Origin of the sequence: Providencia burhodogranariea DSM 19968, from assembly GCF_000314855.2 — a bacterium.
GTDB lineage: Bacteria > Pseudomonadota > Gammaproteobacteria > Enterobacterales > Enterobacteriaceae > Providencia > Providencia burhodogranariea.
The window spans coordinates 236,669-294,339 of sequence record NZ_KB233223.1; the positions used below are offsets into that span (position 1 = coordinate 236,669).

Sequence of the window (57,671 nt, forward strand, 5' to 3'; positions counted from 1 at the left end):
TATTAAAAGGAGTTTTTATGGCATATCCGACTTATTTAACGTTAAAAGGTAAAAGCCAAGGTCTGATTTCGGCGGGGTGCTCATCCCAAGATTCAATAGGCAATCGTTACCAAGTGGGTCATGAGGATGAAATCCAAGTTATCGGTGCAAATTATGGTTCTTTTCGTGAGCAAAATGCATCTTATATACTCAAAATAATTCAAGTTTCAGCTAGGCGACAAATGAAGATAGTCGGGGAGCATAGATAAACTATTTGACTCGGCTAGCTGAGAGTGGTCAACAACGCTGCAACTTGAAGTATAACGAGTATAGACCTGTCGTATTTACTAAGCCGATTGATAAATCCTCCCCATTACTGTCTCTTACGCTTGATAATAATGAAGTTCTAGAGGCGGTATTCCTATTTTATCGCACAAGTCAAAATGGACAGCTTGAGAAATATTATGAAGTCAAGCTAACAGGCGTTTCTTTGATTGAAATATCGGATATATTCCCTGATTCAATAAAAGATAATGAATCAATGCCATACCAGCGTATTCAGATGAAATACGCATCGATATCAAGAAATCATTTAATGGCGAATACATCAAGCTACAGTATAAATAGTGATATGATTAAGTAGCTTTAATATCAAAAGAGATGTTTACTGTTTACACATCTCTTTTGATATAACGTATTAAATCAACCAATATATATTCATCTTTAAATATTAATTCTACCGCTCTGTAAGCTGCTGAAAAAACGATTGCGAAGCGAGCAAGTATGCTCTAATCCCCGCGTGATTAGATATAGGTAGGCACCAATCCAATCATTTAATTGAAATAAGCGTAATTAATATTGTTAAACTAATGAATTTATATTTTGTGAGCTTATTACTCTAAATAAATTGACTGCATTTTTTTAAATTCGTCATGACTAAACCCAAGTTCATTAATAATATAATTCTCTACCGTACCTGATACTTGTTTCATGCTGTTGAATACTTCAATAATAAACGATTCTCGTGTATCGATTAATGAAAGTAAGTAATCTAACACGTTCTGTTCTTGCGTGATTTCACGATAGGCTTTCATTTTTACTTCATTGCGTGCAAGTCGATTAAAATGCGTCAACATATAATCGTAAATGATTGTTTCTTCGCTCACCCCTAACATAACTAGCACTAATAGAACGCCATAACCGGTTCGGTCTTTTCCACCACGGCAGTGTTGAATACTGGGACTATTATTGCTATCAAGTAAAACTTGGATCATCTTACGAAAAGCGGTTTTGGATTTTTCACTCACAACAAACTGGCGATATTGTTCTATTATTTGTTTCCCATCACCATTGATAAGCTCTTTAGGGATATCTCGGATAATGCTATCAATAAGAGCCTTGTCTTCATTGCTGGGATCAGCGGCAAATTGCGCTGCAAGTTCTGCGGTTTGTGCCGTCGCATCTAAATGAAAAGTATGTTTTTCACCAATATCACAGTTAGGCGATTTATTAATTTCATTTTGGCTACGATAATCAATGATACTACTTATCTTTAATTGCTTGAGGTAATCAATTGCACCATTACTGAGGTTAAATAGGTGATTAGAGCGATATAATACACCCCATTTTATTTTTTTACCTTGAGCGCCTGTATAGCCACCAATATCACGGAAATTATTTAACCCTTCGATAGGTAAAGTTCGCTCTGCAAACAGCTCGTATTGGTTGCCTTGCTGTAAAATAAAATAGATACGCTGTTTAGCTTCTAAAGGATCATGTACGGTTAGTGTGTTGCTAATTTCGCTGGTAATAAAGTTATTGGGATCTATCGCTATTGTTGGCTGATGACTCCAATAAAGCTTGGCGTTATCCTTTGGGATTTCATCGAATATTAGCTCAAGAGTCTGGCTACTGATTCTATTAATTGTCACTCTCATAATGCTTACCTTTTTTCTATCCTAAAATTCCAAATACTGAACAAATAACACCCATAACCATCATGCCGATAATTAATGTGACGGTATGTTTTCCTTGTAATTTACGCACTAGGAAGAAAACACCTAAGGCAAACAATAAGGTTAAAAGATTGGGAATGACCTTATCGAACATTTCTTGTACTTTTATCGATTGTTCACCGACTGAAATGGTGAGCGGTGTCGCTATCTTGACCGTTGTGGCTATTAAGGATCCTAGGACCATGACCCCGACGACATTCGCAATATTAGTGATACGCTGGATGATATTTGATTTTTTCGACTGCTCGATTAAATCAACGCCTTTGTTGTAGCCATAATGAATAAAGAAATATTTTGTGCCGATATTGACGATGTTAAACAAAATAAACATCAGGATAGGGCCAATGATATTACCTTGTAGAGCAAATGCGGCACCAATACTGCCGCAGATCGGTAACCAGGTGAATTTTAATAAGCTATCACCCAGTCCTGCAAATGGCCCCATTAATCCAGCTTTCACAGAGATAACCGCATCTTTTTCTTCTTCGGTGGTTTTCTCTTCGAGTGCAGCGGTGACGCCTAATATCAATGCCCCAGCATTAATTTGTGTATTAAAGAATTCAAAGTGACGCTGCATCGCTTTAATACGTGTTTCTTGATCTGCTTTTTCATAGAGCTTATCTAAAACGGGTACCATACAGTGTGCAAAACCGATTGTTTGCAATTTTTCGTAGTTATAAGAGAACGACATTGTTTGGATACGCCAAAACATGCTATTCAACTCTTTCTTGGATAATTTTTTATTTTCTGATGTATTAGTATCACTCATAAGTCATACTCCTCTTCTTCATTATTCTTTTTGGAATATTGTGTTTCTTTTTCTTCTTCTGGTTTGGCGCGAGAGCCACTGGTAAATGCCATGTCATATAAAACGGCAAACGCCAGTGCAATAAAGGTGATTGGAATAATCGGCAGTTTTAAATAAGTGGTTAACATAAAACCAAGGAGGAAGAAAAACCACATTCTACCTTTAAGGAGCATCAGCAATAAGATACAAATACCAACTGCTGGAATTAATTTAGAAGCAACACCCATACCTGTAAGAATACTTTCAGGTACAGCTTCTAATACGCTATTAACAAGTGCACTACCAAAATAAACGGCCATAAAACACGGAATAGCACGAATAAGAAACCAGATTGGTGTTGAGAAATAATGAACTTTAGTCAGGCCGCTATAGTTACCGTTTACAATTGACTTACTAGCCCACACGTTCAGAAAGCTAGCAAATGAACGCCAAATAATCAGTAATTGCTGACAGAGAATTGAAACAGGAACAGCGAGCGCAATACCGGCTGCAATTCCACCATTGGAAGCGATACCAAGCGCAACACCGATGATAGAACCTGCGATAATATCAGGTGCTGAATAGGCTCCCACATTACCAATGCCCATCCACATCAATTCTAAAGTTGCACTGATGGCTAACCCTTGAACCATATCACCCATAATAATCCCAGCAACAGTACCGGTTAGTAATGGGCGTCTTAACATTTGTGGACCAACATCATCCAATGAGCAAATACCTGCCCATACAGCTATTAGAATGGCCTCAACCAACATAATAGACTCCTCACTTATTTGCGAAAATAAGCGTGATAAAATTAATTAATGAGTGTTTTTAATTCAACAATTGGATCTTTAGGAACCATTTGAATTTCAACGGTGACATTGCGATTAATCAGTGATTTAAAGGCTTGCTCTTCTTCTGGTGTTACAGCAACTGCACGGGAAAGATTGCGTCTACCATCTTGCATCCGCATTCCACCGACATTTAGTTTTTCAAGTGTTAAACCATTTTCCACTAATTTGTTCACATCGATACTATTGGTAAATAGCAGCATAGTGCGTCGTTTAATGTCTGTTTTTTTCAAAACCTCAATAAATTTATCAACACTAAATACAACGATTTTAAGATCAGGTGGTGCAGCCATTGCTAAAACAGATTGTTGAACTGTATCGGTGGCCACTTTGTCATTAACAATGATCACCTGTTCAATATCGAAATTTTTTACCCAAGTTGTAATGACTTGGCCATGAATTAGTCGGTCATCGATTCGTGCGACATTAATTGGCATGAGCTTATCTCCTAGAGTTCGTAGTCAGATTGTTCAGTTACTTTCAATTGTCCCCCGACATTGAAGCAACTGTCTGGAAATACGTCATTAATGACTTGGTGTATTTCACTGATGGGTAAATCACGATTACTTAAAATCTCTAATAAGGTTGGGATATTGATGCCACAATAAAGCGAGACATCATTTTGTGTGAGAACAAGCTCACTCGCTAAATTGCAGGGTGAGCCACCGAGCAAATCTACCAAAATGAGAACACCATTTCCTTGATTGAGGTTTCGGTATGCAGTGAACATTTGTTCTCTAACTTCATTAATATTGCTTTCTTTTTGGATAGAGATAACGGCAATATTTTCTTGCTGACCAATCAACATTTCAGCACATTCCATTAACCCTTGAGCAAATGGACCATGGCTTGCGAGTATGATAGGAATTTCAGTCGACATTTTAATCCCCTAGTTATTGTAACATTGTTACTTTTTATATTTATATTTAAAGTAACAATATCACAAATAAAAAATGTCGGTACTCTCTGAGCCGATAAAAGAGTTATTTTTGTGAGCTTGATCTGATGTTGTCATTGAAAACTGCATCAGACCATTGAGTGTGTGGTGAGAAAATTTGTGGGTAATGGGCAGGAATTAATTATTACTATTTAGGCGAGAAAAACGTTCAGCTCGCGTGCTTATTTGTTTAGATATACGCTCATCATACTGTTTAATAAAAAGATTTGTGATCAACATATTGATGATGGTTAACTGGGATATTTTCGAGCGAATGGGAATAATACGCGAAACATTCTCTGTTGAAATCGTATGTAAAATAGTTTCAGCAAGGTTCGATACTGAACTTTGCCCCATTTTAGTAATCGCAATAGTAGGGACATTCAGCTCACGTGCCAATGTGAGTAGCTTAATGCATTCATGATTTTCACCAGAATGGGAAATAACAATCACTAAATCATTTTCATTCAGAGTGTTAACGATACTAAATTGAATGCTGTAATCTAGATGGCAGTTAACATCTTTCTTAATTTTAATCAGCTGGTATTCAAGTTCTTTCGCAACAAGCCCACTACTGCCTGCGCCATAAATCACAATTTTCTGACTTTTACTAATGAGCTCATTCGCTTGTTTAAATGAATTTAAATTGACCAAGGCACAGGTCTCATCAATCGAAGATTTTTCAATCATGCTGACCTTATGGTTAACAGTTTCTATCGAGTCATTAATATTAATGTCTTCTTGAAGAAATTCATCATAAGGTTGACTGCTAATCGATGAAATAAGATCAATTTTAAGCTCACTAAAGCCTTGATAACCTAGCTTATGGCACAGGCGTAAAATCGTGGTCGTACTGACATTATTTTCTTGAGCTAGAGATTGGATACTCACACTTTGGATGTGCTTCTTATTAGCAACAATATACTCTGCTACCTGTTTTTCTTTGGTGGAGAGGCTATCCTTAGATTCGCGTAATTTTAAATCTATCATCATATACCTTGCTAATAAGTGAAAAATCGATGCTTGGGTTTTGATCCTACCACATATCGAAAATAGCGGAATCACGACTTTTGATGATTGTGCGGTAACTCGCTTAGTTACCAGTCAGTTTATTGATGTCTAATTAACGAGATAATTAAATAAAAATAATTCTCATTCAGTTTAATGGTTATTAATTATTTTCTATTAACCTATTTTATTTATTAATTTAAATATCACTTTAGTCTATTATTTTTAGCACTAATTGTTATTGATAAATATTGTTTGGTTAATTGTTATTATCTAAAAACAATCAATTAATGAAATTATAAAAAACCAAAAACAAATTATCAAAGGTTAAATACCAGTTTGTCATGCTGGATTGGTGGTTATATTTTAATTAAAGTTCCTTGTTGTGCATTTTGTTATATAGCGATATATCATTTATCTCTATCAACTCATTAATTTAAAACACTTTGTATAAGTAATTATCAAGTTATTTATTGATGTAAAACAACCCTTCAATTTTATGGGTTGATATGATTAACCATATCAAAAATCTCATAATCTTCATTGTGTGACTAATCGTTTTTATTTCGAATAGAGCGCACCTCAAATTCATTTAAATTAGTTTTGATGAAAATTTGATTTCCAATATTCATAATAATTAACCAGGTGAGTAATGTATGGCTAATATGAAAGAGAAAGCGTCAGTTTTTGCTCCTCTTACCCGTCGTGGATTCGTTAAAGCAGGGACTATCACGGGTTTGGCTGCAGCGGCTGGAGGGTTTTCCCTCCCTTTCAGCTCCTCAGCAATTGCAGAGCAAAAAACAGCAGCCTCAACAGAGGATGAAAAAGTTGTTTGGAGTGCATGCACCGTAAACTGTGGGAGCCGTTGTCCACTACGTATGCACGTTGTTGATGGTGAAATCAAATATGTCGAAACTGATAACACAGGTAATGACGTATATGAAGATCTTCATCAAGTGCGCGCTTGCCTGCGTGGGCGTTCAATGCGCCGTCGCGTTTATAATCCAGACCGTTTACGCTATCCAATGATGCGTGTTGGTAAACGTGGGGAAGGCAAATTCAAACGAATTAGCTGGGATGAAGCCTTTGATGCCATTACTGACAATATGAAGCGTTTAATAAACGACTATGGCAATGAATCTATTTACTTAAATTACGGTACAGGTACTTTGGGTGGCACCATGACTAAATCATGGCCACCGGGTGCAACCTTAATTGCTCGTTTAATGAATTGTTGTGGTGGTTACTTAAATCACTATGGTGACTACAGTACTGCACAGATTGCCGCTGGGTTGAATTATACCTACGGTGGTTGGGCTGATGGTAATAGCCCATCCGATATTGAAAATTCAAAACTGGTTGTCATGTTTGGTAATAACCCGGGTGAAACTCGTATGAGTGGCGGCGGTGTGACTTATTATGTCGAGCAAGCGCGTGAGAAATCTAACGCAAAAATGATCATCATCGATCCGCGTTATACCGATACAGGTGCAGGTCGTGAAGATGAATGGATCCCAATTCGTCCGGGTACCGATGCAGCATTAGTCAATGCAATTGCCTATGTGATGATCAAAGAAGGCATGGTGGATAAGCCTTTCCTTGATAAATATTGTGTAGGCTATGACGAAACCACTATGCCAGCTGGCGCACCAAAAAATGCACATTATAAAGCATACATTCTTGGTGAAGGTCCCGATGGACAGCCAAAAACCCCTGAGTGGGCAGCTTCAATTACAGGTATTCCAGCAGCACGTATCGTAAAATTAGCACGTGAAATTGGTAGTGCAAAACCAGCGTATATCGTACAAGGTTGGGGTCCTCAACGTCGTTCTAATGGTGAATTGGCCTCTCGAGCTATTTCAATGCTCGCTATTTTAACCGGTAATATCGGTATTAATGGCGGCAACACGGGGGCACGTGAGGGGTCTTATAGCATTCCATTTGTTCGTATGCCAACTCTGACCAATCCAGTCAATACCAGCATTTCAATGTTTATGTGGACAGATGCCATTTTACGTGGTCCTGAGATGACGGCAACGCGTGACGGTGTTCGCGGTAAAGACAAACTAGATGTACCGATTAAAATGGTGTGGAACTATGCAGGTAACTGTTTGGTGAACCAACATTCGGAAATTAATCGTACGCATGACATCCTACAAGATGAATCTAAATGCGAAATGATTGTGGTGATTGATAACCACATGACATCGTCAGCTAAATATGCCGATATTTTGTTGCCTGATTGCACGGCATCAGAGCAGATGGATTTTTGTATGGACGCCTCTGCCGGTAATATGTCCTATGTTATTTTTGCGGATCAGGCAATCAAGCCACGTTTTGAAAGCCGCAATATTTATGAAATGACGAGTGAATTGGCTAAACGCATGGGCGTTGCTGAGCAATTTACCGAAAATCGTACTCAAGAAGAGTGGCTACGCCATCTTTATGAGCAATCTCGCGAAGCACTACCTGAATTACCGACTTTCGAAGAGTTCCGTGCTCAAGGTATTTTCAAAAAACGTGATCCGAAAGGCCATCATGTTGCCTATCGCAGTTTCCGCGAAGACCCTGTTGCCAATCCACTTACTACGCCATCAGGTAAAATTGAGATCTACTCTTCTCAATTAGCGGAATTGCAGGATACATGGGAGCTGGAGTCTGGTGATGTGATCCATCCTTTACCAGTCTATTCGGTAGGCTTTGAGCAGTATGGCGACCCATTAATGGAAAAATATCCATTACAGTTGACTGGCTTCCACTATAAATCCCGCACTCACTCAACTTATGGCAACGTGGATGTCCTAAAAGCAGCGTGTCCTCAAGAGCTATGGATAAACCCATTAGATGCGGGTAAACGTGATTTAAAACAGGGCGATTTGGTGCGGATTTATAATGATAGAGGGGAAGTACGCGTTCAGGTCAAAGTGACGCCGCGTATTTTACCGGGAGTAGTTGGTTTGGGTGAAGGTGCTTGGTATAGCCCTGATGGTAACCGAGTTGATCATGCGGGAAGCATTAATGTTTTAACCACTCAACGCCCATCACCATTGGCGAAGGGAAACCCGTCACACTCCAATCTCGTTGAAGTCGTTAAGGCTTAAGGATGTCAGTTATGTCAACGCAATATGGTTTTTATATCGATTCAAGTCGTTGCACTGGCTGCAAAACCTGTGAGCTAGCGTGTAAAGACTTTAAAAACTTATCACCTGAAGTGAATTTCCGCCGTATTTATGAATATGCAGGCGGAGATTGGACAGAACAGGATGGCGTGTATGGACAGAATGTTTTCGCCTATTACTTGTCGATTTCCTGTAATCATTGTGACGACCCTGCGTGTGCCAAAGTGTGTCCAAGTGGTGCAATGCATAAACGTGAAGATGGCTTTGTGGTTGTGAATGAAGAAGTGTGTATTGGTTGTCGTTATTGCAGCATGGCTTGCCCTTACGGTGCACCGCAATTCGATGAAGTTAAAGGTCATATGACCAAGTGTGATGGTTGTTATGAGCGAGTGGCAGAAGGTAAAAAGCCAATCTGTGTTGATTCATGTCCATTACGTGCTTTGGATATGGCACCAATCGAAGAATTGCGTGAAAAATATGGCTCGTTGGCGGAGATTGCACCATTACCATCTGAAAAATACACACATCCAAATATTGTGTTGAAATTGAATGCCAATAGTCGTCCTGTCGGTGATACCACCGGGCATCTGGCTAATCCGGAGGAGGTGTAATATGGGCTCAGGAATTCATGAATGGCCATTGATGTTTTTTACTGTGATTGGCCAAAGTGTCGCAGGCGCCTTTGTGATGATCGCTGCGATTATACTCAGTGGAAAGCTCTCTGCCGATCTTAATCGTAAAGTGCATTACAGTATGTTTGGGCTGTGGATATTAATGGGAATTGGTTTTCTTTTATCAACAATGCACATGGGAAGCCCTTTACGAGCATTCAATGCATTTAATCGATTAGGTGCTTCTCCCTTGAGTAATGAAATTGCTACTGGTGCACTATTTTTTGCCTTAGGCGGTTTGTATTGGTTACTCGCCGTATTGAATAAAATGCCCGTGTTTCTGGGTAAAATGTGGTTGATGGTGGTCATGGTACTGGCAGCTATATTTGTTATAGCGACTGCGCGAGTCTACCAAATCGAGACAGTCCCAACATGGAATAATAGTTATACTTTGGTGAATTTCATCCTGACCGCATTTCTTGGTGGCCCTATCTTGGCAGCGTTATTACTGCGTATCGCTGGGTTTGACTTGCAATGTATTCGACGTGTTCCTACGCTCAGTGTGATTGCATTGTTGGTGAGTGTCATGGCAGCTATCTCGCAAGGCTTTGAACTGGCGAGTATCGAAACACCTGTGCAAAGAGCCGTCGACTTAGTGCCAGACTATGGAATATTAATGGATATTAAAATAGTCGCGATTGCATTTGGCTTGGGTTGCTGGATCATTCCGTTAGTGGCAAGACGAAACCCGTCTCTGGTGAATATGGGAATTGGTTTCTTGCTAGTTCTCGCCGGTGAAGTGGTTGGGCGGGGAGTGTTTTATGGGTTGCATATGACTGTTGGCATCTAACCCGTCATACTTCGAGCTGTCTCGTTGTTGGCTACGCTCAGTTACCTGAATTATTTAGGGCTATATATGTAATAAGGCTATAGATATAGTAGGGTTATGATTTATATAGTAATAAATGTAACTTGAATTATTAAGAGGGGTAGTCATTGAGTTAGTCGCTTGATACTATCCCTTTTAAGAAAATCTTCCGTAAACTCAACAATAAGAGAAATAGCATAATAATGAGTGAACAATATTTCAGTGATATCTCTCTGACAGCTCGGGTGCTTGGAGCTGGATTCTATTATTCCCCCGCGGATGTGCAGGAGATTATTCAATTACTATCATCTCGGGCGTGGACTGAAGATTGGCCTTATGGTTCGGCTGAACAAAAACAGCATATCGCGGATAAACTTGCTATTACTCAGAGCGAGAATGAAACGCTGGATGAGGCTTATCAGCGCTTATTTATCGGACCATATGCGCTCCCTTCACCACCATGGGGATCTGTTTGGTTGGATAAAGAGAACGTGATTTTTGGCGATTCTACATTACAGCTAAGAGAATGGATGCAACATAATCATATTGATATTCGTTTAACGCAAAACGAACCAGAAGATCATTTTGGTTTATTGCTGATGATGGTGGCTTGGGTAGTGGAAAATAACCCACAGAAGTTACCTGAATTACTCGCGCAGCACATTTTGCCTTGGGGATTTCACTATTTAGATAAAATGCAAAAAAATGCTAATTTCCCTTTCTATGTCGGGTTGGCAGAATTGGCGCATCTCACCCTTACGGGGTGGCAGAAAAATCTAAATATCGAAGCTGATAAAAAAATGATTTTTTTCCGTTAATTAATCTAAGATTGGCTCAAGCCATTACTTGACGTCCTATTCTTCAGTATTTGTGATTTTCAGTGATGGCTTTTCTGATATAAAATAAGATGTAATCAATTAAGTTAATTCAATTCAATATCAAGCCGTGTAGGCTGTTGTAGCGTAGGCTTACACTCTTTCAATGATTATTTACTTCCCCGATAATAACTCTTTTTGCTTAGTTATTTAGTCTCTGATTTCAATTTAGAGAAAATGGAATCCAGTATTTTTTGAGCTTCTTTTTGTTTAATCAAACCTTTACGAAAGGTATAGTCACGTTCTATGCTCATGTATTTAACTCGAACTTTAAACATATAATCATTCTCTGTTACTAGAGTTATCGCATTTAAAGGGATGAGGTAGCTATGTTAAAATATTGATGGAGTGATAATTAAGTTAGCTTTAGATACACCTAATAGGATCTTGTTTTTCAAAAATAAAGCATTGCAAAAAGATATGATCCCTAGAGCGGCAACAATCATACCGATACTTGGCGCTATAATTGCAACCAATGCACCGAAAATAAAATAGAGCACACCTATCATGATAAGTTGAGATATTTTAAAGCTAAGGGAAATATCAACATGTTGTTGGCTAAATACAGTGAAATGTCGATTTACTCGATTTTGATAGCTATAAAGGTAACCAATAAGAAATATAAAGCTAAAGGGAATCATCGGTATGGTTCCCACAATAGCAACAATTAATCCAGCTTTCGATGATTTGGATAAAATAAAAAGGCTGATTAATTATAGAAAAATAGAAATACCAAATGAAATACAAGCTTTAGAAAATACTAAAGTAATAAAACGTTCATTCCTGCTTGAATAATAATGAATATTATTATCATTTAATGTGAAGGTATCAGTTAAATATGATGCAGTAAATACCAATACGTTAATGAATAAACCAAACAAAATTAAAAAATTAAACTTTTTCATTTAAGATACATCCTTTTATTTTTAAACAAGATGTTATCTCATTTAGTCCCTAATCCAAATTAAATTAGCCTTAAATTCGTTTTTAATTGTAATTTTTGTCGTGAAATAGTGTGTCATTTTTATGACTTCAAGTAAGACAACATATTGAAAGTCATAAAGGTACTAATTTCTTTTATTTTCATAATGAATTCCTAGTGTTTTGATAACGGTTGCGAGCAATCTATCAGTGAGTATTTTTTTAACTGTCAATTGATTGACAGATTATCTCTCGTGAGGATTTTTTAGTGATAAATTTGAGCTAGATCTCTTTATGTTGTATGACAACCTATAAAACAATGACAAAGTCATTATACCAATCGAGTTTTGGGAGTGAAATTTGCTTTACGAAGTCACATTTTTTGATTTTTATTATTTCAATAGACTATTTTTTTTGCACAGTATAGTGGTATGTATCGAATAGGTTTAAAATAAACCAGTTTTTCTCTGCCGGACATTGTGGATAAAGTATGCGTAATCAGTTTTTAATATTGTTCTTCATGTTTATTTTTACTTTTTTTTTGATGCCGAGAGCTTTTGCACTCGCGCAGTCGCAAAGCACTGAGGGTTGGGAACTTGCTGATATTCTTCCAAAAATTGTAAATGTTGAACAAAATGAAACTATTTACGCGACAATTGCAGGTGAAATGAAAGCTGTGGCTGAACTCTATCCAGAACATGGCTTTTATATGTATGACCCATCGGGTGATTATAGAGCGATGCAGTTTGGTAATGATTATGCATTTGTCAGAGCGGATGCAATATCAGAAAAAAAGTCTCGTCACAGGCCCAAAGAAGATAGGTTAAATGATCTCAGTAACCCTATATATAACTATTTGATAACAAAGAAAGATACTGTTGTTTACCACTCAGCAAAAGAAAATAGTAGCCCGGTTGCAATATTGTTCGGTGATCTTCGTTATCCGGTATTAGATCGCATGATTAAGACTGATAAAGACGGTGAAAAAACAGCATGGCTGACTATTCGCTTAGGGGATCGTCTGGGTTACGTGCGACTAAATGATGTTGAAATTGATAATGGAATTCCAATTCTTACTTATCACCATTTACTAAAAGAGGCTGAAAATAAAAAATTTCGGCACACATCTACAACGACCTCTGTTGAAGCCTTTCAAGCACAAATGGATTACTTGAAACAAGCGGGCTACCAAACAATTCTTTTATCTGACCTAGAAGGCTATTTAGATAAATCTGTTAACTTGCCGGGTAAGGCTGTGGTTTTAACATTTGATGATGGTTTAAAATCAGTCTATCGCTATGCCTATCCAGTTTTACAACATAATCAGCAACAAGCAACGCTATTTGTGATCTCTTCACGGATTAAGACTCAGCCCCAAAAATGGTTTGCGGATGGTCTACAATTTATGAGCAAGCAAGAAATTAAAAATTGCCAAGATGTTTTTAATATTCAATCTCACACTCATTTCTTACATAAATTAGACAAGCGTAATAGCCCGATTATTTTTAGCCGTAAAGAGCATACGATTTTCTTAGATTTTCAACATTCAATGGATGTATTACACAGTTTCGAGCCTGATCAACGTTATTTAGCTTATCCTTTTGGTGGTTTTAACCAGACTGCGATGGCAGCAGCGAAAGAGGCAGGATTACATCTTGCAGTGACAACGATCCAAGGTAAAGTTCGTTTGGGTGATAATCCTTTTTCACTCAAGAGGCTGTATGCCCTAAAAACTGATTCGATTGATAAATTTGCATTAATGGTTGGCAATAGTGGCTATGTTGCTGTAAATGAGAATATTGTTGTTGATAGGTAACACCTTATTATTGTTATCATTTTAAAGTAACAGCATTTTATACTTGAGCTTATTTGAATGGAATTTAAGCAATTAGGTGAGAGTGAACTGGCGTGTTATGCAATCAATCTGGCGTATTACACTAATCACGCATTCCATAAATATCGCTAATATAGCGCCTGTTGGTTCAGTAAATCTGAATATTAATTATCCCCCTAACAGGAGTATTACCTTATGACTAACCCAATTGCACTCGTTACTGGTGGAACATCTGGTATTGGTAAAGCAACAGCTAAACTGCTTGCGGCGAAAGGCGCTATTGTAACCATTAGTGGTCGACGAGTGGCCGAAGGTGCTCAAGTGGTTGGTGAGATTGTCGCGGCGGGTGGGCAAGCACAGTTTATTCGTTGTGATGTTAGCGATGAAGATGCGGTTCGTGGATTGATTGAAAGTGTTGTGGCTAAATATGGTCGAATTGATTGGCTAGCACATTGTGCCGCTGTTTCATTGGAAACTAAACTGTTGGTTGATTCTGACACTGAAATTTTTAAAAGTATGGTTGATATCAATTTATTAGGTACTTATTACACGCTGAAATATACACTTCGTCAGATGCAACAGCAGGCAGGTGGTGCTATCGTGAACATTAGTTCGATTGCCGGGCTTAAAGGCTCACCTTTATTTGCCCCTTATGCAGCGACTAAGTTTGGTGTAGTTGGTATGACTAAATCGGCAGCTTTAGAGTATGCAGGCCAAAATATTCGTATCAATGCGGTTGCACCGGGGGGAGTTCGTACTGAATTGCTCGAAGGTTTATTTGCGATGGGGCAGTTTGATGAAACGGCTGTAGCTGCGATGCACCCACTTAAACGGATCGGTGAGCCGTTAGAGATTGCGAATGGTATTGCTTGGCTATTATCTGACGAGTCATCATTTGTGACAGGTCATGTGCTCTCGATTGATGGTGGTTTACAAGCGTTGTAATTTAGGCGCTATTGAACTTTATTGTGTATTTTATGCCTCATAAATTGATTGAAATAACATTGCATCACTGTGTTATGTCATAAAGCAATAAAACTTAATCAAAATGATGGGTTAATTTAAAAGTAATTTTTCGCTGTGTTGAGTGGTTATGCTTAGTTCACAAGGTGGCGAGCCATTCGGCTTGCTTAAAATACGTGTAATTCGAATGAAAATTGACCTTCAAAGATAAACAGCCTTAGAATTATTAACAAATAAAGAGCCTTATTCCTATGAAACAAAGATTGAATGATCGAATAAAAGTTCCTGCTGCTTTATGGATTGGGCTAGAAAAGCAAGGAATTGATCTATCAACGCTGCTTCGTCAGGCTCAATTACCTTTGGCGGTTTTTAGCCGCCAAGGGGAAATCAATACACGTCAGTACTTCTCGTTGTGGCAAGCTATCTGTGATTTAGCTGATGATGTGGCTATTGGGATTAAATTGGTGAAATCTTTGCCAACGGAGAAACTTCCACCTAGCCTGCTTGATGCTTATCACGCTCGTGATTATCGTGATGCATTGCAACGAATGGCTCGCTATAAACGGCTTTGTGTTCCCGAACACCTTCAAATAACTGAAGATGGCGATATTTGTCGTGTTGAATTTAATTGGCTACATACAGAGCAGCCCGAACCTCCTGCTTTAGTTGATGCGAGTATGGCGACATTATTGGAAATAGGTCGACTTGGTACAGCAACACCAATCAATGCACGGCTCGTTGAATTGGTGCAGGCAAAAATGGATGTTTCAGCGCATCAAGCTTATTTTGGTTGTCCTGTTCGCCTTGGGGCTCAGCGTAACTGTTTACATCTAGAACGCACTTCACTTGGTCTCAGCTTTAAATCCTATAATGCTGAATTATTAGATTTATTAACGCCAGCTCTAGATCAGCAGTTGGCTGAATATCATTCCAAACTGTCATTTATTGAAACGGTAAGTTGGTTGTTGAAGCGCCTGCTTAGTGCCGGTCGTCCGGAGATCCCTGCTGTTGCATTAGAGCTTGGTGTTAGTGAACGGACTCTTCAACGTCGATTGACGGAAGAAGGTACTAATTTTCAAAGTTTATTAGCCGCGGTACGACGTTCACGAGCGTATGAATTACTGGCTGATCCATCACTTGACCTAATGGAAGTGGCTTTACTACTCGGATATGAAGACCAAAGCTCATTTTTTCGTGCTTTTAAGCTATGGGAAAATAGAACGCCATCTAATTGGCGTGCTATGCAACAAATGACCAAGATGATGTAAATAGCGTATTAATTCTTTATTATGATATTGCGTGCATCACAATGGCAAAATAGTGGAATATAACCGTTATTATTGTTTATTCCATCTCCTTGCGAGTGTTTAATGATAAAAGGTTGCAAAGTAATTGTTGCAGCCTAAGGTAAGTTTTTAGATATTAAGACCTTACCGTTTGAAATAGTCTTTTCAATAAGGTTTACTTTAATTCATACCTTGAAAGCTAATAAAACAAGATAAGGTACTGAGTCCATTCAATAATCGTGTTCTAACTCACTCAATAGCCGGCCACAGGCTTCTTTTAACTAATATTTTTATGGGATCAGCACCATTGCACAGAGAGCCATACCTGCCGCTGTTCCTAATAGCATCACATTTTTTTGTCCGTAAAACCGTCCACTAATAATCGCTTCATGTAATGCTGAAGGAATAGAAGCAGCAACTTGGTTTCCGCGAAAGCGATAGATGTCAATTAATTGTTCAGTTTTAAGATTTAAATGTTGTTTAATATGGGTAAGTGATAAATAGCTAGCTTGATGAGGAATAACGGTACCAACTTGATTTAATTGCAACTTTGAATCTGTAAGTATTTGCTGCAAAAAATCGTCAATCAATAAAGAAATCATGCGAAATAGCTTTTGACCTTGCATACGGAATAGAAAATCATCTTCAGTTATTCCTACTCGAGGATTTCTCTGCGTTCCTCCTGCACGAACCTCACACAATTCAATTCCTTTGGTATAGGTCTCATGGCGATAGGTAATAATACCGCTATTACCATCCCCTTTTTCAACAATAACGCAGGCCGCGCCATCACCGAAAATTAAGGCTGACTTATGGTCCCGCCAATCGATTCCCCGTGAGGCGAGGTCAGCTGAAACCACTGCAATGCGCTGATGTTGATTTGTTGCTAGTAACCCGGCAGCGACATGAAGCGCAGTAATAAAACTGATACAGCTAGCATTAATATCAAAACAGGCAATACCTTGTTTGAGTTTCGACTGTGCAAGAATATGTGCAGCTGTACAAGGTAGTGCTTGTACTGGGATCGCTGAAGCTGAAATGAGTACATCAATACTGTCAGCTGAAAGCTGTTTTATTTCAAGTGCATGATGAAGAGCAGTAGCAGCCAGTTGTGCCTGAGAGTCGTGATGATTGGCATGAAAGCGGTATTCAATACCTGAAAGTTTTTCAACATAGCCAGTAGGTTGATTAAGTTTTATATCAAGTTGATGTGATGTAATTTTATTTTCAGGAAGAGCAATACCTGAGGAAACAATTTTTATAGGAACCATTGGAATCATAATAAAGCTATCCTTACAAAGAATGAAAGCCATCACTCGGTTTAGTGATTGTTTCGGTTTGAAGAATAATAGCGATATTTGCTTCAGCTATTTATATTAAAAAATATCAATTTAAATTGAATTATAAGCTTATCTATTAATAATAAATGACATTTTCCTTACTTGAGTGAATTTTTATGCTTAAGGTACTGCATATCGAATCTTAAGTATTTTATTTATCTCATCTGTAGTTCTAATGCATGATAAAGCTGCTGTTATTTTGAACAGGTCATGCTATGAAAATAAACTATTTATTTAGTTGTAAATAGATAATCAAATTATTTAATAAAATTGTGTATATTTGTTTCAGTAATCTCAATTTTGATTAGGGAAGTCGTCTTGTTTGAAATATTAAATATTTTTTTGTTACACTCTGTTACATTATTGTTTTGTTTATAACTAATTGAAAACAAATAAATTTTATCTATTGATGGTGAGTGTGAACTTAGTGGAAATAATCCATTAGTTTGGTTTATTGTAAGTTCAAGTAGTTTAATCCGTAAAACGAGTATTTCCGCATTTTAAGAGTATCCGGTAGTACAATGTGAGATATTTAATATGTTCTATACTCTTATTTGGAGTGCGTCGCTTGGGCTATATTTATGGTTAACTAAAAACAGAAAAAACAAATAAACCACTGTTAGTGGTAAAATGGGAACAACCTAAAAAATGAACTTATATTAAATTTAATTTTTTAATTACTTATTGTTTTTTATTTCTTGTTATATATCAATAAGTAGCGAATAAATTTAGTGAATGATTAATATATTTTTCATTATTTATCATGTAACGATTATCTTATATCTAAGTTGTTTTATCTTAAAAACAAAAATACATTTAAACATCATATGTTTAAATGATTTTAATTGTTTTTAATAAATGGATGAAAATATATTTATTATGAATTTATTTATTTTTTTCATAAGAGAATTCCAATAACTCATTTTGATAGGTTTTATCTTATTTGATTGATTGTATCGATCGTTACAAACAGTTTTACTTTCAAATAGTGCTTCCTATAATTGAGTCAAATTATGAGTATAAATATTAAATGAATTTTTTTAGATAATATTATTTAAAAAGTAAATGTCCATAATGTAACTTGAGTCTTTTATATACGAATTCACGTTCTATCTTAAATTAGATCAGGCCCCAGTAAATGAAAAATGTAAACCAGATCGTTGGTAAAGAAATTCGTAAAAGAAGAAAAAAGCTGGGTCTTTCAGGCATAGAACTAGCAGAGCTTATTGGTATTAGTCAACAACAAATATCACGTTATGAAAGAGGTGAGTGTAATATTACATTAGAAAATCTTTTTAGTTGAGCAAACGCACTTGATGTGAGTTTGATTTACTTTTTAAGTGATGAATTATTTTCTATTGAAAATAGATTCGAGTTAGCTCAGGAAAATAAAACAATAAAAAAAATAATGGTTAATCATTATTTTTAATACTTATTTTTAATAAGAGCACACAGCACAATAAAAATAAATATCTACCTAAGGGTTTTTATCTTTAGGTCGTTTGTACATCTGTCATCTTTCTTAAATAGGAAAATAAAATGAAATTATCTAAAATCGCATTAGTTACCATCATAGCATCTTCATTTGCAGCAGGTATTGCAAATGCAGCAGTTAATGATCAAGGTAGTGGCGTAATTAACTTCACTGGTAAAGTGATTAATGCACCTTGTTCTATTCCTGGTGATGGAACTATCAATGTAGATCTTGGCCAAGTTGCAAACAAAGTATTAGAATCAGGTAATAAATTCAGCCAAAGCGTTCAATACACAATTGCTTTAGAAAATTGTGATTTAGCAGCAGCTACAGGTAATGGTACAGATGAAAAACCTCAGTTCCCTGCGGTTAGCAAAGTTAAAGTTACATTCTCAGGTACTCCAGACACAACTAAAACTGAACTCTTAGCAAATACTGGTACTTCTAAAGGTGTTGGTGTTCGTTTGATCAATGCTGATGGCGCAGTGATGAAAGTCGGTGATACAAGTGTTGATCTTCCGCTGGTGGAAGGTCCAAACAAGCTCTCCTTCAGCGCGCGTGTTGAAGCGAATGGTAATGCAGTTGAAACAGGTAGTATCATCTCTCAAGCAACTTACGCTTTAAACTATTTATAATTTTATCAAAATAACAGGCAATTATTTGCCTGTTATTTTGTTGATTTTTTAATTTGTTTACCTTTTTGACTGGAAATATCATGTCGTTATCGTATCAATTCAAAATGAATAAAATATTATTTTCTATTCTGCTTGCACTAAGTATATCGGGTGTGTCTAAGGCAGTAGAATTTAATATGAATATTATTGATGCGAAGGATAGAGATAATATTGATCTAAGCCAGTTCTCTAATCCTGATTTTGTTCCACCAGGTGAATATCTCACCGATATAACATTAAATGGGCGTAAACTTTCAGGTCAATATTTGATCAAGTTTATTGAGCAAAACAAAGATACTTCGGCACTTTGCATTACCCCTGAAATAATTAATCTTTTCGCATTGAAAAAAACAATAAAAGAACAAATTTTACAGAATAATAATACTGAATGTATAGAATTACCTAAATCAGCTGATATTAATTATCGTTTCGACAAAGCAAACCAAAATATTTTATTTTCCGTACCTCAAGCATGGCTTGAATATGATGACCCTTATTGGGTACCTCCATCTCAATGGGAAAATGGAATAACAGGCGCATTTCTTGATTATAATCTATTCGCAAATTATTCTGCGCCGAAAAATAATAGTGAAACATTTAGTGCGAGCAGTAATGGTACTACTGGTGCTAACTTAGGCGCTTGGCGTTTTCGTGCTGATTATCAATACCAATATAATCGTTCTCAGGGAAAAACTAATGAACGATTTGATTGGACTCAGCTTTATGCATTTAGGGCATTTCCTGAATTAGGAGCAAAAGTCTTATTAGGGGAGTCTTATCTTAGAACAGATCTATTCGATAGTTTTCGTTTTCTTGGCGCATCATTTTTTAGCGATAATCGAATGTTACCTCCTTCGTTGCGCGGTTATGCACCACAAATTACAGGGATTGCACAAACAAATGCAACGGTCATTATTTCTCAAAATGGGCGTGTAATTAAACAAACTAGAGTCGCACCTGGCCCTTTTAATATTCAAGATATTACTGAGGCTGTGCAAGGAACGCTTGATGTTACGATAGAAGAAGATGATGGTTCTAAAACAACTTATCAGGTGACTGCCACATCGTTACCTTTTTTAACTCGACAAGGTCAATTTTTATATAAATTCGCAGCAGGAAAGTCGAGTCCATTTGGGCGATCACAACGTATAGAACCTCGTTTTATCTCGGGTGAAGTTTCGTATGGGATATTGAGTAATACCTCGCTGTTTGGTGGTTTGATAGCAACTGTTAGTAATAACGATTATCAGGCAATAAACTTAGGGATTGGGCAAAATATGAATCAGTTCGGTGCTATCTCATTTGATATCACGCGTACTCATGCAACGTTAGATAATTTTGGTACTTATTCAGGTAACAGTTATCGCCTCAATTACTCAAAACGCTTTGAATCAACAAATTCACAAGTCACGTTTGCTGGATATAAATTCTCTGAAAAAGAGTTTTTAACTATGCCTCAGTATATTGATGCTGCGAATGGCGTACTTGATTTTAGGCGAGATAAAAATGTCTATACCGCATCCTTTAATCAATATATTAGTCCATTGGATGTGACACTTTATTTTAATGCTTCTCATCACCAATTTTGGAACAGTGAATCAACCACTACATTTGGTATGAGTCTGAGTAAATTATTTAATCTAGGCAAGATAAAAAATGTTTCAACTACATTGTCACTAAACAAAATTAAATATCAAGAAACAGATGATAACCAAATATATCTTTCCTTCTCAATTCCACTTGAGAGCGGAGCTTCAGTAAGTTATGACATGCAATATGCGAATGGCGGTAAAGACTTCGGTCAAACTGTCGCATATTACAGTGAGAATATTGATAACAATTATTGGAGCTTACGTGCTGGTGGTGATAAGCGTGAGCTTGGTCGAATGGAACCTAGCATTAGTGGTAGTTATCAGCACTCGTCCCCATATGGTGTGCTCAATATTAACGGCTCTGAAAATATTAATTCCTATCGCTCATTAGGTGGCAGCTGGTATGGATCAATGACAGCAACAAAATATGGTGCATCGCTCCATCGTAACGGCACTAACAACGAGCCGCGGGTCATGATTGATAGTGGTGATGTCGCGGGCATTTCTATTGATAATGGACAGTCCGTTACTAACCGTTTTGGTGTAGGAGTTGCAACTAGTTTAAACAGTTTCTCGAATTCAGATGTTTATATCGATATGAATACGTTACCTGATGATGTGGATGTTAATGACAATATCATTGGAAAAACACTCACAGAAGGTGCAATAGGTTATCAAACGATTAAAGCAAACCAGGGTAAACGTGTATTAGCGATTGTGCGTTTAGCAGACGGTAAATATCCACCGCTAGGGACGAGTGTCACGGAAGTTAATAGTGGTAGAGAAGCTGGAATTATAGCAGACAGCGGAATTGTGTATTTAACCGGTATTAATACAACTGAAAAATATGTCGTTAAATGGGCAGGCGGCAGCCAGCAATGCAGTTTGAATTTTGCCAATTTTTCTGAGCAACAGCAAAGTAAAGCTTTACTCCCTTGTCTTTAAAGGAATGTTATTATGAATAAATTATATAAGGCCTCTGTTGGCTTTTCATTAATATTTATGCTTGTACAAACAGCAACCGCAGCAATAAATATAGACCGCACAAGGATCATTTTTTCTGGTAAAGATAAATCTGTTAGCTTGGTGATTAATAACCAAAGTAAAACGATGCCATACCTGGCTCAATCATGGATGGAGGATGAAAAAGGGAATAAGGTTGCTGAACCATTCACTGTTTTACCTCCAATGCAACGCGTTGAGCCAAATACTAAAAATCAAATAAAAATTATTACCACTCAAGGGTTAGATAAATTACCTCAAGATAGAGAGTCTTTATTTTATTTGAATGTACGAGAAATTCCGCCTGTTACTGAAAAAGAAAACGTTATGCAAATCGCGATTCAAAGCCGATTAAAAATGTTTTATCGACCACCTCAAATTGAGAATAATAGTGATAAAGTTTGGGCAAAAGAACTGAAATATACCCACACAGGCACTAATTTATTAATTGAAAACCCAACTAAATATTATGTCACATTGGGATATTTAAGCAGTAATGAAAATAGCAATTTTCCGGGGTTTGAAAGTGTCATGATTGCACCAATGTCAAAAGAAAATATTACTGTGCCTTCAACAAATTTTAACCAGCTTTATACAGGTTATATGGATGATTATGGTGGTATGAAAATGTTGACTTATCAATGTGCCGCATCCATATGTCAGTCCGCTAAAGAAAGTTAATAGGATCCGACAAATGAGAAATTGCTTCATTTCAATATACTTTTTCATTTTATTGCTTTTTATGGGCCATGTTTATGCCGATAGTAGCATGATGAAAGGTGATCTTAATTTTACAGGTAAAGTAGTTTCTCTACCTTGTAAAATAACGTTTTCATCATTAGATCAGAATATTGATTTAGGGCCGATTTCTTTAAATTATTTTAATGAAATTGGAGATAGAAGTCCCAAGCAGGAGATTAAACTAAAATTTGATGATTGTATCTTCCCTTCATTTGGACGTAATGATAAAGAACCTATTATTCGGATAATATTTATTTCTGAGCCAACGAAGAGTAACGACCGAAATTTATTTGGTGGTAAAACCATATTACATGGATATGGCATTCGATTAATGGATCAAAATAGTCATATTATTCCAAATGGAGAATATCGCAATTATCCTATTTACTTTGATGATAACCAGCAAATTACGATTTACTCGATGTTAGAAAGCTATCTTCCAAGAAACGATTTAACAGTGGGTAATATTAAAACGCAAATTACATTGCAAATTATCTACCTTTAATAAGGTGTATAAAACATGATACACAGACTAATCAAGCAAAGTAGTTTTTATTTATTATTGCTATTGGTATTCGTAAGTACAAAATCATTTGCATTAGATTGCGTAGAGGCTGGAACTGGAGTTGTAATAAAACCCCCCGTTCCCGTAGGGCAATTAGCTATCCCTTCAGATACACCTGCTGGATCTATTATTTGGCAGTCAGATCCACTGACTGTAACGGTCTACTGCGATAACGTATTAGGCAGTGCGGTGGATGTTGTTCATATGTACTTTAACCCGACATCTCAAAAGCTTGGTACTGGCTTATTGTTAGGCGCTAATTATCAAGGTCAGCAACTCGAGCAGGATAAGCAAAAAGTAAACCTCGGAAGTAATCCTATTCGCAAAGGGCAAAGTGTGACAATTACGGTAACATTTACACTTTATGTTAAGGTCACGGGTATAGTTCCGCAGTCAGGAAACTATACAGGGGATAACCAATTTACGGTATTTCAATTTGATGGTAGTGGTGGTATTAACACCACCCCAGGTGCAAAAAACTTAAGATATTCAATCTCAGGATTACGAGGGATCCGTTTCTTGAAATGTGGTGCGGATATCAAAGTATATCCTGAAACTCAGCAAATAGACTTTGGCCAACTTATGATCACTGAACTCAATCAAGGAAAAGAATTTAAAAAGGAGTTTCAAGTACAGGCAGTGAAAAGAGGATGTTTAGATAATTTTTCAATGAATATTAATTTCGAGACAACCGATAAACTAAACGGCCAATATGCAATTGATTTAAGGAATGGAACAAACTTAACGATTCTTGATGATAAAAGTCAAGCAATCAAATTTAACTATTTCCAATTTTTTGGTAATTTACCACTTGGTAGTACTTCAGTTACTCGTAATTATCATGCCTCAATTAAGAAAACTAGCGAGGTATCAACGGGGCCATTTAGTGCATCAACGATTGTTAGAATAAATTATTATTAATGATTTTTATTTGGTTAAATATTTAACCGATAAATTATATTGCATGATAATTAAAAGTTGAAAACTAATTAGATTGATAAGTAAATAATACTATCAGGTTTTTAAACAGTGAGTTACAGAAAAATGTGACATGTCACGCTGATTAAAAAACACCAAAAAATAAGTAAGTTAAATTTTTTTGATGCATTATATTTCAAACGGCGACTATTTTACCGAGTCGCCGTTGGTGATAATACTTTAAATAACCTGAGTGACCTAAAGCTTAGTTGGTATAGATTTATTTGATACAATTTTTACAGGTTTGATCCTGTACTTGCTCAAAGAAATTATTACCTTTGTCATCAACAAGAATGAATGCAGGTAGCCCTTCGACTTCCATTTTCCACACCGCTTCCATCCCTAATTCGGGATACTCAAGACAACTCAAACTTTTTACATACTCTTGTGCCAAAATAGCCGCTGAGCCACCAATGCTACCTAAATAAAAACCACCATGTTTTTTACAGGCATCTGTGACTGACTGTGTACGGTTACCTTTTGCCAGCATTAGCATACTGCCACCACGTGACTGAAATAGGTCTACATAAGGATCCATACGGTTTCCTGTTGTTGGTCCTAATGATCCCGATACTTTATCCTCTGGTTTTTTTGCAGGACCTGCGTAATAAACCATATGGTCTTTGATGTATTGTGGTAGATCCTCACCATTATCTAAGCGCTCTTTAAGCTTCATATGAGCAATATCACGCGCAATGATTAATGGACCACTTAATGAAACTCGTGTTGAAACAGGATGTTTACTCAACTCTGCTAAAATATTTTTCATTGGCTGATTAAGGTCAATGTGTACAACCTGAGCTTCATTCTTTTTGCGCATTGATTCAGGAATATATTGAGCTGGATTGTGTTCCATCTTCTCAATCCATAACCCTTCTTTGGTGATTTTTGCTTTTATATTGCGATCGGATGAGCAGGAGATTGCTAGACCAATTGGGCAAGAGCCACCATGGCGAGGTAAACGAATAACCCTAACGTCATGAGCAAAATATTTACCACCGAATTGTGCACCAAAGCCGAAGTGGCGAGTGGCTTCTAATAATGCCTCTTCTAATTCAACATCACGAAAAGCTTGCCCATGCTCGTTACCTGATGTCGGCAAATTATCATAATATTTTGTTGAAGCCAGCTTTGTCGCTTTCAATGTCGCTTCTGCGGAGGTTCCTCCAATTACAAAAGCAATATGATAAGGTGGGCATGCCGTTGTTCCCAATGCTTTCATTTTTTCAATCAAGAAGGCTTTGAGTTTATTCGGTTCCAAAATGGTTTTTGTTTCTTGAAATAGTGCTGATTTATTGGCAGAGCCTGCACCTTTATTAACAAATAAAAAATGATATTCATCCCCCTCAGTAGCAAAGATATCTATTTGGGCGGGTAAATTAGTATCTGTATTAATTTCAGTATACATATCTAAAGCTGCATTCTGAGAGAAACGCAGGTTTTCTTGCTTGAATACGTTATAAACACCACGAGATAGTAACTCTGCATCATTACAATCAGTCCAAATTTGCTGCCCCTTTTTAGCAACAATAGTCGTGGTTCCTGTATCTTGGCAATTTGGTAAAATACCTTTCGCAGAAATTTCCGCATTACGTAGCAGTTGTAAAGCAACATATTTGTCATTATCACTTGCTTCAGGATCTGACAATATTGCAGCAACTTGCTTTTGGTGTGCAGCTCTTAAGAAAAATTGGGAGTCATAGATAGCCTGTTGAGCAAGCATAGTTAAGGCTTCAGGCTCAATCTTTAGTATGTTTTTACCATTAAATGGCTGGAGAGAAACATATTTATCTGTTAGCTGATAATATTCAGTTTTATCCTCGGATAAAGGATAGGGATTTTGATAGAAAAACGCTTTCTCTTTATTAGGCATTTTGCTCACTCCAGATTAATCCAATCGAATATACCCGCAATATATCGAGTTTTTAGCATTCACTCGAATAACTTTGGATATGACCTAAAATATGCCCAAGAGGACATGTATTTATTTTGAATAAAATTTCATGACAAGATGGTTATATGGTTTTATAAGTATACAGATTGTTAAAAATGAAATTAAATTCAATGATAGTAAATATTAATAATTTTATTATATTAAAGAATATCCATTCAATAACATGACATTGATTAATGTTATTGAGATAAAATATTTTTATATTGAAAAAAACGTTAAAAATCACAAAAATAATAATTTTTATTTTGAATGTTTGTTATTAATGTTATGGGGTATCTATTATTGAAATTTAAATGATACATACTCGTCATACTTCAATCTGCATAGTTGTTGACTACGCTCAGCCAGTCGAGTCACAGTGTTTATCTATGCTCCTCGCCTATCTTCCCTTGTCGCCTACATTTATACAATTTCAACTATTTTAGCCATATCATCAACTTTATAAATATTGATAATATTTACTTCAACTTAATGAATTCTAAAAATTTAACTTAACGATGGTTTCTTTCTTTTTTACGAAAACCTATAAATACACACAGATACGCCATATATTTTGTTAAGTTGCTTATTTTTATCAAAAATACGATTATTTCATTGGATTTTCATAATGAAAGGCAAACGAAGTGCTGAAAATGGCTTTCAATTTTTACTAACTGTGTTTATCATGCACAACTTAATGAAATTTAAATGGCGCTACTGGTTTGGGCTTTGCTGGGGAAGTAATTAGGTATATCTCCGATAAGCTTATGCAGTCTTTAACAGTGGCGATTCTATCTGCATTATTCATAGGGATAGAGTGTAATATAAATGACTGAGACAACCTCTCTGACACCACTCGTCGAATTGAAAGCATTAAATAAAGCTTTTGATGGCAAACAAATTATTTCTGAGCTTGACTTAACCATCCGAAATGGTGAGTTTTTAACCATTTTAGGGCCTTCTGGCTGTGGCAAAACGACAGTTTTACGCCTAATTGCTGGCCTAGAAGATGTTGATGAAGGCATTATCATTCTAGATGGTCAGGATATTACTGATATCCCAGCAGAGCAGCGCTTTGTGAATACGGTATTCCAAAGTTATGCCTTGTTCCCGCACATGACCGTTTTCGAAAATGTTGCTTTTGGCTTGCGTATGCAAAAAACAGCTGCTGATGAAATTCAAAAGCGGGTCGATCAAGCATTGCAGATGGTTCAACTGGAAGATTTTGCACAACGTCGACCAAACCAGCTATCGGGTGGGCAGCAGCAGCGTGTTGCGATTGCTCGGGCTGTTGTTAATCGACCCAAAGTTCTTCTGCTGGATGAATCCTTGTCTGCGCTTGATTATAAGCTGCGTAAACAGATGCAAAATGAGTTAAAAGCACTTCAACGTAAACTCGGTATCACTTTTATTTTTGTCACTCATGATCAAGAAGAAGCGCTTGCCATGTCTGATCGCATTATTGTGATGCGTGAAGGTAAAATTGAGCAAGATGGTACACCTCGTGAAATTTATGAGGAACCTAAAAATCTGTTTGTGGCTCAGTTTATCGGTGAGATTAATATTTTTGATACGAAAGTATTGTATCGCATTGATGAAAAACGTATTCGTGCCAATGTAGAAGGGCATGAATGTGACATTTTTACCACGCTACCTGTTAATGAAGGGCAATCTATTAATGTCCTATTACGCCCTGAAGATTTACGCGTAGAAGAGGTGAATGATACAGAGAGCTACCCAGGTTTGATTGGTTATGTTCGTGAACGTAACTATAAAGGTATGACACTAGACTCTGTTGTAGAAATGGACAATGGTAAGATTATTATGGTCAGTGAATTCTTTAATGAAGATGATCCCGATGTCGACCATTCTTTAAACCAAAAAGTTGCGGTGACGTGGGTTGAAAGCTGGGAGGTGGTACTGGATGATCACGCGTAAACACAAAATCCTCCAAAATGTCATCATTACTGGTGTCGTGGCTTGGTTGGTACTATTTGTGTTCTTACCTAATGTCATGATCATCGGTGCTAGCTTTCTCACTCGCAGTGATGCCAATCTGGTTGATATGATTTTTACATGGGATAACTATATTCGTTTGTCTGACCCCATGTATGCAGAAGTCATGCTTCACTCGTTAAATATGGCATTGATCGCTACTTTTTTCTGCTTGATTATTGGCTATCCCTTCGCGTTTATACTGGCCAAACTGCCTAAACGGTTACAACCCTTGATGCTATTTTTATTGATTGTGCCTTTTTGGACCAATTCATTAATCCGTATCTATGGGCTTAAAGTGTTTTTAAGTACCAAAGGGTATTTAAATGACTTTTTACTGTGGATAGGCCTGATCGATAAACCGATACGCATTCTATATACACCAGAAGCCGTTGTTTTAGGGCTTATCTATATCTTATTACCCTTTATGGTGATGCCACTTTATTCTAGCATCGAAAAACTTGATAAATCTTATTTGGAAGCAGCAAGAGACCTCGGTGCGAATAAATTCCAGCGATTTTTGAAAATCATTATCCCGCTGACTATGCCGGGAATTATTGCTGGCTGCCTGTTAGTTTTATTGCCTGCGATGGGGCTGTTTTATGTCTCAGACTTGATGGGCGGAGCGAGAAATCTCTTGATAGGTAATGTTATTAAGAGTCAATTCCTGAATATCCGTGATTGGCCGTTTGGTGCCGCAACCAGTATCTTTTTAACCGTCATGATGGGACTGTTGCTGTATGTATATTATCGAGCTGCTAGGCTACTGAATAAAAAGGCGTATGAAGAATGATCGGTCGCACGTTGCGTGGTGGCTTTATGGCTATCATCTACGCTTATCTTTATATTCCAATTATCATTTTAATTGTTAACTCTTTTAATGAATCTCGTTTTGGGATTAATTGGCAAGGGTTTTCAACCAAATGGTATGAACTACTGATGAATAATGACAGCTTATTACAGGCCGCTGGTCATTCGTTAACGATGGCTGTTATATCAGCAACATTCGCGACAATTATCGGTACATTAACGGCAGTTGCACTTTTTCGTTATCGTTTCAGAGGCAAGCCCTTTGTTGGTGGAATGCTGTTTGTTGTCATGATGTCACCTGACATTGTGATGGCGATATCGTTATTAGTATTGTTTATGATCCTAGGTGTTTCCCTTGGGTTTTGGACATTACTCTTTTCGCATATCACCTTTTGTTTACCTTTTGTTGTCGTTACTGTGTATGCAAGACTAAAAGATTTTGATGTGAAAATGCTAGAAGCGGCACGTGATCTTGGTGCTGGTGAATTTACGATTTTACGTAAAATTATTTTGCCTTTAGCATTACCTGCTGTGGTTGCTGGGTGGTTATTGAGCTTCACATTATCAATGGACGATGTGGTAGTTTCCTCTTTTGTGACAGGGCCAAGCTATGAAATTTTACCTTTGAAAATTTATTCAATGGTAAAAGTAGGCGTATCTCCTGAGGTTAATGCACTTGCAACTATTTTGCTGTTGATGTCGCTAATATTAGTTTGTTTGAGTCAGTGGGTAATGCGAGACAAGGTCTCGAAGATTTCAAAATAGCGTTTATGTTTATTATATTTGAGGCTGCATAAGGGGTGAGTGTATGTAGCTCGAATTATTTTGAGCATAGTGTTGTAACAATGGTGAAACGGCTTAGCCGAGTAGCTCGTAATATAATTATGCCATATGGCGAAGAGGGTGGGCTCTAAGAGCCTATAAGATATGTATACACAAAATAATTCGAGTTATATGCATACGTGCTGAAAGTGACTTGAAATATGGCAGGTATAAGCAAACACTTTGTGAGGAAAGCTCAGTAATGAAAAAATGGTCCTATCTGCTCGTGGCTGGTTTGATGGCTGCAAGTATTGGCATGGCAACCGCCGCTGATGAAAAGAAAGACGTGCTGTATTTCTATAACTGGACAGAATACGTTCCCCCAGGTTTATTAGAACAATTTACAAAAGAAACTGGGATCAAGGTTATTTACTCCACTTATGAATCGAATGAAAGCATGTATACCAAGCTAAAGACCTATAAAGAAGGTGCTTATGACTTGGTGGTTCCTTCTACTTACTTTATTTCCAAAATGAGTAAAGAGGGGATGCTGCAAAAAATTGATAAAGGCCAACTAAGCAACTTTAAAAATCTCGACCCGAATTTACTTCATAAAGAGTTTGACCCGCAAAATGATTTTTCTATTCCCTATATCTGGGGAGCAACTGGTATTGGTATTAATAGCGATGCCGTTGAAGAGGGTGCAGTGACCTCATGGGCTGATTTCTGGAAGCCAGAATATAAAAATAGCCTATTGATGATGGATGATGCTCGAGAAGTATTCCAAGTGGCGCTGACTAAGCTTGGCTATTCCGGTAATACGACTGACTCTAAACAAATTGAAGAAGCGTATCAAGAGCTGCAAAAATTACGTCCCAATATTTTGGCCTTTAATTCAGATAACCCAGCGACTCCTTTTATTGAAGGAGAGGTCGATGTGGGGATGTTATGGAATGGCTCTGCCTTTGTTGCTCGTCAAGCAGGCTTGCCTATCGAAGTTATATGGCCAAAAGAGGGCGGTATTTTTTGGATGGATAGCCTAGCGATCCCAGCTAATGCGAAAAATCCAGAAGGCGCTCATAAGCTAATTAACTTCTTATTACGTCCAGAAATTGCTGCTCAAGTTGCTGAATCTATTGGTTATCCAACGCCAAATCTTGCAGCAAAGAACATGCTGCCAGCGGACATTGCTAATGATCCTTCACTTTATCCAAGTGAAGAGATATTGAAAAAAGGTGAATGGCAGAGTGATGTAGGCGATACCAATATTCTTTATGAAGAGTATTTCCAAAAGCTTAAAGCTGGTCGTTAACTATTCAGACCTTTTTGGCATAGTAAGAAAAGGCGGGTACTCCCGCCTTTCATCAATAACCTGTTAAGCGATTAACGTGCCACGTTTTTCTCAACGAATTGTGCATAAGCATCAACCCATGCTTGAAGAAAGTCTTTGCTTTTTTGCGCGAAATTATGCTGTTCATCGACCATCCCATCAAACCATTTTAGAAAACATTCTGGCTGATTAAGCGTTGGCATATTTAAAAATGCTAGGCTATTACGTAAATGCTGTTGAGCGATTGCGGTACTGATATTACCAACAGAAACACCCAGAACACCTGCGGGTTTTCCATTCCATGAGTTATCTCCCCATGGGCGTGAACCTTGATCAATTGCATTTTTTAATACGCCAGGAATTGAACGGTTATATTCAGGGGTGACAAAGATAATGCCATCACTCTGTGCGACTTGTGATTTAAATTCCACAACAGTGGCAGGAACTTGTTGATCTGCATCTTGGTTATATAAAGGCAGTGTACTGATATCAATGAACTTAAACGTGAAATGACTAGGGAATAGCTTAATCAGTGCTTCAGCGACCTTCTTATTGTATGAGTCAGAACGCAGGCTACCAACAACAACGCCAATTTGATATTGATTTGACATAATAAAACCCTTTTTCACTTTAATGAAAGATTTGTATTTATATGCATCATACTTCGAGCTGTATTGTTAGGCATAACGTGAAGTATAACGGATATATGATGTACCTATATATTTTAGCGCCTAATGAATAATAGAAGTAATTTTAATCATGAAAGATTTGATGTGAGTTAAGGAGGCATGTCTAAAAAGCTGATAATTACTCGCAGAAAAAACTTAGTAACTCATATTGCTAGAATTGATAATAATCTATTGACGGATGGAATGAAGAGCATTTAAATTCAATCTATTATACTAAAATCGGCAGTGGCTGCTTCTTATTGAAAACTTTTTCATTTTAAACCAATAAGATGCTTTTCTTACTGAAAATAAAAAAATAAATCAATATCATCGATATCTCACTTTTATACTTTTCGAAAATGGGTCTTTAAACACCTAATTAGATATTAATTTATAGCTAAATAAACGCATCGCTCTCGGTAAATTTACTTAGTTGTTTTTTATCTCTGACATCGCTTAACAAACCCTTCTGTAAACCATCTTCATTTAAATTAGACTAAAATCGGTTAATTTTTGGGGATAAATTAGTATACGAAGAAACGCTGTCACGATGATTAGTTATATTTATTATATTGAAGTGACTAAATTCAGATTATTAAATAGATATTAATAGGCGAATGTTGCTCACTTATTATAAAAAAGAGTTATTTAGCTGAAATTTTCTCGATGAATTCGGCGTAGGCATTAGCCCATACTTGTATAAATTCTTTGATTTGAGGGGGAAAATTATACTGTTCATCGACCATACCATCAAGCCACGTAAAAAAGTATTCAGGCTGATTCAGAGTTGGCATATTCAAATACACTAGAATATTACGTAGATGTTGTTGTGCAACAGCTGTACCGATATTATGTATTGAGGCGCCGAGAATACCTACTGGTAATCCATCCCATGCGTTATTTCCCAATGGGCGTGAGGCTTGAACAATTACATTTTTTAATACATTGATAATTGAACGATTATATTTAGGGCTTGTAAAAATAACTCCATCACATTCGGCTATCTGTAATTTAAACGTCTCAACAGAGTTAGGGTTATATAAAGATGAAGCTCATCTTCACCTTTAAGATTGACCAATTCACCTTTATTTAACACCTCTTGAATGTGACGTTTAGCCAATCATTTATCACTGTTAGTGCCAATAGTGTTCGGATTACCTCTTAAAGGTTTGATTGAGTATCCTATAAAAGGCAACGAAGCTTGTTCCAGATTATCCATCACTGATAGAATTAGTACTCCTCTCCTATTTTTTATCTCGATTTAACATACCAAGTGGATGAGTATGAAACAAAAACTAATGACTGATTTTTCATTGTGCGCGCAAACCTTAGGTGCACTTTTTTACTATGACCCAGCAGATGTCCGAGTTAGCAAATTAATTGAATTATTTAATTCAAGTGAATGGTTAGCTGAATGGCCATTTGTTGATAAGTATGATTGCCAGCAAATTGATAAATTATTTCAAGCAAGCAAACAACAGCAAGAAACATTAGAAAATGCTTATCAGCGTTTATTTGTTGGGCCTTATGCTCTTCCTGTGCCTCCTTGGGGCTCAGTTTATCTTGATAAAGAAAATGTGATGTTTGGTATATCAACGCTTGAATTAAGAGCATGGTTACGCATTAATCAAATCAATATCGAATTAGATCAAAATGAACCAGAAGACCACATTGGTTTATTATTTATGCTAACTGCATGGGTTATTGAACATAAACCCGAACTACTACGTGATTTTTTAGAAATTCATATTCTTCCATGGGCTTACCGTTATCTTGAGATAATGCAGCTAGAAAGTGCCCATGATTTTTATACTGCCACCGCGTTGTTAGCATCACAAACATTAAGTTATGTGCAACAAGAATTGGAATTAACAGTGGCGAGTAAAGCGCTATATCTTTAATGTTTATGAAATAAAGATAAAAAAGCCAGTCAAATGACTGGCAAAAATCAGAGGAAGTTTTCATGACTCAAGTAAATTTAATGTTGTCTCAGCGCGTAATTGAATAGCATCTTGCATATTGAGGGTACTTAGCGTTTCATCAACTGAAACTTCATTTTGTTCAGTTAAAAAATAGTCAAGTTGTGCTGTAATATCCTCTAAAAACCAATTCATGGGTGTATTCAGTACAATTGCTATTTGGAATAGATGCAGTAAATCAACTCTGTTTTTCCCTCTTTCATAACGAGAGACTTGCTGTTGACTAACACCAAGTAATAGGGCTAATTCGGAGCCTGTATAGCCAAGCTCTTTCCTTTTTTTATAAACACGCTGTCCGATTAAATAATGTATTTTTTCGCTATTTTTTTGCATATACATATTGATCACCTAATAATTAAGGCATAGTTAAGATAACAGAGCCTGCACCCGCGAATGGCCCAGCATTTACGCGCCCATTGACGATTAATTCAGATGTGATTTGAACGGGAGTGCTTCCATTCGCGGAAACATGAATAGGCACACCATTTTGGCCTGGAACCCGATTATTTAGATATAAATTTGCTTTCAAGCTATTGTCACTACGGAGTTTTACCTGTCCGTTATCAGAGCCGGAAGCAATAACAATGACAGACATTTCCTGATTACAGGTGACATTAAATGTGGTTGATTTCGTCGCATTGGGCAGATTGACTTCATCAATGTCACCGTAATTGATATTGATGCTCGATTCTGAAATGCGGCAGGCTCCAACAGGTGGTGGCGCAATTCCACATAATGAACCGGGAAGGAGATATCCAGATGATTCAACTAAACCTGAACGGATATTTTGATAAAAAAGGCCAACACACTCTTGGTTTTTTGACAATGGATCACCGACATGTTGTGTGGTGCCACTAATCGGAAATCCTGTAGATTGGAGAACTCTTGCTCTCACTTCTTTCATTGTTCTCAGGCCTGTTACTTCTACTAAATTTTTTGCAACACTACCCGGCTGACCGGCTGCATTATGCTTATGATTGATATTGATATAGCATCTTGACCAGCCTGCGCATGGACTCGGTGTATAATCATTTTCTTCATCCCAACGCTCGATAACATAAGTGTATCTAGCATTAGCAGGTGTTCCTACTGCTTCAGTAATATAGGAAAAAATTGCCGCAGAAGCGGAGAAAGAGCTCGTCGCCATACTGGCGAATAATAGGTAGGATAACCATTTCATATTGATACATAGCCTTCTTTATTATTCGTAATCCAACTTGAATGTCGCAATGGCATTAAAGGGGCCACGCTTGATTTCTCTGTTGCTAATTGCATCAGGCTCGCCTTTTAAATAGGCTTTAAATTTCAATGCAGTAGTGCCATTTTGCAGTGATAATTTGTTACTTTGGGTATTAACGGGTAAAAAAGTACCGTCAATATCCTCAATACCGATAGCAAAACCTGTGGCACTACTATTATTTTGAAGTGCAAGATAGCCCGGTAATACGAGATTAGAAGTGCCAAAGAACGTGACATTGACAGATTTACCAATACTTGTGTCACACTCAGAAAGATTGATAGTAAAAGCCTCACTCACCGTCCGACCATATGCATATAAGTTTTTATCGGGAACATTACCAAAATCTAATCTAACCGATTCATCTCCGGGTTTAATCGTGCAAGGTTCTTCGACTAAAATACCGTGGAAGTGCAAATTATCGGGTATGGCAAAAACAGTGCCTGCATATGGAAGCAATAATATGAATATGAGCTTTTTAAACTGTCTGTTCATCATTGATACTCCGCTAAAAGTGTCGCTGTGACAGAGAAAGCCCCTTCAGGAAGATCGCTTCCGGGACGTTTAATTGGAACTGCTTGAATTGCAGGTGGCGTTGTTGGTGTGATCGTAATCGATTTATTGATTTCGAAAGGCTTACCATCCTGAGTGAGGCGAATAGCCAAATTATTAACATTGGTTTGCAGCGCTGAAGTATCAAAAGCACTTTGAGGCCCCACAACGGTGAGCTTGAGTACCCAACCTTTGGTATTTTGAGAACAAACCATTTTATAGTTGACGTCTTGGGTGTAATTAATTCCATCGATCCGATGAATTCCCACGTTATTGCCAAAGAAAACATCAATGACATTATCATCCTCAATCGTACATGCTGGTGGCTCAAGTAAAATGCCATATAATTTCATGTTAGAGGCCAATGAAATATTGGCTATAGCTATAAGCAAGAGGCTAATTATCAGGCTGTTGCTTTTTTTCAGCTGAAACATACGGGCTCCTCTCACTGGTATTCAATTAATAGGGTTGCAATCGATTCAAAATAACCACCTTTTAAGGTTTGAGTCTGATCGCGAACAGGCACAACAGAGAATTGTGGTGCATTTGGATAGATAAAATTAACGGTTTGTCCAACGGGTAATTTGCGATTGTTGTAAAGGATCGCAATACCAAGTCCATCAATGTTGGTAGAAAGGGATTGAGTATCAAAGTTAGCCCTTCCCCCTTGTATGGACATTTTCATAGACTTAGCTGGCATTTTTCGACATTCAACGCTGTACTGCACCTCTTTTTTATATGCAGTTCCATCAATGCGAGTACTCATTACTTCACCAAAATTCACGTCGATAAGATTGCCATCATTAATAATGCATGGTGGTGGTGCAATCACGGTTCCACTAATATTGACGTAGACAATCCCTGGGATAGCACGAGCATTAGCAGCTGGGTTGATTCTTGATTGAGGCAAATCTGCTTTGGCTGTTGTGGCCAATAAGAGCGTAGCAATGCACACAACTCGCTGATATTGTCTTCTTTTCAAATCAGTCATAATTCACCCTAAAGTCCATTACGGCTCTAAAGCGGCCTTCACTCATTTTTTCTGGTGTTCTCACGGGGGTAACGTAGTAAGTTAATGCACCTTGTGGTAGTTCAAGAAATTGAGGTCGTCCGCGAGTTCCTAAGCGAATATTATTGTTTTGTTTGTCAGTGATTTTTAGCGCTAAGCCCGAGACACCTTTTACTGCTAACATCTCGGGATAATAAGGATCCGCAGGCGCAACAAATGACACCGTCACAATAGGTTGCATTTCACTCCATGTTGGTGTGTCCGTTCGTTGATCATAAAGAACACTTTGTGTACGAATACAATCACGAAATAGGAGTGTGAAAGGGACTGGCTCCGCTTGGTTACCGGGTTTACGTAAGTGGTAAGCGCCAACGTCACCAAGAGAGACTTCTTGCCATGCCGATGCCATATCCAATGTGCAAGGTGCTTCAATTAAAGAGCCACTCACATGAATTTCACCATGTAGACCTTCGACCTGCCAATTATCGACACCTGCAGCTAGCGCAGGTACTGCGGTGGATAATGTGGCAACACAGTATAAGAGAGTCCTTTTCATGACAGCTCTCCCATTATTGTTCTGAAGAAGAGGCAACGGTACAACTCACACCACTGCATCGAAATGTAAGTTTAGGCCTGCCACCATAATCATTGATATAAGTGAGTACCGGTGATAAACCGAGAGTGTTGGCACTTCCTTTTAACATCGATGAACTTTTAGGTGAGATCATGAGAGGCTCAAAATTGCCTACGGTATTACCTGAGAGATCTTTTGATGCATCAACAATTGTGACGAAGTAAGCCGTTGGATTGTTGACTTCATAGCTATCACCTTTACGTGTAAGGGTGATTTTTTCCTGCCATGGATTATCCAAATCGGTACGTGATGCATACAATGCTTTCGGGCGATAAAACATTTTTATCCGCGTTTGTAATGCAATTTGCAGCACATTTGGTTGGTTACTTTTAGGTGGAATTTCACGTAAATTAAAATAAAAAACACTTTCCCGATCTTGGGGAAGCTTAACAATATCGGGGAGTGATTGAATTTTAACTTGGCTTTTATCGCCCGCTTCAATTCGTTGTACTGGCGGTAATACGGTCAGTGGAGACTCGATTTTTTCGCCATTAGCATCTTCAATCCAACCTTGAGCAAGATAAGGAAGATCTTTATTTTGGTTAGTTACATTCAGACTGATCGTTTTATCATTACCATTAAAGATAACGCGAGTTCTATCAAGAGCGATAGCTGCGTTAGCTTCACCACAAAGAACGGTGTATAAGGTAATCGATGTTGTCAAAAGTGCGATGTTTCTTGTTTTCATAAATATTAACTCTTTTTAATCAAGCTTATAGCGATGACCCATCTGGGGCATACTGAATGTTTGGAGGTGTTAGTAACCAGCGATCATGGGCAGAAATCCCTTGTGAAGGTGCATCTAAAGGTAATTCACTGTTGGTGACCGGTTTGATTGGCAGTGATGCAGGATTGATTGGCATAGCACTCGGATTCATATCACAAGGTAATAGCAGAGAATTGAATTCTATCGTTTCAATATCCTGTGGGATCTGTATCCGACACTGTGTTTGTCCATTCCAATTCACATCCAATATCTCATTTGGATTAATGCCCGAGAGATATACTGAGCCGTTATCGTTAACGATCCCAACTTCATGATGTTTAGCATTTTGAATTGATGCGCCAAATGGTGGATAAGAACCATCCGCCAATGCCAATCTAACCATGGTTTTGAGACCAGAAAGGACATCGAATTTACGATAGGCGATAGCACCTTCAGTTACAGTGAATTGCTGAACTGATTTCACGGCCTCGATATTGTCCGGAAGGTTATTTAAATCAACACTGGTACTCATGCGGTAATAGTCATTGATATCTGAAATGACGGCTTTACCGAATCGATTGGTACGTGTGTTTGGTCCGAAACCTTTAATTGGCACATTAGCAACACCATCCGTGTCAACCATAATCCGGCTAGCACCAGGCACGTTAATGCGGTGTAATGCGGTACCATGACCTGTCAAGGTTGCACCACCTTGCAAGGAAAGAGCCGCAGAAGTGTAATCTCCAGCAACATAACTCGCATTCGCTGTAACAGTCGCGAGGTCACCATAATGCAGATAATAACCATTACCTGTTGCTTTACCGCGAGTACTAATACCAGTACCTAAGCGATAACTATTATTATCATCTAAACGATCGTAATAACTGACAGTATGCGAGTTACCCGCTTTATTAATGATACTGTTGTAGCTAATAGTGGCTGCATCCCCCATCGGCATCGAGAAATTTAGATAAACGCCATCATCATTCTTTTTACCTTCATATTGATTGCGGAATGCATTTAAACTCACGTTAATATTTTTAAATCGACCAAAGTCGAAATATCGAGAAAGGGCAAGGTTGTAGCGTTTAGTATTAGGCCTATTCCAGTAAGTTTCATGGCTATAATTCAAGTAAGCACTCAGTCCAAGCGCGACAAATTGCTTATTTAACATGATGGTATAAAGCTCTTTAGTATTATCTTGAGCAGAATCACGATAGCGGCGATCAAGATATTGGTTCATATTCATGAAATCGCGTTCTGAGAATCGATATCCTGCAAAGGTAACTTGGCTATCATATTCTTCGAAACGTTTAGAATAACTGAGCCGGTAGGAGCCACCTGTATAAGTTTTATTATCAGCAGGTAATTTAGCTCGAGACTCTGTGATATCGAATGAAATTGCCCCGAACATCATTAAATCACGGCCAACACCGAGTGATAATGCGTTATAGTCACCAGCGCCAAGTAATCCACCGTATAATGACCAACCATTAGATATCCCCCACGAGAACTCACCTAATGCAAAACCCGGCCCTTCGCTATGGTGATCCATATTGCTTGGGCGACCACCAACGAGTTTAAATTGCACTCGTCCTGGGCGTGTGAGGTAGGGAATTGTTGCGGTATCCATTTGATACTCTTGAACAGAGCCGTCTTGTTCTTCAACGCGAACATCAAGTTTACCGTTGATCGTATCGTTTAAATCCTGAATACGAAAAGGTCCAGGTGCAACCTGAGTTTCATAAATAACACGGCCTTGTTGACTGATGGTGACCTTAGCATTTGTTTTTGCAACCCCACTAACTTCGGGGGCATAACCTCGTAAATTAGGTGCTAGCATATTGTCTTCAGACATTAAACTAGCGCCTAAATAACGAAAAGAATCAAAAATGCCTGAACGTAAATATTCTTCACCTAAGGTGAGCTTAGCGTTGAGTGACGCAATAGCTCGATAGGCGTAGTATTGGCTCCAATCCCAATTACGTTCGGTTGATTGACCATTTGTATCGTTATAGTTTGCTTGCCAATTTGCACGAAAACGCCAAGCGCCTAGGTTAAAGCCAGCGACACCATTACCTGTGACTTGCTGATTGGTATTAGAATTTTTGTGGTCAGTGACTTGAGCGTTAATATTATAGTCAAAGATAGCGCCTGAAATTCCGTTATCCCAACGAGATGGGGGATCCCAATTATCAGCAGTATATTCCAGATAGGCTTGTGGAATTGTTATTGCAATAGTTTCAGTACCTAATGAACCACTTGCGGTCATACCTGGAATTGAATCTATTTTTAAACACTGCCCATTATTCGACCACTGTGTTTTACTTTGCCATTCATTACGAAGGGCAAGGTGTGAAATAATTTCTGGTGATAAACAAGGAATGGTTTCTTGTGTATTTTGCTCAGAAGGTACATAGCTGACTTCATACGTTGACGGCAATGTACTTTTATTTAAGCTAATATAAAAAGGATATGTGCCGGGCATAATATAGCCGACTTGCGTGAACTCACTTAAATCGATATTTGCTCGATCTTTAAGATCTAAAATATCAGTATTAAACTCAATATTATCATTAGCTAAAATTTGTTGAGGCTGAGTTATTGCAATAATAATCATTAAAGTAATTGGATTAAAATAATGACGCGCAGAGTCAGTTAAGACTTTATTTTTTTTCTTTAATAATAGAGCCATAATAATCCCTTCGCGATAACTCAGTAATAATCCATTTTAAAACGGACTATTGTTTGATAATTTCCTGACTCGAGGCGTTGGTTATTAGCAACTAAACGCATATCATAATTAAGGGTCATAGAACCGGATTCAATGCTGCGGGCGGGTAGCGGTTTTCCGGGTAATGCATGATTTCCAGAGGCGTCAGTAATTTGTAATGCAACCCCTTTCGCATTACCAAATAGACGGAAATTGTCGCCGTCATCTGCACCATCAAACGTAATTTCAAATGCTTGCCAATCAGGTTTACCTGGTGTTAATGGTGTCAGGACACAATTAATCAAACGAATTGAAAAGGGACGAGTAGGTCCTGCTTTATCATGTATCATTTGACTGATGGGGATAGTCTTTAGTTTAATAGATTGGTTACGGCTACCAGCATCAATTGCACAAGGGCTATCAATAATGGAGCCTTCAACAGTGACATATCCATTTCCCTGCATTGCTTTATTTAATTGGGTATTTGCATTAGCAGGTATTACTATCAATCCTGAAAACACCATGACAAAAATGCCAAAGTGACTCATAGCTACTCCATGTCAGAACATTGTTTAATTACATATACGATAATAAATTAGGCCTATACATCCCTGTTTAGGCCTTTCGCTATTATTGGTAGTTTAAAGCAAATGTTGCGATAGCTTTGAATTCACCTGGCGTAGCTGCATCAGTTTTATCACCTAACATATAAGCGGCAAAGTTAAGGTCATTGTTGCCATCACGTAGAGTAACTGCATCAGATGGAGTACCTAGCTTAATTTGTTTACCACCTGCGTTAGTGATAACGATAGCCGCGTTTTGAGCTTTTCCTTCGATTGCTAAAGAACCGTCAGTGATTGGGCTAGCTGCACCAGCAAAAGTAGTTTGTACTGTTTTTAATGTTTCAGTTGTGCAGTTCTCTAATGCAATTTTAAAAGCACGGGAATTACTGCGTCCGCCATCTTTTAATTCTGCAGTGGAGATTTGCCCCATAGGAACGATTTGATCCGAAGTTTCAGGTGTAATAGAACAAGGCGCATCAATGATTGAACCAACAAATGTCACTGTACCATGTCCTTGATCTGCTGCATTTGCTACACCAGCAGTAATTGAAAGTCCTAAACCTAAAACTAATGCGATTTTATTCAGATTCATTTTATACATTTCCATTAAATAAAAAGACGTTATAAAAAAAGATAAAAACAACGAATTCATTAGCTGTTTTTATTCTTAAAAGTTTCTTTAATTTGTTTAAATTTGGTGTGGTAAATAAAATTCACATAGAGCGAAGTTATTTGACTTGAAAAATTAAGTGAACAATATGCACCAAATTGTTAAGTTTGGTTTTTTTATTTGCTAAAGTAACACCTGCGAGATAAAAAACTTTTTTTATTTTTAAATTGGTATTTAATATTTTTTTTCTGTTGTGAAAGGAGTAAGTTAGGCTGGCTAGACTAATATCCTCACAGAAATTCCATATGTGAAATAAAATGAAGTAAAATTAATCGTTTTTTTTCAGTGTGTTATAGCTTATCTTTGGTCTGTTAGTCATGGATTTGACTTAATAGGATTAAGGAACAATAATACGGACAGTTTGGTGCAAAGTGTTAATTTTAAATGTAAAAAACCTATTCCAATGGTTTTTTTTCCTTTTTACTCGTAATAGGTAAAGATTAATAATCAAAATTATCTCAAACTTTTAGTATTTAAATAATCAATTTTAGCTGCTTTTTTAGTATAAAATTTAATCTAATGTTTATTATTTTTAAAGTTTTGGTATGTTAAATATCTTGTCAATTTAGATATATTATTAACTGGGAATAAAATGATGAAGCAACGGAAATTTCTTACTCGATTTGAAATAGAGGCAATACTAGATGAATCTAAGAAAGGGCGCTATTCAGAGCGAGATTATTGCATGCTATTAATGTGTTTTATTCATGGTTTTCGAGTAAGTGAATTATGTCAATTATCTTTGAGAGATATAGACCTTAATTCCAAGGTTTTATATGTTAGGCGGTTAAAGGGAGGGTTATCTACTACACAACCACTAATAGAGAAAGAATATAATGCATTGAGCCAGTGGTTAAATGTACGCTCTCATTGGCGTGATGCTGATTCTCCATGGGTTTTTTTATCACAGAAAGGCGGTCCTCTTTCGCGCCAACAAGTTTATGGATTAATTAAAGCGTATAGTATAAAAGCAGATGTTTCGATTGAAGCACATCCACACATGCTAAGGCATTCATGCGGATATGCATTAGCAGATTTAGGCCGAGATACACGATTAATTCAAGATTATCTTGGGCATAGAAATATATCCCATACCGTTATTTATACAGCAAGTAATGTAAAGCGTTTTTTTAATATTTGGGATGTTTAATTATTAGTATTTCTTAAGTTTAGATTTCTTTTTTTTATAGGGAAAACTAATTAGTATTTCTTGGTAATATAAAGTATAACTTGATATTACAGTATGTTTATTTTAATGAAAAATATATTTTACGAAGTGATTTTATTAAAAATATGTTAATTGTGTAATTTATTGTTACACATGATGTGGGTTAAAAAGCTAATTTAAATTGACATTTTAATTAATCAAAAACCGTCAATAAAAATTAGCTGTTTAATTTGGCTTTAGTATTACGGTATAACATAATGATAGTTATTATTATTAACGGTTGTAGAGCTAAATAATAAATCAAATGATTGATAGTGTCTGTATATTAAGAATATTCTGTATGCTTTACCTAAGAGATAATAGAATTACTATTGATTTTAATCAATGGTGATAAATACTGTTTCCTATTTAAACAAATAGAGTTTTTTTATTCAATACATAGTACTAACAGTAAGCATTGGTAATCCTTTGATTACCAATGCTTACTGCGTGAATAAGTAGGGTATTGATTAAGCTATTCTTTAGATATGATCACATCATTTTTTTCGGATAACTAAATAGCTTTGAATGAATATAGATTTTCATGACTATTGTAAATAGTGGTTTTCTGATTGTTAAGTTAGATTTTTTAAATTACCAACTTGATAGCTGAGTTTACAGGGATAGTACTTTAATGAGTAGCTTCTATTTTTTATGGCATAACTAAAGTTACTCTTGACTACATTCAGTTATGGGGGGATTTGAATTTTTATGTTTTCCGGTTGTCGTCTACTTTAATTTAAAATCCAATACTTACATTTAACGCTAATTTAGAGTAATGATAGGTTAAATAAAGCGACTAATGGTTTATTTACGATTTTTTATTTTTAATTAATTTTAAATTATGAATATAAAAAATATTTAGCGATTATGTAATGATTAAAAATAGTACGCGAGATACCGCGTACGTTAAATTTTTCCCGTTACATTGCAGATTAATAAACGAGTCGCAAGTTACTTATTAGGTTGAAAGTAATGGGTATAAATAGAAACGGCCTGTTGTTGTAAAACTCCTTTAATAACAATAGGTTTGTTTGGGCTTCGTGAAAATATTTCGTCGCTACCTATCATTATGTTGAATCCCGCAATTTTGGCGAGAGTATCATGCGATAAGCTATATACCATTCTACCTAGATGACTCCATACCATAGCTCCAGCACACATGCAGCATGGTTCGCAGCTTGTATAAAGAGTATATTCTGATAGGTCCATTGTTTTTTGATTTGAACAAAACTGGCGAATTAAGCCTAACTCAGCATGATATGTTGGGTCACTATCTGTATGAATACAATTTTCGCCTGTCATGACAATTTGACCATTTTTTACTAATAATGCGCCAAAAGGTTCATTACCATTTTTTGCTGCATTTTCAGCAAGCTCTAATGCTTTATTCATAAAATAAATATCTAATTTTTGTTGATTGTTTTCGTTATCATGTTGATTTGTCATGCGCAAAGTTCCTCATTATGAATACTGTAATTTTTGACTATATTAAAGATAAGTTCAATTTTACAGCTATTTGAGCCATTAATTTATCTAGATAGCTCGAATAGCTTTATGTGCTACCGGCATATATTTTGAATTAATTAGGATATAACTTATATTTATCACGTAATTCTCTATATGCTTTATTTTCTGTTTCCCAGTGCTTTTCTATCATTTCAATAGTTTGTTGTTCAGATAAACCTGTTTTCGTGGCTTCATTAAGCATATCGAGGAATTGTTGGTTTCCAACCAACTTAGCTAACCAAAGTGGTCTAATAACAAAATAATCATCTTGATAATCTAGATAGTGAGCTTCTTTATTTGCATCAATAGCTAAAGGATAGCTCTTCTGGTGAAATTTAAACCACCATTTCACAAAGTGACGAATAGTTGGTTTTAAATTTTCAGGGGGATTATCTGCCAGTGATTCGCCATAGACTTGTTTTCCCGCTTGTGGCCATCCGTATCTCTTTTGGTTGATATCAACTTTATAGTGGGTATTCTCATAAAATTTATCAGAAGAAAACCCAAGTTGCTCAAAGGGATGATCTGAACCGCGACCCATATTGACACTCGTCGCTTCAAATAATGCTAACGAAGGATAGAGTTTGATGGATAAATCAGTTTTTAGATTTGGTGAAGGTCTTCTAGGGAGTCGATATTCCATATCATGACTATAATTACCAACTGGAATGATATGAAGTTTATCAATAGGAAATTGATACTCAGATTGGCCAACTGAACGCCAATTTGTATCATTCCCATTTGTCAGCCAACCTTCGTTGACTATCATGAGTGCAAATTCACCCGACGTTAAACCATGCACCATTGGAATAGGATGCATACCTATTCCCGAAATAAATTTCTCTTCCAATAACGGACCATATACATCACCGCCTAATGGGTTAGGTCTATCCAATACCATAAATTCTTTATGGTATTTTTGTAGACTTTCGAGTAAATGATGCATTGAAATCGTGTAAGTAAAGAACCGAACACCGACATCCTGCAAATCATAAATGACAATATCGACATCAGTTAGCTGCTCTTCTGTAGGATGAGCGCGTAAGCGCCCATTTTCATCTCGACCATAAAGTGAAATGATCGGCAACCCACTTTTTTCATCAACATGGTCATTGTCACCAAATCCAGCATCTTCATCACCACGGATCCCATGTTCGACAGAGAATAATTTTGTTACGTTAAAACCGTATTTATCTTGTTCAGATAAAAGCTTATCTATGGCATGGATCTCATTTTTATTAATAGAACTTTGGTTAACCATTAATGCTACTTTTTTACCTTTCAACAGTGGCCCATAGACATGCTCTTTATCAAGACCCAATATAATTTCATTATTTTTAGCCATATTCGCATGAGAAACAGAACTGATGAATAATAAGCTTAAACAAAAAATAAAAAATTTAGTCATAAAACACTCTTTATCAGATAATAATTATTAAAGATTAAATTTTCATTTAAAAAGTATGGCGCAACTCAATTGCCCAGAACCAAAAATTATTATTTTCTTTATTACCGTTTACCCAAGTGACTTCTGGTCGATAATAGGTATCCCAAAAAACAGATGTTTTCTTAGTAATTGGGTAGAGTAGCTGAAAACCATAACGGCTCCTATCTTTTTCTTTAAATAGAATTTCATTATTATACGAGTCTTTAAAACTTTGCTTACCTTTAGTTAAAGCATAGCGAGTATATGGCATAACCATCAAGCCGTTATCGAACCTATAACGATATACCGCCCATAAAAAATGCTCTTTATTGTGTAACGTATTTATTAAATTTTCATCGATATAAAGATAGTTGACCCACAACGAATTTTTCTTATTAAAAGTATACGTTCCTCCGACAAAATGTTCGTTAATTGAACTCCAGTCTCGTTTATAGACCCCATATTCACCTTTTGCTCTGGCATAGTCTAATTTACGGTCAATAAAACGAAATGATAAGCTGCCATTAAAGCTAATGTTGTCTGAATATTTATAATTAAATTGTGGCCTGACCCAGATTTCATGACGCTCTTCACCTTTGCGAACATCACCCTTATACTCTGGGGTCGCTAATGCTGGGTTGTTAATCGAAGCATAATGCCAATTATCATTGCGATACCCAAGGCGTACTTTAAAGTTACCAGGCTGATCTTTAAAAGTAAAAGGGAATGTACGGGTCGCGCCTACTTGCCAGCGTGTTCTATCATACTCTGAATTATTATCTAAATAAGTTTTTAATATTTGAACATCATACATCCACAGTGAATTATCTTGATAAATAAAAGCACCAAAATAAGGTGATGTTGCGACACTGCTTTTGATAAATTTCCAGTTATCATCACTATCAATTTCTTGCTCTGTTCCAATATATGATTCTACATTCCATTTTTTTTCACTTTGTAATTTTTCTAACATATTCTTCTTTTTTTCTAATTCTATAATTCTATTGTTTAACTCAATAACTTGTTGCTCATAATCCAGTTCAAATTCATCAGCTATCGCAAAGCTGGATAATAAAATAATCATTCCAGCAAATAATTTTTCTTTTTTTAACATGAGAGTTTATCCATCTAAATAAAATATTAGCTTTAATAATTTAAATGCATGGGGGGGTGATATCACTCAATTAATTGAATGATATCGCCATTAAAATTTGTTGATTTATATTGAAAGTAGTTATTATTAATAGGTTAAACCATGGCCATATGGGTAGATAATTTCTTTAGAGTTAGGCGTTTTGATATCAACCGGTAATTTACCTTTTGGCGTGTTTATTGCACTCTGATTCAAATCAGAAAAGAGCGTTTTTAAGCCACTGTAGATATTCGTTTCTAAGCTATTCCTGACATTATTTGTTACATCAAAACCGGTAATGCCATAAATAGCAATATTGGCTTTTACGTTATCTAAATAAGCAATATCATAAGGGTTTCGTGTGGAAATAACGACTAATGGAATTTTGTTTTTATTTGCTACATCGATAATTTTTTGTGCATTTTTAGGGTTTGTTGCTAAGTTATATGTGGCTAAAATGATTAAATCTTGTCCTTTTATTTCGTTCTCGATATCGGCTGCAGTGATATCATCAGACATCATCTTAATCACTTTATCTTTGGTATTAATATTGGTTAATGAATCATTAGCAATACGAGAAAGATGTTTTTTGATTAATTCGTTTCGAGGTTGTTCATCTGAAAATACAATAAAATCATTGTCGTTTTTCAATTGATAAGGAAGAATATTTTGGTTTTTGATCAATGTGATCGAATGGTCTGATACCATATTTTCGAGATCTTTATTAATTGGAGTTGCCACTGCTAACTGTGCAGTTTCTGCTTTTTTCTCATCAGGAAGAAGTTGTTTTTCCAATTTACTCAAAATAATGCGTTTTGCAGATTGATTAATTCGATTATTGAGTTCTTGATCTGTTTTGGCTTCTTTTTTTAAATAACTGTAGAGGTCATCCAGTTTAGAGACGTTTTGTTTATTTGAAATTTCTAACGGCATTAAAATAATATCATTACCAGCTAAAATAGCCTGTTTTACAGACCAATTGCTGCCAAAGTTTTTTGAAATTGCGCCCATATCCATCGCATCGGTAATGATGATGCCGTTATATTTTAATTCATCCCGTAAGATATTGGTTAATATTGGCTTGGATAATGTCGCTGGGATACCAATTTCTTCGCCTGTCAAAGAGGTCATTTTGTTATTATCTAGTGCAGGAACAACGACATGAGCCGTCATTATGGCATCAGTTTTATTCATCGTTTTTAGGAAAGGGATAAGCTCAATGTTTCGCCATGTTTCTTCATCTATATTAATAGTAGGTAATGAAAAATGGGTGTCAGATGAAACATTGCCATGACCAGGGAAATGCTTTACCGCACTCATTACATTATATTTATGAATGCCAGTAATATAATTGTTTGCTAGCTCACTAACGAGTTCAGGTCTATCAGAATAGGATCTCACACCGATGACAGGGTTGTTTTGATTATTATTTACATCAACGACAGGACCAAAGTTGAAATTAAATCCTAAATTGGATAGCTCATAACCATGGATCATACCAACCAGTTCTGTTAAGCCTTCGGAACGCGTTGCACCTAATGCCATGTTACCCGGCATTTCAGTACCTTCTCTTAAACGTGTGACATAGCCACCTTCTTGGTCGGTACTAATAAACAAGGGAAGGTTGCTTCTTGCATTCTGAAATGAATTAATTAAGTTCACAGTCTGTGGAGTATCAATCAAGTTTTCACGGAACAGGATCACTGAGCCTAGATGGTATTGATGGATAATATTTTCAACATCTTGATTTGAATCGATTAATGGTAGCTTGTTACCATTCGCATCGAGTTCCCAATATCGAAAGTCAGGCATCAGCATTTGACCAATTTTTTCGTCAAGAGTCATTGAATTAACAATTTCGTCTGCTGACTTTTCTGGTGATATCCAGTATTTTTTTAATTTATCATTAGGGATTACATCCGAATAGCAAAAATGGCTAAATATGATTAGAGATAATAGGATAGACTTTTTCATGTATATATTCCTTATTTACTTATTTTGCAGTAATAAATAAGGTTTTTTGGACTTTTTTGATGTGATATTAGTCTCAATAAACATTATTCGTATAACTTATTATATAAGAATAACGTTGTCTTTATTATTCGTTATGCTCGTTAATTTCCTATTGTATAGGGATTAACATGAGGAATTACTTAAGGAAAATTGGAATAATAAATATGTAACAAGATATGTCTAATTATTGTTTTTTGATATTTACATATAAATTATCCTCAATTTGAGTATTAAATAACTAAGATGTATTTCATCAAAATAGTTAACTACTAATGTATGTTTTTACTTCATCATGCTTATGTCGGTAAATTTTCGAAATAAGCTTTGATAAATTATTGGCTCAATAGAGAATTCATTATCTGAGGATAACGGCGATCAAAAAAAGGCTAACAAAGATGATACTTTTGATAAATAATTAAAATATGAATTGAGGTTTTTAAATTGCAACTCGGGTTACAGTGTTATCAATGCTCCCCGATATCGTTTCGCTTGAGATTTGTCTATATTTTTATATTGAAATTAAATTACATGAAAAATTTTTAATAGTCATGGGATATACCATACTCTATGATTAACGTTGAAGATAATTTTTTATTGCTTTAGCCATAATCGGTGCTTGTAATCCTATTTCTCTCAATTGCCCACTTAATGGATTTTTAAATCCAATAAAAAACAATCCGGCTTTATGACTCTCACCTGTTACTGGATTAATATTAGGTTTACCATTCGCATTTAAAATGTCGGGTATATTCAATAAAGAATCCAATCCTGTCTTAAAGCCAGTGCCTGATACAATCGCATCAATCTTTAGATTTATTTCTTCTAATTTATCGACTGACGTATAAATTTTTCCGGATATTTCATCTAATGATATTAATGGCCCTAAGATTTTTATTTTGTTATTTTTAATCTCATTAATAATCGGCATATATAAGGTTGGCGTGACTTGTTCAATCTCAGAAACATTTCCTGAGGGAGCCGCTAATCCATATTCAGTCAGGTTGCCAGTCCAATAACCGGATAAGCGCCTGAGTATTGCATCACTGGCTTTAGTGGGTAAACGATTTAATATCACTCCAAGGGCAGCAAAAGGCACTCCCCATAGGCTTTTAGGCAAAAAATAAGGTAATGTTCTCACCGATAAGCTGACTGATGCGGCATATGGCAGTAATCGGCAAGCAATTTCACAAGATGAATTACCACTTCCCACCACTAATACATGTTTATCTTTATATTTTTGGGCATTTTGAAAATTGGCTGAATGCGTAATAGTCCCCTTAAATTGTGCTCTGCCATCCCATTCAGGAACAAAAGGAATACGAGAGCTTCCTGTCGCAACGACTAAAGCTTTAGAACGTATTTTTTCATTACTTTTACAGGTGACGACCCAAATGGAATTGAGCTGGTCGTATTCGATTGACATAATTTCACAATCGGTACGAACTGCAAATTTTCCGCGTTCAGGAAGTGTTTCGAGAATATCTGCAAAAATATCACGTTCAGGCCAAAGTCCTGCTGATTTTGGAAAACGTACGCCGGGTAGTGTAGAGAACCAACGACCTGTATTTAGCCTCAACCCATCATAATGGTTACGCCAAACATCCCCCACAGAGGCTGTTCGTTCTAATACTAATGGTTGAACTCCAGTTCGTACAAGTTCATAGGCGGCAGAAAGCCCTGCCGGCCCTCCACCAATAACGATAACAGGATGAATAGATTCATTCATAAAAATCTATCTCTGGAGAGGTATGAATTTCTACCGAGAAAGGGACTGGGCGCATAATGGTATCGGGAATTGGTGCAGTAGGTAATAATTTATTTAATAAGCTATTGATGTTCTCAAAAGTTTCATCAGCATCAATAAAAACAGAAACATGGATACTTTCAAAACCGGGATGACCTTCTTCAACCCCAAAAGCGGCACGGAAATTGACACGCCCAGACACATTTAACGTTAGACTATTAACTTTTACGCCTACGGCGGATAACCCTCCAATATAGGTTGCGGCTAAGCAATTACCAATACCGGCTAATAATAATTCTTGAGGTGTTGCTCCTAAATCAGTACCGCCATAAGTCGAGGGTTCATCACCTTTTAATATTGCACCAGATTTAACTTCTGTTTTTGTCTGAAATCCATTAATCCATTGAACGGAGGTGGTATATAACGGACGAGCAATATTTCCTTGTTTATCTTCACGGATACGTTCTTTGATTTCTTTACCTGAATTCTTTTTTAATCCATTAATAGTTATAACTGTATTATTAGTCATGATTTTTCTCATATATAAAATAAAATGATAAATTTATATTTACTTAAAAATGTTCAGCAATTCGAGTTTCATTTGTTAGAAATGCATCTAAGTAATCTTGTAATTCTATTATTTCGTCACTACGTAACTGGCGAGGTCTTGGTATTTTAATTTCAAGCGTCTCGGCTATATGGCTATAAGGATTACTAGCCATTAATACGATATAATCTGCAAGTAATAATGCTTCTTGAAGATCATGCGTGACCATAACGACAGTTGCGCCACTTTGTTTCCAAGTATTCAGTAGCTGTTCTTGCATCAACCGTCGTGTTTGCGCATCAAGCGCAGAGAATGGTTCATCTAACAGCAGTAATCGTGGAGAAATAGCCAATGTTCTTGCGAGGGCTACTCGCTGACACATTCCGCCAGAAAGTGCTGTTGGTAAATGATCTGCAAATTCAGCAAGACCAAAGTCGTTGAGTAATTTTAACGATATTTCGTTAGCTTCTTTTTTTGTATTCCCTCTATTTTGAAGCGCAAAATTAATATTTTCCTTTGCTGTCATCCAAGGAAATAAATTATTTTGTTGAAATAATAATGCGCTATCAGGTGGCATTCCTGCTAAAGGTTGTTCATCATAAAATAATTGCCCATTACTCGGCGTTTGTAGCCCCATTGCCAAATTGAGTAATGTTGTTTTACCGCAACCACTTCGACCTAACAAAATAGTAAATTGCCCAGCTTTAATTTCTAAATCACCAATTTCAACATGAACTCCACCCGAAAAATGTTTACTCACATTTTCAAATTGCAACTTAGCGCCATAATTCATATTCCCCACCTTGCCAAACTATGGCCGAGTATGAGTAATAAGCGGTCTATAATGAAACCCACAAATCCAATAGTTAAAATACCGACCATTACTAATGGCATATTGAACATTTGTTGAGCCATGATGATCATATAACCTAAGCCCGAATTAATACCGGCCATTTCACCAGCTAATACTGCCATCCATGCACCAAAAAAAGCCATTCGTAAACTAGTTAATGTACTCATTGCGATAGCGGGTAAACGCACGCGATACCACATTTTCCAACGGCCACAGCCAAGGTTTTTTGCAATGTTTATATATTGAGAATTAATGCCATCAATTGCCGCCATAAAAGAGAGCGTCATGGTGGTAACAACGGCAATGAATACAATAAATATTGCGGCTTGCCCGCCAATACCGATAACCGCAATCGTAAACGGTATCCAAGCCACGGGGGATATTGGCGCTAGCGTTTGAACTAATGGAAATATAAGCCGGCGGCAAAATCGTAGTTCTATCATTGAAATTGATAGAACTAATGCAACAGCAGAACCACAAAACAGTCCACCTGAAACCCTCATTAGTGTGACCATCAACGACTCAATTAAACTAGTGTGTTGTTGACCAAATCCAATTGCTGCATTACCTGAAAATGCATAAGGAATTGTCACACTCGGTGGTGGAAGAATTTGACCATTCAACCAACCGAGATAGACAAATAATTCCCAAAATGTAATTAATAATCCCCACGCGACTAAAAACCAAATTGCGTTATTTAATTTACGTAAATAAAAAGTGAGGCTATTCGTCCTTTTTGGGGATGACTGTTTTGTGATAATTAAACTCATACATTGCTCTGTAATGACGGTTGATGACGTAAATCAAGCACTTCATCAATTGGATCTTCAGTAAAATAGCCAAGCTCAACTAGATATTTAGAACCTTTTTTAAGTCCACTAACACCTTCTGGTGTAATGACAGGATGCGGAACTTGTCGAGCGAGTGCGCCATGTAAAATGTGCTCAGGAACACCATAGATGGGAACAAGTTCTTTTACCGCTTCTGAATAATTTGCCGTCATATTAGCGGCTGAAGATTGAAGTAATGCTAAATAGAGCTTGAGTAATGGTGCTTGTGTTTCACTCGTTTCGGCTTTTGTGGTGATAACACAATCAGCTGCTTCTGGTCCCCATACAGCAGTTGAATCGCTGATATAATGAGCACCTGAATTTTTAACCACATTTTCAGCGTAGGGCTGGGCGAGCGTACAAACATCTAAATTGCTATTAGCAATAGCTTCACCCATACCCGCCATTCCGTTGAAGAATGTCATTTTGTAGTCATCATAAGATTTGCCATGATTAGCCATTGAACCATAACCAACTAATTCCAAAGTATCTAGGCGTAGGGTGCCGACACGTAAGCCACTGTTAGCCGCTGAAATAAATTCATCTAGATTGGCGACCGATCCCTTACGTGCAACCAACTCAATTCCACCTTTTCCGGAGCCACCGATGATGCGGATATTGCGCGTTCCCTTAGCAAAAGCAGCAGCCGTCATCGTCCACGGTGCATGCATGATATCTAAGCGATTAGCTAGTAGGCTCTGTAGTGCATCCGCTGGGCTATTAAACTGGGTAACTTCAACTTGAATACCTGCCGCAGCAAAATCACCACGGACTTTGGCTAATAATAAATGTGCTACACAACCTGCTGGCATATGCCCAATACGTAATAATGGTCCACCGGTTGCCGCTTCTGCTTTGCTAGCGCTGGCGAGTAAGGCTGAGCCCGCAGCTGAGACTGCTAATAATCCGCAACCACACGCACATAAAAATTGACGTCTAGAGGTATTAACATTCTTTTGTAACGATTTCTCTAAAATTGAATTTGAAGCAAATCTATTAAATAAATTTTTCATAGTTAAACCTTTAGGGTTGGAGTGAGAACAATCGTTCTCGCGATTAAATAGAATATGAATAATTTTTTATAGTAGAGGAATGATTTTTTTACTCTTATTTATAACCAAACAGAATTAGAGAGGAATGAAATAAAAGTTCAATAAGAGTAGTGATTTAAATTAAATGAAACTAATTTCAAATAATATCTTTTCGGGAAGAGTTAATATAATTGAGTTATCTATTTAAATAGTTGGTAAGTAATGAAAGTTTTAGAAAGGAAGAAATGTTACTATTCAAAATCACTTATATTCAGTTATAGATAAAAATAATTAAAAAGTTATATCACTTTTTAATGTTTTAAGTTTGATAATTGAAATGAGCTAAATAATTTATCTTATTAAGAGTTATCAACGTAGCTATAATTTGCAGTATGATGGATAAATACAATTAAAACTCCGTAGGAAAAAATTGAAGTGACAGACCTGAAACCCTCTCCAGCGAGCCAACGTTTGTTAGATACCGCCTGTGAATTGTTTTGCCGTGAAGGCATTCATGCAACGGGCGTTGCGCATTTACTGGCTAAATCGAAAGTGTCTCGTCGCACCTTGTATGAGTTCTATGGTTCAAAGGATAACTTACTGCGAGCCGTGTTCAAGCGCGAGGCGGAAATGTGGTTTTCATGGTTTAACACGGATTTACCCACCTATCATTCATCACCTAAAAAACAACTCCTTTATCTATTTCAATTACTGCAAGCTTGGTTTGGTAGTGGTCGATTTTATGGCTGTTTATTCACTAATGCGGTTGCTGAATCTGACAAATCTTCAAGTTGGATAAAGGAAATAGCACAAAATCATTTCAATAAAGTGCAGTCTCATGTAGAAGCAATTACTCAAGCGGCTGGATTTGATGATCCGGAAGAAAAAGCGCAGCAAATTTGTTTATTGATTGATGGGGCGATTACGACGGCGATGGTTTCAGAAAGTGATAAGGGTGCTTTAATCGCACAATCAATTTTAAAAAAAATATTACCAGATGACTTGGATGATAGTGAATAAACGTTGTATCAGTATTGGTCTCGATTATTACTCATGATGATGAGTTGATAATCAAATAAAAAAAGGGATGCAACTTATTGGCATCCCCATATAGAGCATTAAGCTAACATCAGTTTGGAAAATTTGGGCCTATCAGATCTATGCTATCAGTACAGATGGCATCAACTCCCCACTGTAGCAGTCGTGTGGCACGGGCAGGATCATTGACGGTGTAAACCAGAATATGTAAACCCGCATCTTTCAACATTTTTACTCGATGTTCATCCAATAATTGGTGATTTAAATGAATTGAAACACAATCCAAACGTGTGGTTAATTCACGCCAGTCATCACGCCATTCATCGAGTAACAGGCCTCTTGGTAACTCAGGTGTGGCTTGTTGCACTGCTTCCAATGCTTCGATATCAAAAGATGAAAGTAACGGGGCGGTTTGATTCTGCCACAACTCGCGTGCAGCCAGAGCAACAACTTTACCCGTCTCTTTTTCTAAACCCGTGGTTGGTTTTATTTCAATATTCGCCATCATGCCATGTTGTTTACAACGCTCAGCAACTTGGGAAAGTAGCGGCAATGGCTCGCCAGTAAACGTTGAGCTATACCAACTCCCTGCATCTATTTTTAGCAGCTGATCCCAATTAAGTTCGCCAGCAATACCGAAGCTATCACTGGTACGATCGAGGGTATCGTCATGAAGTAAAAATATCTGTTTATCGAGTGAGAGTTTCGCATCAAACTCGATCATCTGGTGACCAAAGCTCGCGCCGATGTCTATTGCAGCAAGGGTGTTTTCGGGGGCTAATTTGCCACCACCGCGATGTGCGACAATTTTTGGATAAGGCCAATGACTCATAAACGTTGTCCATTTTCATTATCAAAGAAGTGCAAATGCGCTTCTGGGAGATGAACCCATAAAGTAGTGCCCGGTTGTGGACGCTCTTGATGACCAAGACGTAATACTACTTTCTGATTTGCCCAACGTCCATGAACTAAATTGTCTGCACCTAGCATTTCTAGCATTTCGACTATTAATGGAATACCTTCCGCTCTCTGTCGATTTAAAACCAAATGTTCAGGGCGAATGCCGAGTGTCAACGCACGTCCGGATCGCGCAATATTTTGTCTCTCCAAAGGTAAAGCTACGCCACCATCTAGTTCAAAACGTGAGCCATCTGCGCTTATTTTACCCTCAAGAAGATTCATTGCAGGCGAACCCATAAAGCTGGCTACAAATCGGCTAGCAGGGCGTTCATAAACGTCAACTGGTGTGCCTATTTGCTCCACAATCCCTTTATTCATCACCATGACTCGCTGGGCTAAGGTCATAGCTTCAACTTGATCATGCGTGACATACAAGCTAGTCGTATTGAGGCGGCGATGCAGCTGCTGTAGCTCAAGGCGCATCTGAACTCGTAGCTTTGCATCAAGGTTAGAGAGTGGTTCATCAAACAGAAATACTGCCGGATCACGGACTATGGCACGTCCCATCGCGACTCTCTGGCGCTGCCCACCGGAAAGCTCTCGTGGGCGACGTTTGAGTAACTCATCTAATTCTAGAATACGGGCAGCTTCAAGGACTTTTTGCCGAATATGTTCTTTACCTAAACCGCGGATCTTTAAACCCCAAGCCATGTTTTCTTCTATTGTCATGTGCGGGTAGAGTGCGTAGTTTTGAAACACCATTGCAATGCCTCGCTCTTTAGGCTCCATGTCGGTTACGCGTTGGCGATTAATCCAAATATCGCCACTAGTGACACGTTCAAGACCTGCAACCATCCGAAGCAATGTTGATTTACCGCAACCTGATGGTCCGACCATCACGATAAATTCACCGTCCGCAACATCAACAGTTAGTGGTTTAATGACTTGGGTTTTGCCATCCCAGCTTTTGCTGACGGCTTGTAACTTTAATTCTGCCATGGGTTATTTCTCACTATCAACCAAACCACGCACAAAGGCGCGTTGCATTACTAAAACAATAATTACTGGAGGAATTAATGTGAGCAACATTGCCGCCATCACCTGATTCCATTGAGTCGTGCCTTCGCCTGAGGCGATCATGCCTTTAATACCCGCGACAGCAGTACCAAGTTCAGCATCAGTAATGATCAATATTGGCCAAAGATATTGATTCCACCCGTAAATAAAGGTGATAACAAACAGTGCCGCTAAATTTGTTTTCGACAAGGGCAAGACAATATCGAAGAAAAAACGCATTGGTGATGCACCATCGATACGCGCAGCTTCGATCAATTCATCCGGTAACGTCATAAAAAACTGGCGAAACAGAAACGTTGCAGTTGCCGATGCCATCAAAGGAAGTGTTAATCCTGAATAGCTATCGAACATGTTGAGATTAGAAATTACCTCGATGGTTG

The 57,671-nt window shown here is 37.1% G+C and carries 53 protein-coding genes and 2 pseudogenes (1 of these 55 cut by a window edge); 22 read left to right on the plus strand and 33 right to left on the minus strand.

The features are described 5' to 3' along the window. Positions 1-17 precede the first annotated feature (17 nt). Positions 18-622: pseudogene (locus OOA_RS21380) on the plus strand (Hcp family type VI secretion system effector). Between the two features lie 250 nt (positions 623-872). Here OOA_RS21380 and OOA_RS11745 read toward each other — a convergent pair. The 6 genes from OOA_RS11745 to OOA_RS11770 form a co-directional block, all read right to left on the minus strand. Further along, entirely contained in the window at positions 873-1,916 is a 1,044-nt protein-coding gene (locus OOA_RS11745) for a tyrosine-protein phosphatase (RefSeq protein ID WP_008912365.1), read from the minus strand. Between the two features lie 16 nt (positions 1,917-1,932). After that, the gene (locus tag OOA_RS11750; RefSeq protein WP_008912366.1) at positions 1,933-2,763 is read right to left on the minus strand and encodes a PTS system mannose/fructose/sorbose family transporter subunit IID; all 831 of its coding nucleotides are present in this window, start codon (positions 2,761-2,763) and stop codon (positions 1,933-1,935) included. Further along, positions 2,760-3,557 (minus strand): PTS mannose/fructose/sorbose/N-acetylgalactosamine transporter subunit IIC, encoded by a 798-nt coding sequence (locus OOA_RS11755; RefSeq protein WP_008912367.1) that lies wholly within the window; start codon positions 3,555-3,557, stop codon positions 2,760-2,762. The genes OOA_RS11750 and OOA_RS11755 overlap by 4 nt, the downstream gene beginning before the upstream one ends. 41 nt (positions 3,558-3,598) lie before the next feature. Then, positions 3,599-4,072 carry a PTS sugar transporter subunit IIB gene (locus OOA_RS11760; RefSeq protein WP_008912368.1) on the minus strand — a complete coding sequence of 158 codons (474 nt, stop codon included), beginning with the start codon at positions 4,070-4,072 and terminating at the stop codon, positions 3,599-3,601. A gap of 11 nt (positions 4,073-4,083) precedes the next feature. Then, positions 4,084-4,515 carry a PTS sugar transporter subunit IIA gene (locus OOA_RS11765; RefSeq protein ID WP_008912369.1) on the minus strand — a complete coding sequence of 144 codons (432 nt, stop codon included), beginning with the start codon at positions 4,513-4,515 and terminating at the stop codon, positions 4,084-4,086. A gap of 195 nt (positions 4,516-4,710) precedes the next feature. Next, a complete protein-coding gene (locus OOA_RS11770; protein ID WP_236611224.1) occupies positions 4,711-5,565 on the minus strand; it encodes a MurR/RpiR family transcriptional regulator in 855 nt (284 codons plus the stop codon). Positions 5,566-6,236: 671 nt separating this feature from the next. Here OOA_RS11770 and dmsA point away from each other — a divergent pair. From dmsA to dmsD (OOA_RS11790), 4 genes are all read left to right on the plus strand, one after another. Beyond that, the gene (dmsA, locus tag OOA_RS11775) at positions 6,237-8,681 is read left to right on the plus strand and encodes a dimethylsulfoxide reductase subunit A (protein WP_040691403.1); all 2,445 of its coding nucleotides are present in this window, start codon (positions 6,237-6,239) and stop codon (positions 8,679-8,681) included. 11 nt (positions 8,682-8,692) lie between these two features. Then, complete coding sequence (locus OOA_RS11780) at positions 8,693-9,310, plus strand: DMSO/selenate family reductase complex B subunit (protein WP_008912372.1); 618 nt, start codon at positions 8,693-8,695, stop codon at positions 9,308-9,310. Between the two features lies 1 nt (position 9,311). Then, positions 9,312-10,160 carry a DmsC/YnfH family molybdoenzyme membrane anchor subunit gene (locus OOA_RS11785; protein WP_008912373.1) on the plus strand — a complete coding sequence of 283 codons (849 nt, stop codon included), beginning with the start codon at positions 9,312-9,314 and terminating at the stop codon, positions 10,158-10,160. 221 nt (positions 10,161-10,381) lie between these two features. Continuing rightward, positions 10,382-10,996 carry a Tat proofreading chaperone DmsD gene (gene dmsD, locus OOA_RS11790; RefSeq protein WP_008912374.1) on the plus strand — a complete coding sequence of 205 codons (615 nt, stop codon included), beginning with the start codon at positions 10,382-10,384 and terminating at the stop codon, positions 10,994-10,996. A 389-nt stretch (positions 10,997-11,385) separates the two neighbouring features. On the opposite strand, the gene OOA_RS11795 is transcribed toward dmsD (OOA_RS11790), so the two are convergent. Beyond that, positions 11,386-11,694: a hypothetical protein gene (locus OOA_RS11795; protein WP_008912375.1), complete on the minus strand. Its 309-nt coding sequence runs from the start codon at positions 11,692-11,694 to the stop codon at positions 11,386-11,388. 4 nt (positions 11,695-11,698) lie between these two features. Here OOA_RS11795 and OOA_RS20630 point away from each other — a divergent pair, with 4 nt between their 5' ends. From OOA_RS20630 to OOA_RS11810, 4 genes are all read left to right on the plus strand, one after another. Next, the gene (locus OOA_RS20630) at positions 11,699-11,848 is read left to right on the plus strand and encodes a hypothetical protein (protein ID WP_158467574.1); all 150 of its coding nucleotides are present in this window, start codon (positions 11,699-11,701) and stop codon (positions 11,846-11,848) included. A gap of 616 nt (positions 11,849-12,464) precedes the next feature. Next, positions 12,465-13,790, plus strand: a complete 1,326-nt coding sequence (locus OOA_RS11800; RefSeq protein WP_008912376.1) for a polysaccharide deacetylase family protein — start codon at positions 12,465-12,467, stop codon at positions 13,788-13,790. 213 nt (positions 13,791-14,003) lie between these two features. Then, on the plus strand, positions 14,004-14,753 hold the full coding sequence (locus OOA_RS11805; protein ID WP_008912377.1) for an SDR family NAD(P)-dependent oxidoreductase: 750 nt from the start codon (positions 14,004-14,006) through the stop codon (positions 14,751-14,753). Between the two features lie 269 nt (positions 14,754-15,022). Beyond that, the gene (locus tag OOA_RS11810; RefSeq protein ID WP_008912378.1) at positions 15,023-16,039 is read left to right on the plus strand and encodes an AraC family transcriptional regulator; all 1,017 of its coding nucleotides are present in this window, start codon (positions 15,023-15,025) and stop codon (positions 16,037-16,039) included. A 308-nt stretch (positions 16,040-16,347) separates the two neighbouring features. Here OOA_RS11810 and OOA_RS11815 read toward each other — a convergent pair whose 3' ends face one another. After that, positions 16,348-17,337, minus strand: a complete 990-nt coding sequence (locus tag OOA_RS11815) for a 3-oxoacyl-[acyl-carrier-protein] synthase III C-terminal domain-containing protein (protein WP_008912379.1) — start codon at positions 17,335-17,337, stop codon at positions 16,348-16,350. A gap of 1,198 nt (positions 17,338-18,535) precedes the next feature. Here OOA_RS11815 and OOA_RS21275 point away from each other — a divergent pair. The 6 genes from OOA_RS21275 to OOA_RS11845 all read left to right on the plus strand — a co-directional run bounded on the left by OOA_RS21275 (position 18,536) and on the right by OOA_RS11845 (position 24,366). Next, a complete protein-coding gene (locus OOA_RS21275; protein WP_008912380.1) occupies positions 18,536-18,700 on the plus strand; it encodes a helix-turn-helix domain-containing protein in 165 nt (54 codons plus the stop codon). 236 nt (positions 18,701-18,936) lie between these two features. Next, a complete protein-coding gene (locus OOA_RS11825; RefSeq protein WP_008912381.1) occupies positions 18,937-19,506 on the plus strand; it encodes a fimbrial protein in 570 nt (189 codons plus the stop codon). 80 nt (positions 19,507-19,586) lie between these two features. Beyond that, the gene (locus OOA_RS11830) at positions 19,587-22,082 is read left to right on the plus strand and encodes a fimbria/pilus outer membrane usher protein (RefSeq protein ID WP_008912382.1); all 2,496 of its coding nucleotides are present in this window, start codon (positions 19,587-19,589) and stop codon (positions 22,080-22,082) included. Between the two features lie 12 nt (positions 22,083-22,094). Then, on the plus strand, positions 22,095-22,820 hold the full coding sequence (locus OOA_RS11835; protein WP_008912383.1) for a fimbrial biogenesis chaperone: 726 nt from the start codon (positions 22,095-22,097) through the stop codon (positions 22,818-22,820). Between the two features lie 88 nt (positions 22,821-22,908). Further along, positions 22,909-23,385 (plus strand): fimbrial protein, encoded by a 477-nt coding sequence (locus tag OOA_RS11840; protein WP_236611225.1) that lies wholly within the window; start codon positions 22,909-22,911, stop codon positions 23,383-23,385. A 15-nt stretch (positions 23,386-23,400) separates the two neighbouring features. Further along, positions 23,401-24,366, plus strand: coding sequence for a fimbrial protein (locus tag OOA_RS11845; protein ID WP_008912385.1), 966 nt, complete (start codon positions 23,401-23,403; stop codon positions 24,364-24,366). A gap of 277 nt (positions 24,367-24,643) precedes the next feature. Here the strand turns inward: OOA_RS11845 and OOA_RS11850 are convergent, their stop codons facing one another. After that, positions 24,644-26,296, minus strand: coding sequence for a fumarate hydratase (locus tag OOA_RS11850; RefSeq protein WP_008912386.1), 1,653 nt, complete (start codon positions 26,294-26,296; stop codon positions 24,644-24,646). Positions 26,297-27,184: 888 nt separating this feature from the next. Between OOA_RS11850 and potA the strand changes: the two genes are divergently transcribed. From potA to potD, 4 genes are all read left to right on the plus strand, one after another. Further along, on the plus strand, positions 27,185-28,294 hold the full coding sequence (gene potA / locus OOA_RS11855) for a spermidine/putrescine ABC transporter ATP-binding protein PotA (RefSeq protein ID WP_008912387.1): 1,110 nt from the start codon (positions 27,185-27,187) through the stop codon (positions 28,292-28,294). Then, positions 28,281-29,144, plus strand: a complete 864-nt coding sequence (gene potB, locus OOA_RS11860) for a spermidine/putrescine ABC transporter permease PotB (RefSeq protein ID WP_008912388.1) — start codon at positions 28,281-28,283, stop codon at positions 29,142-29,144. The genes potA and potB overlap by 14 nt, the downstream gene beginning before the upstream one ends. Beyond that, positions 29,141-29,926, plus strand: a complete 786-nt coding sequence (gene potC, locus OOA_RS11865) for a spermidine/putrescine ABC transporter permease PotC (RefSeq protein ID WP_008912389.1) — start codon at positions 29,141-29,143, stop codon at positions 29,924-29,926. The genes potB and potC overlap by 4 nt, the downstream gene beginning before the upstream one ends. A gap of 259 nt (positions 29,927-30,185) precedes the next feature. Beyond that, a complete protein-coding gene (gene potD / locus OOA_RS11870) occupies positions 30,186-31,235 on the plus strand; it encodes a spermidine/putrescine ABC transporter substrate-binding protein PotD (RefSeq protein WP_008912390.1) in 1,050 nt (349 codons plus the stop codon). Positions 31,236-31,306: 71 nt separating this feature from the next. On the opposite strand, the gene OOA_RS11875 is transcribed toward potD, so the two are convergent. Next, a complete protein-coding gene (locus OOA_RS11875) occupies positions 31,307-31,864 on the minus strand; it encodes an NADPH-dependent FMN reductase (protein WP_008912391.1) in 558 nt (185 codons plus the stop codon). A gap of 701 nt (positions 31,865-32,565) precedes the next feature. Beyond that, a pseudogene (locus OOA_RS11880) lies at positions 32,566-32,949 on the minus strand (NADPH-dependent FMN reductase); the annotation flags it as partial. 255 nt (positions 32,950-33,204) lie between these two features. Here OOA_RS11880 and dmsD (OOA_RS11885) point away from each other — a divergent pair. Further along, a complete protein-coding gene (gene dmsD, locus OOA_RS11885) occupies positions 33,205-33,822 on the plus strand; it encodes a Tat proofreading chaperone DmsD (RefSeq protein WP_008912393.1) in 618 nt (205 codons plus the stop codon). Positions 33,823-33,882: 60 nt separating this feature from the next. Here the strand turns inward: dmsD (OOA_RS11885) and OOA_RS11890 are convergent, their stop codons facing one another. The 10 genes from OOA_RS11890 to OOA_RS11935 form a co-directional block, all read right to left on the minus strand. Then, positions 33,883-34,239 (minus strand): helix-turn-helix domain-containing protein, encoded by a 357-nt coding sequence (locus tag OOA_RS11890; RefSeq protein WP_008912394.1) that lies wholly within the window; start codon positions 34,237-34,239, stop codon positions 33,883-33,885. A gap of 16 nt (positions 34,240-34,255) precedes the next feature. Further along, entirely contained in the window at positions 34,256-35,080 is an 825-nt protein-coding gene (locus OOA_RS11895; protein ID WP_008912395.1) for an MrpH family fimbial adhesin, read from the minus strand. Positions 35,081-35,101: 21 nt separating this feature from the next. Then, positions 35,102-35,632 (minus strand): fimbrial protein, encoded by a 531-nt coding sequence (locus OOA_RS11900; protein ID WP_040691541.1) that lies wholly within the window; start codon positions 35,630-35,632, stop codon positions 35,102-35,104. Next, positions 35,632-36,123: a fimbrial protein gene (locus OOA_RS11905; protein WP_008912397.1), complete on the minus strand. Its 492-nt coding sequence runs from the start codon at positions 36,121-36,123 to the stop codon at positions 35,632-35,634. Before OOA_RS11905 ends, OOA_RS11900 begins: the two co-directional genes overlap by 1 nt. Positions 36,124-36,134: 11 nt before the next feature. Further along, the gene (locus OOA_RS11910; RefSeq protein WP_008912398.1) at positions 36,135-36,680 is read right to left on the minus strand and encodes a fimbrial protein; all 546 of its coding nucleotides are present in this window, start codon (positions 36,678-36,680) and stop codon (positions 36,135-36,137) included. Continuing rightward, complete coding sequence (locus tag OOA_RS11915) at positions 36,673-37,254, minus strand: fimbrial protein (protein ID WP_008912399.1); 582 nt, start codon at positions 37,252-37,254, stop codon at positions 36,673-36,675. Before OOA_RS11915 ends, OOA_RS11910 begins: the two co-directional genes overlap by 8 nt. 13 nt (positions 37,255-37,267) lie before the next feature. Beyond that, a complete protein-coding gene (locus tag OOA_RS11920; RefSeq protein WP_008912400.1) occupies positions 37,268-38,020 on the minus strand; it encodes a fimbria/pilus periplasmic chaperone in 753 nt (250 codons plus the stop codon). 25 nt (positions 38,021-38,045) lie between these two features. Further along, entirely contained in the window at positions 38,046-40,733 is a 2,688-nt protein-coding gene (locus OOA_RS11925; protein WP_008912401.1) for an outer membrane usher protein, read from the minus strand. A gap of 20 nt (positions 40,734-40,753) precedes the next feature. Continuing rightward, a complete protein-coding gene (locus OOA_RS11930; RefSeq protein ID WP_008912402.1) occupies positions 40,754-41,299 on the minus strand; it encodes a fimbrial protein in 546 nt (181 codons plus the stop codon). Between the two features lie 82 nt (positions 41,300-41,381). Next, on the minus strand, positions 41,382-41,906 hold the full coding sequence (locus OOA_RS11935) for a fimbrial protein (RefSeq protein ID WP_008912403.1): 525 nt from the start codon (positions 41,904-41,906) through the stop codon (positions 41,382-41,384). Positions 41,907-42,579: 673 nt separating this feature from the next. Here OOA_RS11935 and OOA_RS11940 point away from each other — a divergent pair. Continuing rightward, positions 42,580-43,134 (plus strand): tyrosine-type DNA invertase, encoded by a 555-nt coding sequence (locus OOA_RS11940; protein WP_008912404.1) that lies wholly within the window; start codon positions 42,580-42,582, stop codon positions 43,132-43,134. Positions 43,135-44,145: 1,011 nt separating this feature from the next. Here OOA_RS11940 and OOA_RS11945 read toward each other — a convergent pair. The 9 genes from OOA_RS11945 to OOA_RS11985 all read right to left on the minus strand — a co-directional run bounded on the left by OOA_RS11945 (position 44,146) and on the right by OOA_RS11985 (position 54,258). Beyond that, complete coding sequence (locus OOA_RS11945) at positions 44,146-44,640, minus strand: nucleoside deaminase (RefSeq protein WP_008912405.1); 495 nt, start codon at positions 44,638-44,640, stop codon at positions 44,146-44,148. A 133-nt stretch (positions 44,641-44,773) separates the two neighbouring features. Continuing rightward, positions 44,774-46,108 (minus strand): exo-beta-N-acetylmuramidase NamZ family protein, encoded by a 1,335-nt coding sequence (locus OOA_RS11950; protein WP_008912406.1) that lies wholly within the window; start codon positions 46,106-46,108, stop codon positions 44,774-44,776. Between the two features lie 46 nt (positions 46,109-46,154). After that, positions 46,155-47,240 carry a hypothetical protein gene (locus OOA_RS11955; protein ID WP_008912407.1) on the minus strand — a complete coding sequence of 362 codons (1,086 nt, stop codon included), beginning with the start codon at positions 47,238-47,240 and terminating at the stop codon, positions 46,155-46,157. Positions 47,241-47,366: 126 nt separating this feature from the next. Continuing rightward, positions 47,367-49,232, minus strand: coding sequence for a glycoside hydrolase family 3 protein (locus tag OOA_RS11960; protein ID WP_008912408.1), 1,866 nt, complete (start codon positions 49,230-49,232; stop codon positions 47,367-47,369). 610 nt (positions 49,233-49,842) lie between these two features. Then, positions 49,843-50,997: a flavin-containing monooxygenase gene (locus OOA_RS11965; RefSeq protein WP_008912409.1), complete on the minus strand. Its 1,155-nt coding sequence runs from the start codon at positions 50,995-50,997 to the stop codon at positions 49,843-49,845. Further along, positions 50,990-51,544 (minus strand): OsmC family protein, encoded by a 555-nt coding sequence (locus tag OOA_RS11970; RefSeq protein WP_008912410.1) that lies wholly within the window; start codon positions 51,542-51,544, stop codon positions 50,990-50,992. The genes OOA_RS11965 and OOA_RS11970 overlap by 8 nt, the downstream gene beginning before the upstream one ends. Before the next feature lie 43 nt (positions 51,545-51,587). Then, on the minus strand, positions 51,588-52,355 hold the full coding sequence (locus tag OOA_RS11975) for an ABC transporter ATP-binding protein (RefSeq protein WP_008912411.1): 768 nt from the start codon (positions 52,353-52,355) through the stop codon (positions 51,588-51,590). Then, the gene (locus OOA_RS11980) at positions 52,352-53,185 is read right to left on the minus strand and encodes an ABC transporter permease (protein WP_008912412.1); all 834 of its coding nucleotides are present in this window, start codon (positions 53,183-53,185) and stop codon (positions 52,352-52,354) included. Before OOA_RS11980 ends, OOA_RS11975 begins: the two co-directional genes overlap by 4 nt. Further along, positions 53,182-54,258 (minus strand): ABC transporter substrate-binding protein, encoded by a 1,077-nt coding sequence (locus OOA_RS11985; RefSeq protein WP_008912413.1) that lies wholly within the window; start codon positions 54,256-54,258, stop codon positions 53,182-53,184. Before OOA_RS11985 ends, OOA_RS11980 begins: the two co-directional genes overlap by 4 nt. A gap of 453 nt (positions 54,259-54,711) precedes the next feature. Here OOA_RS11985 and OOA_RS11990 point away from each other — a divergent pair, with 453 nt between their 5' ends. Further along, positions 54,712-55,296 carry a TetR/AcrR family transcriptional regulator gene (locus OOA_RS11990; protein ID WP_008912414.1) on the plus strand — a complete coding sequence of 195 codons (585 nt, stop codon included), beginning with the start codon at positions 54,712-54,714 and terminating at the stop codon, positions 55,294-55,296. Positions 55,297-55,405: 109 nt separating this feature from the next. Here the strand turns inward: OOA_RS11990 and ugpQ are convergent, their stop codons facing one another. The 3 genes in view from ugpQ to ugpE are tightly spaced (at most 3 nt apart) and all read right to left on the minus strand, a layout consistent with a single transcriptional unit that may run on beyond the window. Continuing rightward, positions 55,406-56,146, minus strand: coding sequence for a glycerophosphodiester phosphodiesterase (gene ugpQ / locus OOA_RS11995; RefSeq protein WP_008912415.1), 741 nt, complete (start codon positions 56,144-56,146; stop codon positions 55,406-55,408). Further along, complete coding sequence (locus OOA_RS12000; RefSeq protein WP_008912416.1) at positions 56,143-57,213, minus strand: sn-glycerol-3-phosphate import ATP-binding protein UgpC; 1,071 nt, start codon at positions 57,211-57,213, stop codon at positions 56,143-56,145. Before OOA_RS12000 ends, ugpQ begins: the two co-directional genes overlap by 4 nt. A gap of 3 nt (positions 57,214-57,216) precedes the next feature. Next, positions 57,217-57,671: the 3' portion of a sn-glycerol-3-phosphate ABC transporter permease UgpE gene (ugpE, locus tag OOA_RS12005; protein ID WP_008912417.1), read on the minus strand. 391 nt of this gene lie beyond the right edge of the window; the window shows 455 of its 846 coding nt (coding positions 392-846); its start codon lies off the right edge, out of view; it ends in the stop codon at positions 57,217-57,219.

What these genes read in the sequence shown, in the direction of transcription:
- OOA_RS11745 (WP_008912365.1), bottom strand. Translation starts at nt 1,916, where the DNA reads ATGAGAGTGACAATTAATAGAATCAGTAGCCAGACTCTTGAGCTAATA.
- OOA_RS11750 (WP_008912366.1), bottom strand. Translation starts at nt 2,763, where the DNA reads ATGAGTGATACTAATACATCAGAAAATAAAAAATTATCCAAGAAAGAG.
- OOA_RS11755 (WP_008912367.1), bottom strand. Translation starts at nt 3,557, where the DNA reads ATGTTGGTTGAGGCCATTCTAATAGCTGTATGGGCAGGTATTTGCTCA.
- OOA_RS11760 (WP_008912368.1), bottom strand. Translation starts at nt 4,072, where the DNA reads ATGCCAATTAATGTCGCACGAATCGATGACCGACTAATTCATGGCCAA.
- OOA_RS11765 (WP_008912369.1), bottom strand. Translation starts at nt 4,515, where the DNA reads ATGTCGACTGAAATTCCTATCATACTCGCAAGCCATGGTCCATTTGCT.
- OOA_RS11770 (WP_236611224.1), bottom strand. Translation starts at nt 5,565, where the DNA reads ATGATGATAGATTTAAAATTACGCGAATCTAAGGATAGCCTCTCCACC.
- dmsA (WP_040691403.1), top strand. Translation starts at nt 6,237, where the DNA reads ATGGCTAATATGAAAGAGAAAGCGTCAGTTTTTGCTCCTCTTACCCGT.
- OOA_RS11780 (WP_008912372.1), top strand. Translation starts at nt 8,693, where the DNA reads ATGTCAACGCAATATGGTTTTTATATCGATTCAAGTCGTTGCACTGGC.
- OOA_RS11785 (WP_008912373.1), top strand. Translation starts at nt 9,312, where the DNA reads ATGGGCTCAGGAATTCATGAATGGCCATTGATGTTTTTTACTGTGATT.
- dmsD (WP_008912374.1), top strand. Translation starts at nt 10,382, where the DNA reads ATGAGTGAACAATATTTCAGTGATATCTCTCTGACAGCTCGGGTGCTT.
- OOA_RS11795 (WP_008912375.1), bottom strand. Translation starts at nt 11,694, where the DNA reads ATGATTCCCTTTAGCTTTATATTTCTTATTGGTTACCTTTATAGCTAT.
- OOA_RS20630 (WP_158467574.1), top strand. Translation starts at nt 11,699, where the DNA reads ATGGTTCCCACAATAGCAACAATTAATCCAGCTTTCGATGATTTGGAT.
- OOA_RS11800 (WP_008912376.1), top strand. Translation starts at nt 12,465, where the DNA reads ATGCGTAATCAGTTTTTAATATTGTTCTTCATGTTTATTTTTACTTTT.
- OOA_RS11805 (WP_008912377.1), top strand. Translation starts at nt 14,004, where the DNA reads ATGACTAACCCAATTGCACTCGTTACTGGTGGAACATCTGGTATTGGT.
- OOA_RS11810 (WP_008912378.1), top strand. Translation starts at nt 15,023, where the DNA reads ATGAAACAAAGATTGAATGATCGAATAAAAGTTCCTGCTGCTTTATGG.
- OOA_RS11815 (WP_008912379.1), bottom strand. Translation starts at nt 17,337, where the DNA reads ATGATTCCAATGGTTCCTATAAAAATTGTTTCCTCAGGTATTGCTCTT.
- OOA_RS21275 (WP_008912380.1), top strand. Translation starts at nt 18,536, where the DNA reads ATGAAAAATGTAAACCAGATCGTTGGTAAAGAAATTCGTAAAAGAAGA.
- OOA_RS11825 (WP_008912381.1), top strand. Translation starts at nt 18,937, where the DNA reads ATGAAATTATCTAAAATCGCATTAGTTACCATCATAGCATCTTCATTT.
- OOA_RS11830 (WP_008912382.1), top strand. Translation starts at nt 19,587, where the DNA reads ATGTCGTTATCGTATCAATTCAAAATGAATAAAATATTATTTTCTATT.
- OOA_RS11835 (WP_008912383.1), top strand. Translation starts at nt 22,095, where the DNA reads ATGAATAAATTATATAAGGCCTCTGTTGGCTTTTCATTAATATTTATG.
- OOA_RS11840 (WP_236611225.1), top strand. Translation starts at nt 22,909, where the DNA reads ATGATGAAAGGTGATCTTAATTTTACAGGTAAAGTAGTTTCTCTACCT.
- OOA_RS11845 (WP_008912385.1), top strand. Translation starts at nt 23,401, where the DNA reads ATGATACACAGACTAATCAAGCAAAGTAGTTTTTATTTATTATTGCTA.
- OOA_RS11850 (WP_008912386.1), bottom strand. Translation starts at nt 26,296, where the DNA reads ATGCCTAATAAAGAGAAAGCGTTTTTCTATCAAAATCCCTATCCTTTA.
- potA (WP_008912387.1), top strand. Translation starts at nt 27,185, where the DNA reads ATGACTGAGACAACCTCTCTGACACCACTCGTCGAATTGAAAGCATTA.
- potB (WP_008912388.1), top strand. Translation starts at nt 28,281, where the DNA reads ATGATCACGCGTAAACACAAAATCCTCCAAAATGTCATCATTACTGGT.
- potC (WP_008912389.1), top strand. Translation starts at nt 29,141, where the DNA reads ATGATCGGTCGCACGTTGCGTGGTGGCTTTATGGCTATCATCTACGCT.
- potD (WP_008912390.1), top strand. Translation starts at nt 30,186, where the DNA reads ATGAAAAAATGGTCCTATCTGCTCGTGGCTGGTTTGATGGCTGCAAGT.
- OOA_RS11875 (WP_008912391.1), bottom strand. Translation starts at nt 31,864, where the DNA reads ATGTCAAATCAATATCAAATTGGCGTTGTTGTTGGTAGCCTGCGTTCT.
- dmsD (WP_008912393.1), top strand. Translation starts at nt 33,205, where the DNA reads ATGAAACAAAAACTAATGACTGATTTTTCATTGTGCGCGCAAACCTTA.
- OOA_RS11890 (WP_008912394.1), bottom strand. Translation starts at nt 34,239, where the DNA reads ATGTATATGCAAAAAAATAGCGAAAAAATACATTATTTAATCGGACAG.
- OOA_RS11895 (WP_008912395.1), bottom strand. Translation starts at nt 35,080, where the DNA reads ATGAAATGGTTATCCTACCTATTATTCGCCAGTATGGCGACGAGCTCT.
- OOA_RS11900 (WP_040691541.1), bottom strand. Translation starts at nt 35,632, where the DNA reads ATGAACAGACAGTTTAAAAAGCTCATATTCATATTATTGCTTCCATAT.
- OOA_RS11905 (WP_008912397.1), bottom strand. Translation starts at nt 36,123, where the DNA reads ATGTTTCAGCTGAAAAAAAGCAACAGCCTGATAATTAGCCTCTTGCTT.
- OOA_RS11910 (WP_008912398.1), bottom strand. Translation starts at nt 36,680, where the DNA reads ATGACTGATTTGAAAAGAAGACAATATCAGCGAGTTGTGTGCATTGCT.
- OOA_RS11915 (WP_008912399.1), bottom strand. Translation starts at nt 37,254, where the DNA reads ATGAAAAGGACTCTCTTATACTGTGTTGCCACATTATCCACCGCAGTA.
- OOA_RS11920 (WP_008912400.1), bottom strand. Translation starts at nt 38,020, where the DNA reads ATGAAAACAAGAAACATCGCACTTTTGACAACATCGATTACCTTATAC.
- OOA_RS11925 (WP_008912401.1), bottom strand. Translation starts at nt 40,733, where the DNA reads ATGGCTCTATTATTAAAGAAAAAAAATAAAGTCTTAACTGACTCTGCG.
- OOA_RS11930 (WP_008912402.1), bottom strand. Translation starts at nt 41,299, where the DNA reads ATGAGTCACTTTGGCATTTTTGTCATGGTGTTTTCAGGATTGATAGTA.
- OOA_RS11935 (WP_008912403.1), bottom strand. Translation starts at nt 41,906, where the DNA reads ATGAATCTGAATAAAATCGCATTAGTTTTAGGTTTAGGACTTTCAATT.
- OOA_RS11940 (WP_008912404.1), top strand. Translation starts at nt 42,580, where the DNA reads ATGAAGCAACGGAAATTTCTTACTCGATTTGAAATAGAGGCAATACTA.
- OOA_RS11945 (WP_008912405.1), bottom strand. Translation starts at nt 44,640, where the DNA reads ATGACAAATCAACATGATAACGAAAACAATCAACAAAAATTAGATATT.
- OOA_RS11950 (WP_008912406.1), bottom strand. Translation starts at nt 46,108, where the DNA reads ATGACTAAATTTTTTATTTTTTGTTTAAGCTTATTATTCATCAGTTCT.
- OOA_RS11955 (WP_008912407.1), bottom strand. Translation starts at nt 47,240, where the DNA reads ATGTTAAAAAAAGAAAAATTATTTGCTGGAATGATTATTTTATTATCC.
- OOA_RS11960 (WP_008912408.1), bottom strand. Translation starts at nt 49,232, where the DNA reads ATGAAAAAGTCTATCCTATTATCTCTAATCATATTTAGCCATTTTTGC.
- OOA_RS11965 (WP_008912409.1), bottom strand. Translation starts at nt 50,997, where the DNA reads ATGAATGAATCTATTCATCCTGTTATCGTTATTGGTGGAGGGCCGGCA.
- OOA_RS11970 (WP_008912410.1), bottom strand. Translation starts at nt 51,544, where the DNA reads ATGACTAATAATACAGTTATAACTATTAATGGATTAAAAAAGAATTCA.
- OOA_RS11975 (WP_008912411.1), bottom strand. Translation starts at nt 52,355, where the DNA reads ATGAATTATGGCGCTAAGTTGCAATTTGAAAATGTGAGTAAACATTTT.
- OOA_RS11980 (WP_008912412.1), bottom strand. Translation starts at nt 53,185, where the DNA reads ATGAGTTTAATTATCACAAAACAGTCATCCCCAAAAAGGACGAATAGC.
- OOA_RS11985 (WP_008912413.1), bottom strand. Translation starts at nt 54,258, where the DNA reads ATGAAAAATTTATTTAATAGATTTGCTTCAAATTCAATTTTAGAGAAA.
- ugpQ (WP_008912415.1), bottom strand. Translation starts at nt 56,146, where the DNA reads ATGAGTCATTGGCCTTATCCAAAAATTGTCGCACATCGCGGTGGTGGC.
- OOA_RS12000 (WP_008912416.1), bottom strand. Translation starts at nt 57,213, where the DNA reads ATGGCAGAATTAAAGTTACAAGCCGTCAGCAAAAGCTGGGATGGCAAA.